This is a genomic window from Oceanobacillus sp. M60 (genome assembly GCF_053839645.1).
Genome location: NZ_JBSSNH010000006.1, coordinates 1 through 57,671 on the forward strand (window position 1 = coordinate 1; position 57,671 = coordinate 57,671).

51 protein-coding genes and 1 rRNA gene (1 of these 52 running past the window's edge) are annotated in these 57,671 nt (G+C 39.9%); 35 read left to right on the forward strand and 17 right to left on the reverse strand.

Features of this window, described 5'->3' with window-relative positions; genetic code table 11:
• Positions 1 to 76: ribosomal RNA gene (gene rrf / locus ACW0TQ_RS14985) — 5S ribosomal RNA — on the forward strand; the annotation flags it as partial.
• Between the two features lie 792 nt (positions 77 to 868).
• Here rrf and ACW0TQ_RS14990 read toward each other — a convergent pair.
• The 3 genes from ACW0TQ_RS14990 to ACW0TQ_RS15000 all read right to left on the reverse strand — a co-directional run bounded on the left by ACW0TQ_RS14990 (position 869) and on the right by ACW0TQ_RS15000 (position 3,845).
• Positions 869 to 2,038 (reverse strand): dicarboxylate/amino acid:cation symporter, encoded by a 1,170-nt coding sequence (locus ACW0TQ_RS14990; protein WP_042535595.1) that lies wholly within the window; start codon positions 2,036 to 2,038, stop codon positions 869 to 871.
• 224 nt (positions 2,039 to 2,262) lie between these two features.
• A complete protein-coding gene (locus ACW0TQ_RS14995) occupies positions 2,263 to 2,457 on the reverse strand; it encodes a hypothetical protein (protein WP_042535593.1) in 195 nt (64 codons plus the stop codon).
• A 116-nt stretch (positions 2,458 to 2,573) separates the two neighbouring features.
• Positions 2,574 to 3,845: a BaiN/RdsA family NAD(P)/FAD-dependent oxidoreductase gene (locus ACW0TQ_RS15000; protein ID WP_212929545.1), complete on the reverse strand. Its 1,272-nt coding sequence runs from the start codon at positions 3,843 to 3,845 to the stop codon at positions 2,574 to 2,576.
• A gap of 256 nt (positions 3,846 to 4,101) precedes the next feature.
• On the opposite strand from ACW0TQ_RS15000, the gene ACW0TQ_RS15005 reads away from it, so the two are divergent.
• From ACW0TQ_RS15005 to ACW0TQ_RS15030, 6 genes are all read left to right on the forward strand, one after another.
• Positions 4,102 to 5,721 carry a putative polysaccharide biosynthesis protein gene (locus tag ACW0TQ_RS15005; RefSeq protein WP_042535591.1) on the forward strand — a complete coding sequence of 540 codons (1,620 nt, stop codon included), beginning with the start codon at positions 4,102 to 4,104 and terminating at the stop codon, positions 5,719 to 5,721.
• Positions 5,722 to 5,732: 11 nt separating this feature from the next.
• Positions 5,733 to 6,458 carry a pseudouridine synthase gene (locus tag ACW0TQ_RS15010; protein WP_042535590.1) on the forward strand — a complete coding sequence of 242 codons (726 nt, stop codon included), beginning with the start codon at positions 5,733 to 5,735 and terminating at the stop codon, positions 6,456 to 6,458.
• 12 nt (positions 6,459 to 6,470) lie between these two features.
• Positions 6,471 to 7,046, forward strand: a complete 576-nt coding sequence (thpR, locus tag ACW0TQ_RS15015; RefSeq protein WP_175297075.1) for an RNA 2',3'-cyclic phosphodiesterase — start codon at positions 6,471 to 6,473, stop codon at positions 7,044 to 7,046.
• Between the two features lie 100 nt (positions 7,047 to 7,146).
• Positions 7,147 to 8,088, forward strand: a complete 942-nt coding sequence (locus tag ACW0TQ_RS15020) for a nuclease-related domain-containing protein (RefSeq protein WP_042535588.1) — start codon at positions 7,147 to 7,149, stop codon at positions 8,086 to 8,088.
• A gap of 7 nt (positions 8,089 to 8,095) precedes the next feature.
• The gene (locus ACW0TQ_RS15025) at positions 8,096 to 9,001 is read left to right on the forward strand and encodes a diacylglycerol/lipid kinase family protein (RefSeq protein ID WP_455725801.1); all 906 of its coding nucleotides are present in this window, start codon (positions 8,096 to 8,098) and stop codon (positions 8,999 to 9,001) included.
• A gap of 319 nt (positions 9,002 to 9,320) precedes the next feature.
• Positions 9,321 to 10,139 carry a phosphotransferase family protein gene (locus ACW0TQ_RS15030; RefSeq protein ID WP_042535584.1) on the forward strand — a complete coding sequence of 273 codons (819 nt, stop codon included), beginning with the start codon at positions 9,321 to 9,323 and terminating at the stop codon, positions 10,137 to 10,139.
• 16 nt (positions 10,140 to 10,155) lie between these two features.
• Here the strand turns inward: ACW0TQ_RS15030 and ACW0TQ_RS15035 are convergent, their stop codons facing one another.
• Positions 10,156 to 10,437 (reverse strand): YtzH-like family protein, encoded by a 282-nt coding sequence (locus ACW0TQ_RS15035; protein WP_042535581.1) that lies wholly within the window; start codon positions 10,435 to 10,437, stop codon positions 10,156 to 10,158.
• A gap of 89 nt (positions 10,438 to 10,526) precedes the next feature.
• Here ACW0TQ_RS15035 and trmB point away from each other — a divergent pair, with 89 nt between their 5' ends.
• From trmB to helD, 5 genes are all read left to right on the forward strand, one after another.
• Positions 10,527 to 11,168, forward strand: a complete 642-nt coding sequence (trmB, locus tag ACW0TQ_RS15040; RefSeq protein WP_042535580.1) for a tRNA (guanosine(46)-N7)-methyltransferase TrmB — start codon at positions 10,527 to 10,529, stop codon at positions 11,166 to 11,168.
• Between the two features lie 382 nt (positions 11,169 to 11,550).
• Positions 11,551 to 12,816 carry a uracil permease gene (gene uraA / locus ACW0TQ_RS15045; RefSeq protein ID WP_212929546.1) on the forward strand — a complete coding sequence of 422 codons (1,266 nt, stop codon included), beginning with the start codon at positions 11,551 to 11,553 and terminating at the stop codon, positions 12,814 to 12,816.
• Positions 12,817 to 13,386: 570 nt separating this feature from the next.
• Positions 13,387 to 14,574, forward strand: a complete 1,188-nt coding sequence (locus tag ACW0TQ_RS15050; RefSeq protein ID WP_042535576.1) for a hypothetical protein — start codon at positions 13,387 to 13,389, stop codon at positions 14,572 to 14,574.
• A 20-nt stretch (positions 14,575 to 14,594) separates the two neighbouring features.
• A complete protein-coding gene (locus ACW0TQ_RS15055; RefSeq protein WP_212929544.1) occupies positions 14,595 to 15,824 on the forward strand; it encodes a Zn-dependent hydrolase in 1,230 nt (409 codons plus the stop codon).
• A gap of 266 nt (positions 15,825 to 16,090) precedes the next feature.
• Positions 16,091 to 18,400 (forward strand): RNA polymerase recycling motor HelD, encoded by a 2,310-nt coding sequence (helD, locus tag ACW0TQ_RS15060; RefSeq protein ID WP_455725802.1) that lies wholly within the window; start codon positions 16,091 to 16,093, stop codon positions 18,398 to 18,400.
• Positions 18,401 to 18,594: 194 nt separating this feature from the next.
• On the opposite strand, the gene ACW0TQ_RS15065 is transcribed toward helD, so the two are convergent.
• Positions 18,595 to 20,166 carry a peptide chain release factor 3 gene (locus ACW0TQ_RS15065; protein ID WP_455725803.1) on the reverse strand — a complete coding sequence of 524 codons (1,572 nt, stop codon included), beginning with the start codon at positions 20,164 to 20,166 and terminating at the stop codon, positions 18,595 to 18,597.
• Positions 20,167 to 20,435: 269 nt separating this feature from the next.
• On the opposite strand from ACW0TQ_RS15065, the gene ACW0TQ_RS15070 reads away from it, so the two are divergent.
• The 3 genes from ACW0TQ_RS15070 to ACW0TQ_RS15080 all read left to right on the forward strand — a co-directional run bounded on the left by ACW0TQ_RS15070 (position 20,436) and on the right by ACW0TQ_RS15080 (position 25,468).
• Positions 20,436 to 23,546, forward strand: coding sequence for a DEAD/DEAH box helicase (locus ACW0TQ_RS15070; RefSeq protein ID WP_455725804.1), 3,111 nt, complete (start codon positions 20,436 to 20,438; stop codon positions 23,544 to 23,546).
• Positions 23,547 to 23,836: 290 nt separating this feature from the next.
• Positions 23,837 to 25,030 carry an ornithine--oxo-acid transaminase gene (locus ACW0TQ_RS15075; RefSeq protein ID WP_455725805.1) on the forward strand — a complete coding sequence of 398 codons (1,194 nt, stop codon included), beginning with the start codon at positions 23,837 to 23,839 and terminating at the stop codon, positions 25,028 to 25,030.
• 150 nt (positions 25,031 to 25,180) lie between these two features.
• On the forward strand, positions 25,181 to 25,468 hold the full coding sequence (locus ACW0TQ_RS15080) for a DUF378 domain-containing protein (RefSeq protein ID WP_042535564.1): 288 nt from the start codon (positions 25,181 to 25,183) through the stop codon (positions 25,466 to 25,468).
• Between the two features lie 153 nt (positions 25,469 to 25,621).
• On the opposite strand, the gene ACW0TQ_RS15085 is transcribed toward ACW0TQ_RS15080, so the two are convergent.
• Positions 25,622 to 26,053 carry a thiol-disulfide oxidoreductase DCC family protein gene (locus ACW0TQ_RS15085; RefSeq protein WP_042536366.1) on the reverse strand — a complete coding sequence of 144 codons (432 nt, stop codon included), beginning with the start codon at positions 26,051 to 26,053 and terminating at the stop codon, positions 25,622 to 25,624.
• 163 nt (positions 26,054 to 26,216) lie between these two features.
• Here ACW0TQ_RS15085 and ACW0TQ_RS15090 point away from each other — a divergent pair, with 163 nt between their 5' ends.
• Positions 26,217 to 27,134, forward strand: coding sequence for an AEC family transporter (locus ACW0TQ_RS15090; RefSeq protein WP_042535562.1), 918 nt, complete (start codon positions 26,217 to 26,219; stop codon positions 27,132 to 27,134).
• A gap of 4 nt (positions 27,135 to 27,138) precedes the next feature.
• Here ACW0TQ_RS15090 and ACW0TQ_RS15095 read toward each other — a convergent pair whose 3' ends face one another.
• The gene (locus tag ACW0TQ_RS15095) at positions 27,139 to 28,008 is read right to left on the reverse strand and encodes a LysR family transcriptional regulator (RefSeq protein ID WP_332093808.1); all 870 of its coding nucleotides are present in this window, start codon (positions 28,006 to 28,008) and stop codon (positions 27,139 to 27,141) included.
• A 247-nt stretch (positions 28,009 to 28,255) separates the two neighbouring features.
• On the opposite strand from ACW0TQ_RS15095, the gene mmgD reads away from it, so the two are divergent.
• The 3 genes from mmgD to prpB are packed head-to-tail and all read left to right on the forward strand — an operon-like array spanning position 28,256 to position 31,738.
• Positions 28,256 to 29,362 carry a citrate synthase gene (gene mmgD / locus ACW0TQ_RS15100; protein WP_368901661.1) on the forward strand — a complete coding sequence of 369 codons (1,107 nt, stop codon included), beginning with the start codon at positions 28,256 to 28,258 and terminating at the stop codon, positions 29,360 to 29,362.
• Positions 29,363 to 29,377: 15 nt separating this feature from the next.
• Positions 29,378 to 30,811, forward strand: coding sequence for a bifunctional 2-methylcitrate dehydratase/aconitate hydratase (locus ACW0TQ_RS15105; protein ID WP_042535556.1), 1,434 nt, complete (start codon positions 29,378 to 29,380; stop codon positions 30,809 to 30,811).
• Positions 30,812 to 30,826: 15 nt separating this feature from the next.
• Complete coding sequence (gene prpB, locus ACW0TQ_RS15110; protein ID WP_042535554.1) at positions 30,827 to 31,738, forward strand: methylisocitrate lyase; 912 nt, start codon at positions 30,827 to 30,829, stop codon at positions 31,736 to 31,738.
• A 326-nt stretch (positions 31,739 to 32,064) separates the two neighbouring features.
• Here prpB and ACW0TQ_RS15115 read toward each other — a convergent pair whose 3' ends face one another.
• Complete coding sequence (locus ACW0TQ_RS15115) at positions 32,065 to 32,880, reverse strand: ZIP family metal transporter (protein WP_042535551.1); 816 nt, start codon at positions 32,878 to 32,880, stop codon at positions 32,065 to 32,067.
• Between the two features lie 237 nt (positions 32,881 to 33,117).
• On the opposite strand from ACW0TQ_RS15115, the gene ACW0TQ_RS15120 reads away from it, so the two are divergent.
• Complete coding sequence (locus tag ACW0TQ_RS15120) at positions 33,118 to 33,348, forward strand: hypothetical protein (RefSeq protein WP_042535550.1); 231 nt, start codon at positions 33,118 to 33,120, stop codon at positions 33,346 to 33,348.
• 103 nt (positions 33,349 to 33,451) lie between these two features.
• Here ACW0TQ_RS15120 and ACW0TQ_RS15125 read toward each other — a convergent pair whose 3' ends face one another.
• Positions 33,452 to 34,225, reverse strand: coding sequence for a processed acidic surface protein (locus ACW0TQ_RS15125; RefSeq protein WP_212929536.1), 774 nt, complete (start codon positions 34,223 to 34,225; stop codon positions 33,452 to 33,454).
• 214 nt (positions 34,226 to 34,439) lie between these two features.
• Here ACW0TQ_RS15125 and ACW0TQ_RS15130 point away from each other — a divergent pair, with 214 nt between their 5' ends.
• Positions 34,440 to 34,670 carry a hypothetical protein gene (locus ACW0TQ_RS15130; RefSeq protein ID WP_193064354.1) on the forward strand — a complete coding sequence of 77 codons (231 nt, stop codon included), beginning with the start codon at positions 34,440 to 34,442 and terminating at the stop codon, positions 34,668 to 34,670.
• 59 nt (positions 34,671 to 34,729) lie between these two features.
• Here ACW0TQ_RS15130 and qoxD read toward each other — a convergent pair whose 3' ends face one another.
• From qoxD to qoxA, 4 genes are all read right to left on the reverse strand, one after another.
• Positions 34,730 to 35,017 (reverse strand): cytochrome aa3 quinol oxidase subunit IV, encoded by a 288-nt coding sequence (gene qoxD / locus ACW0TQ_RS15135; RefSeq protein ID WP_042535546.1) that lies wholly within the window; start codon positions 35,015 to 35,017, stop codon positions 34,730 to 34,732.
• A gap of 1 nt (position 35,018) precedes the next feature.
• Positions 35,019 to 35,621, reverse strand: a complete 603-nt coding sequence (gene qoxC, locus ACW0TQ_RS15140; protein ID WP_042535544.1) for a cytochrome aa3 quinol oxidase subunit III — start codon at positions 35,619 to 35,621, stop codon at positions 35,019 to 35,021.
• Positions 35,621 to 37,570 (reverse strand): cytochrome aa3 quinol oxidase subunit I, encoded by a 1,950-nt coding sequence (gene qoxB / locus ACW0TQ_RS15145; protein ID WP_042535541.1) that lies wholly within the window; start codon positions 37,568 to 37,570, stop codon positions 35,621 to 35,623. The genes qoxC and qoxB overlap by 1 nt, the downstream gene beginning before the upstream one ends.
• A gap of 71 nt (positions 37,571 to 37,641) precedes the next feature.
• Positions 37,642 to 38,529, reverse strand: coding sequence for a cytochrome aa3 quinol oxidase subunit II (gene qoxA / locus ACW0TQ_RS15150; protein WP_042535539.1), 888 nt, complete (start codon positions 38,527 to 38,529; stop codon positions 37,642 to 37,644).
• A gap of 502 nt (positions 38,530 to 39,031) precedes the next feature.
• On the opposite strand from qoxA, the gene ACW0TQ_RS15155 reads away from it, so the two are divergent.
• The 7 genes from ACW0TQ_RS15155 to ACW0TQ_RS15185 all read left to right on the forward strand — a co-directional run bounded on the left by ACW0TQ_RS15155 (position 39,032) and on the right by ACW0TQ_RS15185 (position 49,105).
• The gene (locus tag ACW0TQ_RS15155; protein WP_042535537.1) at positions 39,032 to 40,246 is read left to right on the forward strand and encodes an EAL domain-containing protein; all 1,215 of its coding nucleotides are present in this window, start codon (positions 39,032 to 39,034) and stop codon (positions 40,244 to 40,246) included.
• Between the two features lie 95 nt (positions 40,247 to 40,341).
• On the forward strand, positions 40,342 to 41,508 hold the full coding sequence (locus tag ACW0TQ_RS15160; RefSeq protein ID WP_042535535.1) for an exonuclease SbcCD subunit D: 1,167 nt from the start codon (positions 40,342 to 40,344) through the stop codon (positions 41,506 to 41,508).
• A gap of 18 nt (positions 41,509 to 41,526) precedes the next feature.
• Entirely contained in the window at positions 41,527 to 44,613 is a 3,087-nt protein-coding gene (locus ACW0TQ_RS15165) for an AAA family ATPase (RefSeq protein ID WP_212929538.1), read from the forward strand.
• A gap of 203 nt (positions 44,614 to 44,816) precedes the next feature.
• Positions 44,817 to 45,983 (forward strand): hydroxymethylglutaryl-CoA synthase, encoded by a 1,167-nt coding sequence (locus ACW0TQ_RS15170; RefSeq protein WP_193064351.1) that lies wholly within the window; start codon positions 44,817 to 44,819, stop codon positions 45,981 to 45,983.
• A gap of 154 nt (positions 45,984 to 46,137) precedes the next feature.
• Positions 46,138 to 47,523, forward strand: coding sequence for an NAD-dependent succinate-semialdehyde dehydrogenase (locus ACW0TQ_RS15175; protein ID WP_212929539.1), 1,386 nt, complete (start codon positions 46,138 to 46,140; stop codon positions 47,521 to 47,523).
• A gap of 210 nt (positions 47,524 to 47,733) precedes the next feature.
• Complete coding sequence (locus tag ACW0TQ_RS15180; protein ID WP_042535529.1) at positions 47,734 to 48,786, forward strand: FUSC family protein; 1,053 nt, start codon at positions 47,734 to 47,736, stop codon at positions 48,784 to 48,786.
• Positions 48,787 to 48,916: 130 nt separating this feature from the next.
• Positions 48,917 to 49,105 (forward strand): hypothetical protein, encoded by a 189-nt coding sequence (locus ACW0TQ_RS15185; RefSeq protein WP_042535527.1) that lies wholly within the window; start codon positions 48,917 to 48,919, stop codon positions 49,103 to 49,105.
• A 35-nt stretch (positions 49,106 to 49,140) separates the two neighbouring features.
• Here the strand turns inward: ACW0TQ_RS15185 and ACW0TQ_RS15190 are convergent, their stop codons facing one another.
• Positions 49,141 to 50,610, reverse strand: coding sequence for a sodium:solute symporter family protein (locus tag ACW0TQ_RS15190; protein WP_289585423.1), 1,470 nt, complete (start codon positions 50,608 to 50,610; stop codon positions 49,141 to 49,143).
• Positions 50,607 to 50,789, reverse strand: coding sequence for a hypothetical protein (locus ACW0TQ_RS15195; protein WP_042535524.1), 183 nt, complete (start codon positions 50,787 to 50,789; stop codon positions 50,607 to 50,609). The genes ACW0TQ_RS15190 and ACW0TQ_RS15195 overlap by 4 nt, the downstream gene beginning before the upstream one ends.
• Before the next feature lie 184 nt (positions 50,790 to 50,973).
• On the opposite strand from ACW0TQ_RS15195, the gene ACW0TQ_RS15200 reads away from it, so the two are divergent.
• Positions 50,974 to 51,831 carry a YtnP family quorum-quenching lactonase gene (locus ACW0TQ_RS15200; RefSeq protein WP_042535522.1) on the forward strand — a complete coding sequence of 286 codons (858 nt, stop codon included), beginning with the start codon at positions 50,974 to 50,976 and terminating at the stop codon, positions 51,829 to 51,831.
• Positions 51,832 to 51,880: 49 nt separating this feature from the next.
• On the opposite strand, the gene ACW0TQ_RS15205 is transcribed toward ACW0TQ_RS15200, so the two are convergent.
• On the reverse strand, positions 51,881 to 52,195 hold the full coding sequence (locus ACW0TQ_RS15205; protein ID WP_042535520.1) for a PepSY domain-containing protein: 315 nt from the start codon (positions 52,193 to 52,195) through the stop codon (positions 51,881 to 51,883).
• Positions 52,196 to 52,374: 179 nt separating this feature from the next.
• On the opposite strand from ACW0TQ_RS15205, the gene ACW0TQ_RS15210 reads away from it, so the two are divergent.
• On the forward strand, positions 52,375 to 53,439 hold the full coding sequence (locus ACW0TQ_RS15210) for a M42 family metallopeptidase (RefSeq protein WP_455725806.1): 1,065 nt from the start codon (positions 52,375 to 52,377) through the stop codon (positions 53,437 to 53,439).
• A gap of 4 nt (positions 53,440 to 53,443) precedes the next feature.
• Entirely contained in the window at positions 53,444 to 53,956 is a 513-nt protein-coding gene (locus ACW0TQ_RS15215; protein ID WP_042535516.1) for a DUF84 family protein, read from the forward strand.
• 48 nt (positions 53,957 to 54,004) lie between these two features.
• On the opposite strand, the gene ACW0TQ_RS15220 is transcribed toward ACW0TQ_RS15215, so the two are convergent.
• Positions 54,005 to 54,445, reverse strand: coding sequence for a YtoQ family protein (locus ACW0TQ_RS15220; RefSeq protein ID WP_042535514.1), 441 nt, complete (start codon positions 54,443 to 54,445; stop codon positions 54,005 to 54,007).
• Between the two features lie 674 nt (positions 54,446 to 55,119).
• On the opposite strand from ACW0TQ_RS15220, the gene ACW0TQ_RS15225 reads away from it, so the two are divergent.
• The 4 genes from ACW0TQ_RS15225 to ACW0TQ_RS15240 form a co-directional block, all read left to right on the forward strand.
• Positions 55,120 to 55,446: a thioredoxin family protein gene (locus ACW0TQ_RS15225; RefSeq protein ID WP_332093802.1), complete on the forward strand. Its 327-nt coding sequence runs from the start codon at positions 55,120 to 55,122 to the stop codon at positions 55,444 to 55,446.
• A 16-nt stretch (positions 55,447 to 55,462) separates the two neighbouring features.
• Positions 55,463 to 56,278: a DUF1444 domain-containing protein gene (locus ACW0TQ_RS15230; protein ID WP_332093801.1), complete on the forward strand. Its 816-nt coding sequence runs from the start codon at positions 55,463 to 55,465 to the stop codon at positions 56,276 to 56,278.
• A 5-nt stretch (positions 56,279 to 56,283) separates the two neighbouring features.
• The gene (gene ytpR, locus ACW0TQ_RS15235) at positions 56,284 to 56,889 is read left to right on the forward strand and encodes a YtpR family tRNA-binding protein (protein ID WP_042535508.1); all 606 of its coding nucleotides are present in this window, start codon (positions 56,284 to 56,286) and stop codon (positions 56,887 to 56,889) included.
• Positions 56,890 to 57,021: 132 nt separating this feature from the next.
• On the forward strand, positions 57,022 to 57,671 hold the 5' end (the start) of the coding sequence (locus ACW0TQ_RS15240; protein WP_244882409.1) for a DNA translocase FtsK. Its footprint extends 1,942 nt past the window's final position; only the first 650 of its 2,592 coding nucleotides appear in the window; it begins with the start codon at positions 57,022 to 57,024; its stop codon lies off the right edge, out of view.

Below are 57,671 nucleotides of genomic sequence, written 5' to 3' on the forward strand. Positions count from 1 at the left end.
CGAACACAGAAGTTAAGTTCTTCAGCGCCAATGGTAGTTGGGGGCTTCCCCCTGCGAGAGTAGGACGTTGCCAGGCAGCATATTGAAAAAGAGTTAAGCATCATGCTTAGCTCTTTTTTTATTTAGAAATATATGAAAGAATGTTACTGAACGAAAAATCGCTAGGATAAACATCGACCAAGCATTCTATTTATAAGCTAGCATTAATACAAGTTTTTAGTACTTCTATTTAGCTGTTATTATAATCATACATAAAAAATAGAATTTTATTGGTGTACTGTCTTTGAAATATACGTGCTGTATGGTGAACCTCTTCAAATGTGTATGTATTATTTGAAGACATTCATAAAAATCCACGATAAGAAACATATACAATGAAGGACTTTCTTTATATTGGATATATCTCATAAATCCATTCTATACCGATTATCCGGGAGAGGAAAATGAGTGTATTTTTTTGTGGCATAGGAAATTATAGAATTATTGCTTTGTGGATAACTATTTATAGAAAAAAGCCGCGTCCAGCTCCGGGCGCCAAACTTTAGAGACTTCGCGTTGTACCCTGCGATAAAGAAGACTCAGCGATTAGCGAAACGACAGACAGAGCTAAAGTCGCGCTTATGCTTCGAGGGTAAAAAAGAAATTCGCTTTTTTTCTGCGAGATCTTTGCCCTGGGCCCGGGACTGCGATTACTCGTCTCATCGAAAACCGTCGTAGCGGACATCTTCTTGGCAAGCACACCGAAGTTTTAAAGAACAAGCTGTATTCTTGTTTTTTTAACTTCGTTCCTCTTCGATATTTGAATTTTAAATTACATACTAAAAAGACGAGAAGTATCCAGGTTTAATGGTACTTCTCGTCTTTTTCCTTATTTAGATATATTCCATCGGTTATTAATGGAATCTGTTATACTTGTAATCGCTCCGTCTCCGGTAACATTACATGCTGTACCTAAGCTGTCTTGAGCAAGATATAGTGCAATCATTAAGGATACCATTGTCGGCCCGAAGCCTAACATGGATTCAAGCAGGCCGATAGAAGCCATAACAGCTCCGCCAGGTACCCCAGGCGCTGCAATCATCGTCACTCCCAATACAAGTAAGAAAGGAAAAACAGATCCAAATGTGATGGAGTCTCCCTGTAAAAATAAAACTGCAGTGGCACAGCTTAACAGGGTAATAGTGCTTCCTGATAAATGAATATTAGCAAGTAAAGGAATCGTGAAATCAGCAATATTGCTTTTTACCTTTAATTTTTTGGACTGTGCTAATGTAACAGGTATTGTAGCAGCGGAGGATTGAGTTCCAAGCGCTGTGAAATAAGCCGGCAGCATGGTTTTTAACATCCGGAAAGGATTCTGTTTACTCAATGCTCCAGCAACTGAATACTGAAAGATTAAATATAAAACATGTAACAGAATAATCATCACAAAGACAACTGCGAATACTTGTAAAATAGAAGCGACCTGTCCTGCATGTGTCATGTTGGCAAAGATTCCAAAAATATGAATTGGCAGTAATGGAATAATTGCTTTGCTGATAACTAATTCGACAATAGAGCGAAAATCAGTAAATACTTTTAATAACGTATCATTTTTTAATGCTGCCATTCCAATTCCTAAAATAAACGAAAGAATAAGTGCGGTAATTACTTCAAAAGGCGGATGAATCTCAAAATCCAAAAAACCTTCCAGCAGTGCGCCGCTTGGGTCATTAAACATTGTTAATGACTGTCCGCTTAAAATAGATGGATACAGATTGCTTGCAGCTGTATATGCTACAATACCAGCGAAGATAGTTGATACATAAGCAATTAAAGCTGTAATCGATAATAATTTTCCGGCTCCTTTTCCCATATAACCAATTCCGGGTGCGATAAACCCTAAAATAATTAGCGGGATGATAAAGCTGAGGAATCCGCCAAAAATATCATTAAATGTGGCGAACAATCGAATAAGCCAATCATTTGCAATTATTCCGACAATAATACCGAGAGCAATTGCAATAATAATACGAAATAATAAACCAAAGCGTTGCATAAGAAACTCTCCAATCTGGTTTGTAAATAATATGTAACGGACATAGTATAACTCAAAATTAAGACGATAGCCAGACTTTATTAAGTAAAACGAATGGAAAAAGAAAGGAAGTCAGCTATTTATTCATATGTTTCAAATGGTTTAGAAATGCAGCCCAAGATTATTATTTTTTGTAGAATATAGAAAAGAGAAGCATCCCGGAGGATACTTCCCAGTCTGAGATATTAACTCATTCCAAATGGTCCTAATGTTTCCGTCTCCTTGTTTCCTGAACCTGATTTTTGTTTAGAGCTGAAAAAAGGAGCTGCTTGCTGCAAAGCCTGACCTACATTTTGTTGTTGATTGGTCATAGAATAAAAAGTGGCTGCACCAATACCGACAGAGGCAACCAATGGAAGCCAAATTGAGTTTTTTTCCATACTAATCCTTCCTTTCAACATATGTGAAAAAGACAGTTAGTAAAAGCTGGCCAGTTGATAGACGGCCAGCTCAGACAGGCTTATTATTTCCAGAGGAAAATAAATTATGAAAGACATTAATTAACAGCATCTATAGTTGTATCTAAGGCTGCATTCATGCCGGCTATTCTTCCGGTAACGAGTGCAGAAGTAATATTATACCCGCCTGTATAGCCATGTATATCTAAAATTTCTCCGCAAAAATATAGGCCATGCATGATTTTTGATTTCATGGTGTTTGGTACAATTTCTTTAATTGAAATACCTCCGCCAGTAACAAAAGCTTTTTCCATTGGAAGACTGCCGTGTACTTGGAAGGAGAAATTTTTAATTTCTTTTGTAAATTGAAGCATGGTGTTTTTCGAGATATTGGCACATTTTTGTTCAGAGCCGATGTCATGCGTTTCCATTAAATAGTCAAGAAGACGTTCAGGAATCAGTCCTTTGACTGCATTTTTAAACGCTTTTTTTGGATTATCTTCAAGGGTATGCATGATTTGTTTAAATAAATCATCTTCGGTTATTTCGGGTAAAATATCGAGATGCATTTCTACAGCATCTCTGCCCCGCATCAGCTCTTTAACGACAAACTGGGAACAGCGCAAAACGGCAGGACCGGAAATACCAAAATGAGTGAAAATCATATCCATCTGATGGGTGATAATTGGTTTTCCCCGTTTATTTAATACGCTTAAACGAATATCTCTTAGAGATAAGCCTTGAAGTTTTTTTTGCTTAATAAAGGCTTCTTTCGAGGTGAGCGCTACTTCTGTCGGGTAAAGTGTTGTTACCGTATGACCGGCAATTTTAGCCCATGGATAAGCATCACCTGTCGAGCCAGTGTGAGGTACCGCTTTTCCGCCGGCTGCCAGAACGATGGCGGCAGCTTCTATAGAAGGTTCTTCATCGAAGTGTACCTTGTGCAGATTCTCCCCATATTCTATTGCAGCTGCTTTTGTATTCATTTTTACGGTGACACCTTGTTCTTTTAATTGATTAATAAGTGCATTAACCACATCCATTGCTTTGTTGGATTCTGGAAACATTCTGCCATGATCTTCCTCCTTTAAAGCAATCCCGAGACCTTCAAAATAATCGATAATATCATAATTATTAAACACTGAAAAAGCACTATATAAAAATTTACCATTGCCAGGAATATGTTTTATTACTTCCTCCTGCGGTAAACGGTTTGTTACATTACAGCGGCCTCCGCCGGAGATGGCTAATTTCTTGCCCAGCTTTTTTCCTTTTTCAATCAGCAGTGTTTTGGCGCCGTGCTCTGCAGCAGATATAGCTGCCATTAATCCAGATGGTCCTCCGCCGATGACGACAACATCATAATCCAAGGTTTCTCATTCCTTTCTTTTCCTTCCGTATCGTAGCACTTTCTATAAAAATGTACAATCCTGATAAAAAATTTCTTCTATATATCATAAGGGAAATGAGGGCTGCTTAGGATGTAATAGAATGAAATGAAATTTATTTGTCGTTTTTTAGCAGATTAAATCAAGCAATGTAGACAAAAAGTATGCTAAAATTAATAGGAAGTGCTAAAATAAAGCAATCTATTTTATTAATCTAATTGTAGGTGAAAAAGTTACAATGTCAAATATGCTACGAGGAACGATGCTTTTATCAGGTGCGTCGTTCCTGTCCAAGTTTTTAGGAATGATTTTTGTTATCCCGTTTTTTGCAATCGTTGGTACGACAGGTAATGCGCTGTTTGTATATGCGTACACACCTTACAGTATTTTTATTAGTTTATCCACAGTCGGCATACCGGCGGCAGTATCAAAATTTGTATCCAAATATAACGCTTTAGGTGATTATCAAATTGGGATGCGGATGTTCCGTGCCGGCAGTGCATTAATGCTAGTCACTGGCGTTGTTGCATTCCTTGTGATGTTTTTATCAGCTGATTGGATAGGAGCACAACAAATTAAAGGAGAAGGCGGACCAATAACCCCGGATGATATCGCCTTTGTTATCCGTATGGTCAGCTTTGCACTGATTGTTATTCCGGCAATGAGTATTGTCCGGGGATTTTTTCAGGGGAATCAGTCCATGGGGCCGACGGCTATCTCCCAAACCATAGAACAAATTGTGCGCATTATAGCTATTCTGCTCGGCTCTTATATTATTGTAAATTACTTTAACGGGTCGATTACTTTAGCAGTAGGTTTTGCTGCATTTGCAGCTTTAATCGGCGCCCTGGCAGCTTGTTTGGTTCTTTTCTGGTATTGGAGAAAAAGAAAACCGTTTATTGATAAGAAAATTGCAAACCAGAAGACGACACATGATTTTCGCACGGTCGATTTATTTAAGGAATTATTTCGATATGCCGGTCCATTTGTATTAGTTGGTCTAGCTATCCCGCTATATCAGCTTGTTGATCAGTTTACATTTCAGCCTGCCATGGTTGCCAGCGGCAGAGGAGCAACATATGATACAGAATTGGCTGTTATCAATAACTTGGGACATAAAATAGTTATTATACCGATGACTATCGCTACAGGGTTATCTATGGCGATGCTGCCATCGTTAACGAATGCTTTTACACAAAACGATCAAACTACTTATACAAAACTAATTAACCAGGCTTTACAGGTTATCATGGTATTTGTCATTCCGGCAGCTGCAGGAATTGCAATTCTTTCCGATGAAATTTTTGGTTCGTTATTTACGCTGGAAGATATTGAGATTACAGGGAAATTGATGGCCTTATATGCTCCAGTGGCATTGCTCTTTGGCCTGATTACAGTAACAGCTGGGATGCTGCAGGGTCTTGATCAGCAAAATTATGCGGTTATCAGTTTATTGGCCGGTCTTTTGGTAAAAGTATTATTCAACAGTCAGTTTATTCATATGTTCGGCGGACAAGGAGCCATTTTAGGTACGGCAATTGCAGCAGGTATTGCTGTTTTGCTTAATTTAATCCGAATAAAAAGAAGTGCTGATTTTTCTTATAAACAAACAGTAAAGCGAACGATTTTAATTTTGATTTTTACAGGAATGATGTGCTTCGTTATTGCAGTGTTAAAATTTGGTTTCAGCTTCTTTCTGCCATATCAGGAGGAACGCTGGGCAACGACGATGATGCTTTTCATCGGTATATCTGCAGGCGGACTATTCTATCTATTTTTAGCGTATAAATCAACATTGTTAGAACATATCTTTCAAGGGAATATACCAGGCTTAAATCGATTGAAACGCAAAAAATAAGGAGTTCTCCTATGCGATTAGATAAATTATTGGCAAATATGGCTGTTGGAAGCAGGAAAGAAGTAAAACAGCTGTTAAAAGCGAAAAAAGTCACTTTAAATAATCATGTGGTCAAAGACGGTTCGATAAAAGTAAATCCAGATATAGACAATATCCATGTAGATGGAGAGCCTGTCATTTATCAGGAATTTATTTATTTGATGCTTCACAAGCCTCCCGGAGTTGTATCGGCAACGGTCGATGCAAAGGATAAGACGGTCATTGACTTGTTATCCGAACAGGAAAGACATTTCCAGCCTTTCCCAGTGGGGAGGCTGGATAAAGATACAGAAGGTTTATTATTAATTACAAATGATGGAGATTTAGGCCACCACCTGACTTCTCCGAATAAAAATATACCGAAAATGTATCGTGCCAAGGTGAAGGGGGATCTGCCTCGGGATGTAATCCAACAATTTGCTGATGGAGTTACGCTGGAAGATGGTTACTTTACTAAACCAGCTAAACTGGAAATATTATCTGTAGATGAAGAATCGGGGATTTCTGAAGTACAAATAGAAATTACGGAAGGAAAATTTCATCAGATTAAACGGATGTTTGAAGCGGTTCAGGGGAAGGTTATCTATTTAAAGCGACATCGAATGGGAGAATTAACCCTAGATGACCAATTGGCGCGGGGAGCTTACCGCCCGCTGACCGAGGAGGAAGTAGCTTATTGCTACAGTTTAAAGAAATAAGGAGTTATGACCATGTCTCATTATTTTATAGGTATCCAGGTAAAGCCATTGTTGGCAGAGCAGCTGACAGAATGGCAGAAGCATTTCATGCAGCATCTTCCTTATAAGCAATGGACGGATAAGGAAGATTTTCATATTACGCTTGCTTTTTTAGGAGAAGTAGATGAAAAGTCGATAGAAACTCTCCGGAATGAGCTTTATTCTATCACAGCTTACACAGCATTTAATTTAAACAGAACAGGCTTAGGTACTTTTGGAAATAAACATCAGCCAAGGGTTTTATGGCTGGGGGTGGAAAATAATCCAATGTTGAACCGCATACAGCAGCAAGTAGTACAGATTTGTGAAATTATCGGCTATAAAAATGAGAAGAGAGCGTATACTCCGCATATTACTATCGCTAAGAAATGGGCAGATCAAAAGAAAACCGTAACAGAAGACAGCTGGAATAAAATAATATCCAATATGCCTTCCTTAGCTGAAGCATTTAACGTGGATGCGGTGGAGCTATACAAGATACATCCTTCTTCCACTCCGAAATATGAAATCATTCAGCGTTTTCCATTGCGTCATGAGTCATTTAGCTGAATCTCATTTACAAATAAGTGTGTGAAGGGACAGTTTGCAGACCTTTCAATGGCAACTAGAAGCGTAGCAGGTTTTCTGATGAGAAAAAGGAGAGAATAGGATGGCACAGTTAATTAAGCTACAGGATTATATTTCCAGATATGAGTGGGATACCTATCGTTACCCCACTCAATATATCAGACAAAAGAAAGAACAGTGGGAACAGTTCCATTCGGAATGGCTTGATCCATCTCTGAAGGAGGAGACCAAACAAGAGGCACAGCCGGAAGCAGAAGAGGTAAAAGAAAAAAACTCACTGCTGCAAAAATGGAAAGAACGATTTATCAAATCACCGGTTGTTGTAGAGGATTTGACTCCAGACGAAGAAATCGTAAAACGGAATAAACCGTTATTAAAGCTCCCTGATACGGAAGAAGAATTAAAGCAGGTTTTTCTGGATCGCATATTGGAAATTCAGATGAAATGGGCATCATCCACTGTTTCGCAGGTTTCTGTCGTTGATTCGAATTATTATAATGATCCATTATTACGATTTTTGCTGCAGCGGTTTCCAGATACATATCTTGTGATGTACCGTCCTATATTTGAAGTGAAGCAAGCGGCAGTGGAGACAGATATTATACTTATCACACCAATTGGAGTAGAAATACTATCATTTGTTGAACTGGATACAGACGAAGTAATTATGGCTGGAGACGAACGTACCTGGACCATTACTGCTAAAAATAATGAAGAGCCGGGGCGGCTGGTCAATCCATTAATTTCGTTAAAACGGTCGGAAAAATGGATTGAACGTTTTCTGAAGGAAGAGAATATCGATATTCCGATTAAAAAAACAGTGATATCCAGAATTAATCGTATTTTATATGCCACCGCACCTTACCAGACAGAAATTATCGATAAGCTCTCCTTCCCGGAATGGTTTAAAGAGAAGCGATCTATTCATTTACCGCTGAAAAAGAGGCAGCTCAGTGTGGCTGAATCCTTGTTAAGAAACAGCTTATCGCATTCTTTTCTGAGACCGGAATGGGAAGCAGAGTAAGCTGACGATGTATTTATTGATTGTGAATCCCCATGCTGGGAATGGGAAAGCAAAGCAGGCCTTTGAGCGTATTCAAAAGATGGAAAGTTTTCACAGCATCGAGCAAAAAACTTTATTTACTGACGCACCTGGGGAGGGCAAAGTGATTGCTGCAAATTATTCCGGGGATAGAAGGATAAAGCATGTTATCGTTATCGGCGGAGACGGAACCATGCATGAAGTAATGAATGGCTGGGTGAACCAAGAAGTGCCGGTTTCTTTTATTCCGACCGGTTCTGGAAATGATTTTGCCAGAGGGACCGGTCAAAATCGGAATGCAGAGAAGCAATGGCAGAAAATCATTTCAAGTCCGGATAGGTACTGCTATTGGAATGGCAGGGTTCAACTGGACAACAGTGAGAACAAAAAATTTATCAATAGTATCGGTGTCGGGATAGATGCAATAACGACAGAAGCAGCAAATAAATCTCGATTAAAGGGCTGGCTCAATCGTCTGGGTTTGGGGAAGCTGATTTACCTGATTGCATTAATCCGGGTAATCTGGAGCTTTCAACCGATGAATATTCGTTTGAAATACGATGGAAAGGTAAGGACATTGCAAAATGTCTGGCTCATTTCTGCAGCAAATCATCCCTATTGCCGCGGAGGGTTAAAGGTAGTACCACATGCAGTCCTGCATCAGGAATATCTGTCCATACTGATTGTTCATCAGATATCCAGAAAGAAAATTCTATTATTATTCCTGCTGATTATTTTTGGCCTGCATCGTTTTTTAAAGGAAGTAGAATTATTTCGGACGAAGGAGCTGGTGATAGAGGCTGATTCACCAGTCCGCTATCAGGCAGATGGAGAAACTGGAAGGCTCCGTACTTGTCTGATTACAAAGGATCAACGGGCAGTACATATTATATAAATAGAAACTTCATTCAGTAGGAGATTTACAGACGATTCTCCATGATAAATAGTAGAAAAAGCAGATTGATTGAAATTTTATTATATTTTAATATTATTGATAATGCATGTAGATATTGTAATTTTGATCATTTCTAGATACAATAAAGACTTAACACATGAAAAAGAATCATATTATTTATCGGAAATAGAGAAGGATTGCTTGTCTATCTGATTTATAACCAGATAAAAAGCAAGAATGGTCTATTGATGAATAAAGATTTTTCGGATGTTTCTTGAACACGCACTTGAATGCTAATTTTGAAAGATGGGAAGACATTATGATTAACTGGCTCGAACATGCTTTAGGTACAGGATGGCTTGTCAGACCGGCTGGAGGTTTGACCGGCGAGGCATTTATAGCTGAAAAAAATGGAAAGCGATTGTTTTTGAAACGGAACACATCGCCTTTCTTAGCTGTACTCTCTGCAGAAGGAATTGTACCAAAGCTTATTTGGACAAAGCGAATAGAAAATGGTGATGTTATTACCGCTCAAGAATGGCTGGAAGGGCGTTCTTTGAATGAAGAAGAAATGAAGCAGCAATCTGTGGCTGATTTATTGTATAAAATACATCATTCCTCGGAATTAATGCATATGCTGTTAAAAATGGGGAAAAAACCGGTAACCTCAGATGAAAGCTTCACCCAGCTTTGTTTACAATTAGAAAATAATGGCTTAATGCATGAGCGGGAAGAGGTACTGGAAGCAATTGGTTTGCTGGAAATGATGCTTCCTTATACAAGGAACCAAAGGCTCGCTGTATGTCATTGTGACATGAACCATAATAATTTAATCTTAACAAAAGAAAACATCATTTATTTAATTGATTGGGATAATGGAACCATTGCTGATCCTGCAACGGATATTGGTATGCTCTTAAAATGGTATATTCCAAAGGAAGATTGGAAAGAGTGGCTTATCAATTACGGAATAGAGCCGGACAGACAATGGTTTATTCGTATGTACTGGTATCTCCTGCAGGACAACCTCCAATTCTTATGCTGGCACTTTGACCGTAATGAGAAAGGGAAAGTCCAGCAAAGATTGAAGGAATTACAGGAAATCAACCAATCGATTAAAGATTTTATTGTTTCTTAGCATATCGGGATACCAATCAGAGGTTTTGCTGGACCGTATTGATCCAATGCTGAAACTGATCTTGATGATCACCAATATGTTTTGTCAGATCGGATGCAGCAGCCCCATCTTTACCATATTGGTAAATGCGCGTCAGGACGTCCTGGATATCCTGATCAGATAATTCTTGTTGAGCTAATAGGGAAGCAGTGAGCCTTTCTAACTGAGCATGTTCATTCGGAGACACAGAGGAATCAGATTGATGCTCGTCTAAAATATCACACAGTAATTGCAATTTGTTTTGCAGAGATAGTTGCATCTAAATTCACCTCGTTCCTGAGCATAGTTTAAACGGATAATGCATTATTATTCACATCATCAAAAGCTATAAAAGTGAGGAAAGCGTATATGAGACAAAGATATAAACCATGGGCAGATGATTATTTAAAGGAAAAAAATTATATTGTATTAGAGAAACCGAGCTTACATAAAGGGGAATGGAAAAAAGTTTTTGGCAACAATAATCCGATTCATGTAGAAATTGGTTCGGGTAAGGGGCAATTCATTACAGGAATGGCAAAGCAGCACCCGGATATAAACTTTATCGGCATCGAGGTAGCGAAAAGTATTATTGTTTCTACAGTTCAAAAAGTGGATGAAGAAACGTTAGATAATGTTCGCCTATTGAATGAAGATGCGAATGATTTGCTTGCTATATTTGAAGAAAATGAAATCGGGCAAATTTATTTAAATTTCTCCGATCCTTGGCCAAAAAATCGTCATGAGAAGCGTCGCTTGACCTTTAGAAGCTTCTTGGAGCAATACCAGCATATTTTGCCGGATTCAGGTCAAATCGTTCTCAAAACCGATAATCGCGGATTATTCGAGTATTCATTAGTCAGCTTTTCCGACTATGGAATGAAGCTGAAAGAAGTGAATTTAGATTTGCATGCTATTGAGGATGAAGCGAATGTGAAGACAGAGTATGAAGAAAAATTCGCTTCCATGGGACATGTCATCTATCGCTGTACAGCACAATTTTCATCTTAATAAAGAAAGCTTGATGATTCGCAAGTCTTCCAGTGCGAGACGCGTTTAAGTTCCAGAGGATGAAAATAAATGATTGACAGTACTTCTGTTTATTTGTCATAATATATACGATATGAATGGATTTGATGAACCTTTAATTCAGTCCCGCGAGGCTGGTAAGGAAAACGGATGAAGCAAAATAAATATGTCCTTTAAAGAGACGTTTCCAAAGCTTAATAAAAATGATGTTTAAGATTCTATGGTCTTTTTTATCATCCTTTTGGAACACATATTTAATGGATAATGTTCCTTTGTGTATTCTGACACCTTACCCCGGACTGGTAAGGTGTTTTTAGCTAGAGAGCAATTGGATATAGAATACATACAGAAGGGACAGGTATTGATGAAATCAAGAGAAATACAAGTACATGAACGGCTGCCATTATTACAGAGCTTGCCTTTAAGTTTGCAGCATTTATTTGCAATGTTTGGTTCCACAGTTTTAGTACCGCTTTTATTTAACGTAGATCCAGCAACTATTTTAATGATGAATGGGTTTGGCACACTGCTGTATATTTTTATAACGAAAGGGAAAATTCCTGCTTATTTAGGATCGAGCTTTGCTTTTATCGCACCAGTTACGTTAGTTCTGACAGATGGAGGAGGCTATGGTGCCGCCTTGGGTGGTTTCTTCGTAGTAGGTCTTGTTTTGACTCTGATCGGGGTGATTGTGAAATATGCGGGTACAAGCTGGATTGATGTTATTTTTCCGCCGGCAGCGATGGGAGCTATTGTAGCCGTTATTGGGTTGGAGCTTGTGCCTACAGCAGCAGATATGGCTGGATTGTTGCCGGGGGCGGATGTTCCAAGAGATATGACTGCGATAACGGTATCTTTGCTGACGCTGGGGGCAACGATTGTTTATTGGGTGACTTTAAGAGGATTTCTGAAAATTATTCCGATTCTTCTCGGTATAGTAACTGGTTATCTGATTGCGGCGATGTTTGGAATTGTTGACTTTACAACCGTACGGGAGGCTGCCTGGATTCAAATGCCGACCTATTATCAGATTGAGTTCAACTGGTCTGACATCCTTATTATTTTACCGGCTGCGCTTGTTCTTGTGCCTGAACACATTGGACATTTAGTAGTTACAGGCAATATTGTGAAGAAGGATATGGTAAAGGATCCGGGCTTAGACCGTTCTTTATTTGGTAATGGTATTTCTACGATGCTTTCCAGCTTTTTCGGATCGACACCAAATACAACATATGGTGAAAATATTGGAGTTCTTGCGATAACAAGAGTATATTCTACATGGATTATCGGCGGAGCTGCGGTGTTAGCAATTATCCTTTCCTTCTGCGGAAAGCTTGCTGCTTTAATTTCATCTATTCCAACACCGGTTATGGGCGGTATTTCTTTACTGCTTTTCGGGATTATCGCGGTAAGCGGTTTGCGTATGCTTGTAGAGCAGCAGATTGATTATAATAATTCGCAAAATCTTATCCTGACCTGTGTAGTATTGGCAATTGGTGTCAGCGGAGCCAGCATTGAACTTGGTGCAGTAGAATTGACAGGAATGGGGCTGGCGACCATTGTTGCCATTTTAATCAGCTTATTCTTTAAACTGCTGGATGCTTTAAACTTATCGAATGAGGATAAGTAAATAAATATATGAATGAGGCATAGAAAGAAAACTGCACTCGAATGAAATTGGAGAGAATTTCATATAGAGCGGCAGTTTTCTTTTTCAAATAACAATTTTTGCAATAAGAAAGCATAAACAATGAAAAATAGAAAGCGATAACAACTCCTATACAGTCGTTGTTTGATATAAAAAGTAGAATAGAAACGCACCATACCAGCCTGGAAGCTGGTTAAATTTTTTATTGACGAACCATCTGTTTGGTGATAATATTTCGATTATCACTAAAATAGTTTCGTTATTGATAGAAGATTCGAAGCAGTTCCATACGCTTGTGGACTGCATTTTACACTATAGACTATGAATTTTCTTCAAAAGAATCATAAAAGTATGAAATCATTTAAAACTCTATTAATAGTCTGAAAAATATGTGAATATATACACATCTATAGGCGTAATTCACAGAATCTTTCATATAACGGAACCATTTAAACAGTTAGCCGATTGTCTTTGGGCATAGAAATGTTCATAATCTCTTAGAGGACAGACAGCAGGAAAAACATAATTTAATTAATTGGAGGATGAATGAACATGGCACAAATGCTTGCATTAGTTCTTATTGTATTGATTTTATATATTGGAGACGTGGTTGCTGCCAAAACCAAGGCTTGGGTACCGTCGATTTTTGTCTGTGCCGTTCTGTTTTTAGCGGGTTATTGGACCTTTTTCCCGCAGGATATAGTTGAAATAGCAGGTATACCTCCTGTAGTTGCTACAGTGCTGATGTACATGCTGATTGTAAATATGGGGACACTATTATCCTTAAAGGAGCTGAAGCAGCAATGGCGTACGATTTTAATCGCTCTCGGCGGTGTTTTAGGTGTTGTTGCCTTTCTGCTTAGCTTTGGCACCTTACTTTTCGGATTTCAGGCTATGGTTGTCGCCGTTCCACCGTTAGTGGGAGGGCTGGTATCCTCACTGATTATGTCAGAAGGTGCTGCAGAAGCAGGTCTGGTAAGCTTATCTGTATTTGCAATCGTTATTTATGTGATGCAAGGCTTTGCAGGTTATCCTTTAACATCTGTGATGTTGAAAAAAGAAGGAAAGCAATTATTGAATAAAATACGCAGCGGTGAATTAAAAGAAGCTGATACATCGAATAAAACAGCAGCTGAAGAGTACGAAGGTGCAAAGTTATTTAGGAATCTCCCGGAACAATATAATACCAGTTATTTTATATTTTTTAGATTAGCTGTTACCGGGTTCCTTGCTTATCAGATATCTGCATGGCTGGAGCCAGTCGTATCTGTCAGTCCGATGGTCCTTTGTCTGTTATTCGGTGTTATCGGCAGAAGTGCCGGCTTCTTGGAAAAGCAGGCGCTGCAGAAGGCAAACGGGTTTGGTTTTGCGATGTTGGGGCTGATGCTTTATATTCTTGACGGATTAAGAAATGCTACCCCGGATATGATGCTTGACATTATCTACTTATTAGTCGGAAGTATTCTTTTAGCTGTAATCGGAATGTATATCTTCTCCTTTATTGTTGGCAGGCTGTTTAAGGTCAGCAAAGCAATGGCATATGCAATATCCTTAACTGCCTTTTACGGGTTTCCAGCGGATTATGTAATTACCAATGAGGTGATCACCTCATTGACGAAGGATACAAAGGAAAGAGAAATATTGACGAGCCATATGCTCCCTCCGATGCTGGTTGGCGGATTTGTGACCGTAACGATTGTTTCTGTTATACTAGCAGGAGTATTTGTCAGTTTCTTGTAGATTGAAGGAGGAATCATTACGTGAAAGCAAACCAGGAACGCATTGAAAAACATATTAAAGCATTAAGCAGATATACAGCGACGCCGAATGAAGGAACCACCCGCTTGACTTACAGTGAAGAAGATTTACAAGCCCGTATCTATATTAAAGAGCAGATGGAAGCATATGGGTTAGAAGTAAGAGAAGACGGTCTCGGCAACATTTTTGGCAAGCTGGAAGGTGAAAAGAAGGATGCGCCAAGTGTAATTGTAGGATCTCACTTTGACAGTGTTCCTCATGGCGGAGATTATGACGGTCCGGCTGGTGTGATTGCCGGTCTAGAAATCGCTGCATTATTCCAGGATAATCAAGTTAAGCCGGTATACCCATTAGAAATTATTGCGATGATTGAAGAAGAAGGATCAAGGTTTGGCGGCGGTTTAATGGGCTCCAGAGGAATTGCCGGATATCTTTCAAAGGATGATGTTCAAGAGACCAAAGATAAGGACGGTATCTCTGTCCCCGAGGCAATGAAAAAGATTGGTTTGGATCCTTCATTAGAGGTGAAACGAGATCCAGAAACAATCAAAGCATTTTTAGAAATGCATATTGAACAGGGGCCTATTCTAGAAGAAGAGCAGATTTCCGTGGGAGTGGTGGAATCTATTGTCGGATTAACACAATTAGAGGTAACGATTGACGGGAAAGCAGGACATGCTGGTACAACACCGATGGATCGGCGCTCTGATGCGTTAGTAGCGGCTGCCAATATCATTTCCAAGCTTCCGCAGATTGCAATGGAAGAAGGAGAAGGAACGGTGACAACGGTAGGAAGACATCAGGTATTTCCAAACGGAGCAAATGTAATTCCGGATAAAGTTGTTTTCTCTGTGGATATCCGTTCCAGCAAAGAAGCACATGTAAAAAATGTCGTGCAGAAAGTAAAAAATCTGGTTCGCTCTTGGGAAGCCAATGGTATTCAGACTGCAGTAGAGCAGTCCTTATACATGCAGCCTAAGGAACTGAACAAGAAAATTCGTTCTGTACTTGAAGCATCATGTGCGCAGTTAGGTACCTCTTTTATCAACATGCACAGCGGAGCGGGACATGATGCGATGGTCCTTTCCGATATAACGGATGTCGGATTGATTTTTGTGCCGAGTAAAGACGGTCTCAGTCACTGCCCGGAGGAATGGACCGCAATCCATGAGCTTGCTGCAGGCATCGAAGTATTATACGAAACTGCATTAAAATTAACGGAAAAATCCTAGTGTCGATTTGGCTCTGGGATTTTTTTAATAGGTTATATCATATATGTTATGATAATAAAAAGAAGAAACGATGGAGTAAACATGGTCAAAAAAAAGCCTGCTGAAAAATTCAAGCCGGCTTTTGCAGATGTATTGATTAATTTATGTAATGATGGTAAAATATAAAAGTTAAAGATATACTGAATAATACATATCCATATATTATAATTATACATTATAATAATAAGTATGTCAACAGTTGTTTTCGGAAATAAAGGGGGAAGTTGATGGATAAGCAAAGGGATAGCCACGAATTTGAATATCAGCGACTAGAGAAGGTATTAGATATTATTGATAAGAAACAACATGCTTTGAAGGAACAATCCTCCAAGGTGAAGGAAGATGTCGTTGAATTACGTAAAACATTCTGGGATGATATTACCGTTAATATGGATGAAATGGATGACATTATTGAGACACAGGAAAGTATTAAGCAGCAATCCAATATCCTCGCACAGAAAGAGCGGCATTACGGGAAAAATTATCAGCGGATGAACCAATTAGAACGGCTGAAAAACCAGCCTTACTTTGGGAGAGTTGATTTTCAGGAAGAAGGCAGTGAAGAAATCGAGAAAATTTATATTGGTACTTCTTCGTTAATGGATGAAGAAGAGAAGGATTTTCTTATTTATGACTGGCGGGCTCCGATTTCCAGTATTTATTATGACTATGCTCCAGGCCCGGTAGAGTACCGGACGGAGGAAGAAACAGTGAATGGCGACATGAGCTTAAAACGACAATATATGATCCGGAATGGAAAAATGAAAGGAATCTTTGACACCTCCGTAACTATTATAGATGAGATGCTCCAGGAAAGCTTGAGCGGGGCGGCTGATACACAAATGAAATCGATTGTTTCTACGATTCAGCAAGAGCAAAATGCCGTTATCCGTCATCGCGGCAGTAAGGTGCTTGTTGTACAAGGTGCAGCGGGAAGCGGAAAAACATCTGCAGCATTACAGCGCATTGCCTATTTGCTTTATCATCATCGGACTAATTTGACAGCGGACCAGGTGCTGCTTTTATCTCCAAATGATTTATTCTCAAGCTATGTAGCAAATGTGCTCCCTGAATTGGGCGAGGAGCCGGTCAACCAGCAAACCTTTCATCAATTCGTTCTCAAAGGAACAGATAAAGCATTACATGTAGACACCCCCTTTGAACAGATTGAAAAGCTGATGGGGTTAGAAGAAGAAAAACAGAAATCATTAAGGGATGCAATTCAGTATTTTTCCAGTACGGCTTTTATGGACACAATTAATCAGCATTTAGAGAAATTAAATCAAACAAATCTTGTTTTCCGCTCTATCCGTTTTCGAAATGAATTACTCATTGATAAGACGGAGATTGAAGATTATTTTGCATCCTTGGAGAAGGATATGCGTCTTCCAAATAAAATGGAGCAGTTAAGAAATTGGCTGCTGCAGCGCATTCGTGCATTTCAAAAGGAAGAAATCGAAAAAGATTGGGTTTTGGATCAAATCCAGCTGTTAACCAAAGATGACTATATGAAAGCTTATCATGAAGCAGAGAATGAACATGAAGAAAGCAGTATCCAGGATGAAGAAAAGGTTTTGAGAGAGAAAATTATTCGTAAAACATTTGCTCCATTGCAAAATATGATCCGTCAGAACCGTTTTATTAATACATTTAAAATGTATATGGACTTTATCGCAGAATTGAATGGAACCAGTGCGCTTCAACAATATAAAGCAGAAGCAATTAGGCAGCTCCGGAAAAAACAGCTTCCATGGGAATTGGCAACTGCTTATAACTACTTTAAAGGGGAAATGATTGGCCACCAGGTTAACCGGCCTGTGCATCTGATTGTAATGGATGAGGCACAGGATTATACGCCTTTTCAATTTGCTTATTTAAGGCATCTTTATCCGTATGCCAGTTTTACACTGCTTGGGGATGTAAATCAGGCAATTTATTCCTATGCATCGGAGGAAAATCCGATTCAGGAGAATATTTCGTTTAAGGAAAGTACGGAGCGGATCGTATTAACGAAAAGCTATCGCTCAACGAAGCCGATTGCAGATTTCACATCATACTTTTCACCGAGCAGTGAACCGGTTGAACCCTTTGAACGCAGTGGTTCACTTCCAGAGGTCATTCATTTGACAAAATCCATTTCTGAAAAGGATGCATTGCTTCATAAAATAGAAGAGAAGCAGCAGGAAGGCCATGAAACGATTGCGATTATAGCGAAGACGGCAGGTGCCTGTGATAAAATATATCAACAGCTGCATAAAGAAATAGATATCAAACAGATTAATGAGCATACCAAAACCTATCAAAAAGGGGTTGTGGTTGTTCCTGTCTATTTAGCAAAGGGGATTGAATTTGATGCGGTGATTCTTGCAGATGCTTCCAGTGAAGTGTATTCACACCCTACAGATAAATATTTGCTTTATACCGCGTGCACCCGTGCTATGCATGATTTGACCTTATTGTACTCTGATAAAATATCTCCTTTTTTAAGTGAGGTTCCTAAAGAGAAATACAGGTATGCGACGATTGTGGAAAGGTGAGAAAAAGTATGAAGAAGGATTTCCGTACCTTGCGATAAAGGTTTGGAAATCCTTTTTTATTGCAGTGTAACTGACTGTGCGATTTTCAACATCGAGACACAAGGAAAATCCGAAGTTGCAGTTTTTCTTCTCTGGAGATTGGCAAATAATAAAAACGGAGACAGAATGATATCCAATCCTGTCTCCATTTTTTCTTATTGATAATTATTTGTCTCAAAAAGGTCAATCAGCTCAATATCTGGATTTTTATCTTTAAACCAGTTTAATGCAAATTCATTTCGGAACAGCACGAGCGGCTGATCATGACGGTCACGTACCAGCAGATTTCCAGAATCAAACAAGGAAGCATCTGCCTGCTCAGGATTTAGCCATCTTGGAATCCGTTCACCAATTGGCTCCATGATTACTTGGGCATTGTACTCATTTTCCATGCGGTAGGTGAAGACCTGATATTGCAATTCTCCGACGGCGCCTAAAATAAAGGAATCTGTTAATTTATCCCGGAACAGCTGAATAGCGCCTTCCTGAACAAGCTGTTCAATCCCTTTACGAAACTGCTTCGATTTCAATGCGTTTTTTGCCATGACCTTTTTGAAGATTTCCGGCGGGAACTGCGGCAGTTCATCAAATTCATATTTTTCTTTGCCGGTCAGCAACGTATCTCCGATTTGGTAGGCATTGGGATCATAAATACCGATAATATCGCCGGCGTATGCTTCTTCAAGGGTTTCTCTGGAAGACGCCACCATTTGTTGGGATTGAGCCAGTTTTAATTCTTTCCCGGTCCGTGCTAACGCAACACTCATCCCGCGTGTGAATTTTCCGGAACAAACACGTAGAAAAGCAATTCGATCACGATGGGCAGGATTCATATTGGCTTGGATTTTAAAAATAAATCCAGAGAAGTCTTCTTCTTCCGGTTTTACGGCACCTTTGGTCGACTTACGCGGTGTCGGACTCGGTGCTAAGTTGATAAAGGAATCAAAAAATGTTTGCACGCCGAATGGGGAAAGTGCGCTTCCGAAGAAAACAGGTGTAAGTTCGCCGTTTAAAATGGCTTCTTCAGAATAAGTATTTCCAGCTTCCTCAACAAGCTCCAGTTCATTGACTGCATCTTGGTAGGTTCCATTTTCAGTTAACTCTGGGTGATTTTCTAATTCTTTATAAGGGATATAGCTTTCCTCTGCTCCTGGATGATGCTGTACAAATTGTTCATTTTCCCGGTCAAAAATTCCGAGGAAGCCTTTTCCCATGCCAGCCGGCCAGTTCATTGGATACGTATCGATTTCTAATACCTCTTCTAATTCCTCCAATAAAGCTAATGGCTCTTTTCCTTCCCGGTCTAATTTATTCATAAAAGTAAAGATAGGAATTCCTCGCATCCGGCAAACCTTGAACAGTTTGATGGTCTGTGCTTCAATTCCTTTCGTAGAATCAATAATCATCACAACACTGTCAACAGCGGTTAAAGTCCGGTACGTATCCTCACTGAAATCTTCGTGTCCCGGGGTATCTAAAATATTGATATGAAAACCCTCATATTCAAAGTTCATGACACTGGATGTAACCGAAATACCACGTTGTTTCTCAATTTCCATCCAGTCGGATGTAGCGAATTTGCCGGATTTTTTCCCTTTGACTGTTCCTGCTGAACGGATAAGGTTGCCATATAACAGTAATTTTTCTGTCATTGTTGTCTTCCCGGCATCGGGATGCGAGATAATCGCAAATGTTTTTCTTTTCTGTACTTCTTCTTGAATTGACATAGTGAAATCCTTTCTATCATAGACTGATCCATCTTTTACAGCTTTATACGTGTTTGTTTATAGATCAGAAGCTAATGTTTAAAAATCATCATTTGTTTATTAGATGTTTGCCTATTGTTGCTTTATAATGTGCAATAGATATATCATACTACAATTTAACCTCTTTCGTGAAATAGAAATCAGGTAATATAATAAAAAAGTCAATCAGATATTAATTCTGACAGCGTGAATTTAAAATATGTGAAATGAATGAAAAGGTCGTGCAGGAAATGGTATGGGTACCCAAACAAGAAATAAAAGAACGATGCGGAGAGTTGTCTTATAAATATGGAGAACGTCTGTGGAAAAAGGGAAATGTGCAGTTAACCTTTTTGGAACAGCAGCTGATTGGAACGGTCAGAACTACGGATGATTTTCATATTACAGTCACGTATCGAAATAATAAAATAGAGAGCACTGCGTGCAGCTGTCCGAAGCTCGGATCTTATACATTAGATTGTCAGCATATCGCTGCGGTCTTAATCGGTATCCACGAAACAGGAGAGCCGGAAGCTGCCACACCGTCGCTGACAGGAAAGCCGGATAAGGAATTTCGTCAGCGCGGCTATTTTGAGACAAGGCAGGCTATTCCGGTTCATTTTTACCTGCGTATTCCAGCAGAACCGGAACGGGCCGCATTGCAAATGGCTGTTCAAATCGATGGAAAAATTGTCCATGATATTATTGCTTTTTTAGAAGCATTGAAAAGCGGAAGGCATTTTTCAATTGCTGATAATCTATCCTTTGATGCAAGCAAATTTTATTTTGAAGATGATTGCAATCAGATTTTAGAACAGCTTATCCATATCTATGAGGACCAGCAGATGATTGGCAAGCTCTTTGAGGATAAAACAAGCTGGGTTTCGGTCCCGGCTTCAGCTTGGGACCGTATGGAGAAATTACTATCTGCAAGCCCGCTGGTATCCCTTTATATGGAGGCAAATGATTATCATAAGCAGCCATTACATTTTTATGATGCACTGCCTCCGCTTTCTTTTCGTGTCTATCAGTCAGATGCAGATTATTCCATCGCTTTTCGAGAAAGAAAAGCTACATTTTTTTTGCTTGCTTATCAGCTTATTTATCAGAGCGGATCCCTTTATTTATTAACAGAAGAAGAAAAGCAGCTGATTACTTTATGCGAGCAGCTATGGCAAAAGCAAACACAAACCATCGTTGTCAGCAGGGAGCAAATGGTTTCTATCTCAGCACTTTTAGAGCGGATTGGTGAAGTGGAGGATAGGACAGGAATGCTAAAGCATCTTAATACTCCGCTGAAAGCTGGTGTTTATATAGATCGGGTCCATAATCGTCTTCTGGCTGGTGTGGAATTCCAATATGGAGATAAAAAGATAACGCCATTTGAGAAAACAAGTCTGATTCGCCGGGATAAAGAAAAGGAAGCAGAAATTATTGCTTTTCTGGAAAGAAGTGGATTTGCGAATACGGGAGGCAGTTTTATTCTGCAAAATGAACAGCTGGAATATGATTTCTTATATCATCATTTACCAGTATTGTATAAGATGGCCGATGTTTTTGTAACGAATGCCGTTCGTAATCAAATCAGCAAGAAGCGGTTTCAGCCAATTGTACGTGTGAAGCATAAGCGTGACAGAACAAATTGGCTTTCCTTTGCCTTTCAAGTGAAAGGTTTTTGGGAGCAGGAGGTTCGACAGATTCTGGAAGCGATAGAAGAAAAGCGGCCTTACTATCGCTTAAAGGATGGTTCTTTTCTGACATTGGAAACAGAGGAGGTAAAAGAATTAGAAAAATATCTGCTTTCCGTTTCGATGACCCCTTCTGAAATTCTGGAGGAAATTGAGCTGTCGCTGAAGGAGGGTTTGTCATTTGCGCATCGGATGGAGGATAACGGTTATCTGGCTGATGGAGCAGCTGTGAAGGAAATGATTCATGCTATTCAGGTACCGGCAAAGGAGAAGTATCCAATCGCAAAAGAAATTAAGCCGATTTTAAAGCCTTATCAGCAGGACGGCGTGCGCTGGATGCTGGCGGTGGCTGAATCTGGTCTGGGCGGCGTGCTGGCAGATGAAATGGGGTTAGGGAAAACCGTGCAGGCTATCGCTTTTTGTATCACGAAATTTCAGCAGCAAAAGAAAAAAGCATCTATTCTGATTGTCTGTCCGACCTCGCTGAGCCATCAGTGGAAGCAGGAATGGGAATTATTTGCCCCGGCTTTTTCCGTTGATATATTGGAAGGTACCGTTAAGGAAAGAAATCAAAAAAAGAAAGCATTTAAAGAACAGGATGTATGGATTGTTTCCTATGGTGTATTGAAAAATGAAATCGATTGGCTGAAGAAGAAGACTGCTTTCCAGACGATTATTTTTGACGAGGCGCAAACCTTTAAAAATCCTGCGACACAGGTTTTCCGTACAGTAAAGAAATTAACAGCCGATTATCAGTTTGCGTTAACAGGTACGCCATTAGAAAATAAAGTAGAGGATGTATGGGCGATTTTTCATGTTATATTTCCTGAATTGCTCGGCGGCTTGAAGGATTTTTCCTGGCTTACTAATGATCAGGTGCTGAGAAGAGTTCACCCATTTATGCTGCGGAGAGAGAAAAAGGATGTGCTCCAGGACTTGCCGGCCAAAACGGAATATATTGAACGTGTTCCGCTGACGGAAGAACAAAAACAAATCTATATTTCCTATTTATCCAAGTTAAGACATCCGAAATTTAAACATTTGGATCGTGCAACGATTCGTAAAAATCGTATTCGTATCTTAGCGGGACTGACCCGGTTAAGACAAATTTGTTGTGACCCGGCATTATTTGTACGGGATTATCATGGAGAGTCAGCTAAACTTAAGCGGCTGATGGAAATTGTGAAGGATGCCAAACGTTCCGGAAAACGGCTGTTGATTTTTTCTCAATTTACGCAAATGCTGCAGCGAATAGGTGATTTATTAAGGGCAGAGGAAATTTCCTACTTTTATTTGGACGGGCAAACACCTGCTGAGGAACGGATCCAACTTTGCCGCGCTTTTAATCAGGGGAAGAATGATATTTGCCTGATATCGCTGAAAGCTGGCGGTACTGGATTAAATTTAGTGGGTGCTGATACGGTTATTTTATACGATACATGGTGGAACCCGGCAGTAGAAGACCAGGCAATCGATCGTGCACACCGAATCGGACAAACAGATGATGTTACCGTTATTAGGATGCTGGCCGAAGGAACCATTGAAGATAAAATGTTCGAGCTCCAGCAGAAAAAAAGAAATCTGATTGAACAGATGGTACAGACGAAGGACTTATGGAATAATCAGCTGACAGATGAAGACGTAGAGAAACTGCTCCTGGGAACGCTGGAATAAAAGAAATGGCTTAAAAAGAAGAGGTAAGGCCTCTTCTCTTTTAAATTCTTAAAAATATAGTTGGAAAATATAATTAAATGTGATATAAGCAGCTGGCTAGCGTAGTGTATTTCCGTAGCGGCCGCTTACAGCAATTTTATATCTATTATGTTACCCATGGATTTTGGTGAAGAGAAAAAAAGAAAATAAATATATCTAATCAAAATGAAGCTTGACGTTTTGTTAAACAAATGATTATGCTTAAGAAGAGAACGAATAACTTTGCATGAAATCAAGGGAGGCTGCTTATTATGGTGACATCAAAAGAAGTCATGGAACTTACCTCTGCCTATGGTGCAAATAACTACCATCCATTGCCGGTAGTTGTTGCAGAGGCAGAAGGAGTCTGGGTGAAGGATCCTGAAGGAAATAAATACATGGATATGCTAAGTGCATACTCTGCTGTCAATCAGGGACATCGGCACCCAAAGATTATTCAAGCACTGAAAGATCAGGCAGATAAAGTCACACTTACTTCAAGAGCTTTTCATAATGAATTATTAGGGCCTTGGACAGAGCGCCTTGCGAAATTAACCAATAAAGATAAAGTCCTGCCGATGAATACCGGAGCAGAAGCAGTAGAAACAGCGATAAAAGCAGCGCGCAGGTGGGCATATGAAAAAAAGGATGTTGACGCGAATCAAGCGGAGATTATTGCAGCAAAAGGAAATTTCCATGGCAGAACAATGAATGCGATTTCATTATCGAATGATCCGGATGCAACTACAAATTATGGCCCCTTTGTGCCAGGGATATATAAGATAAATTATGGAGATATTCAAGCGTTAAAAGAAACCATCACACCAAATACAGCAGCAATTATTATCGAACCGATTCAAGGAGAAGCAGGTATTCTCATCCCGCCGGAAGGCTATTTGCAGGAAGTTCGAAAAATATGTGATGAAGAAAATATATTATTTATTGCCGATGAAGTACAGACTGGTTTTGCCCGCACTGGAAAAATGTTTGCCTGTGAATGGGAAAATGTAGAGCCAGATATTTATGTGATGGGGAAAGCATTAGGCGGAGGTGTGCTCCCTATCTCTGCCATTGCTGCTAATAAAGCGATTATGGATGTTTTTACGCCCGGTTCACATGGCTCAACATTTGGAGGTAATCCATTAGCCTGTGCTGTTTCGATGGCAGCATTGGATGTAATTGAAGAAGAACTGGTTGATAAATCACTTGAACTGGGCGAATATTTTGCAATTGAATTATCTGCTATCAGCCACCCTGATTTGAAGGAGGTCCGGGCTAGAGGATTATTTATCGGTGTAGAATTTACGAAGCCTGTCCGGCCGATTTGTGAAGCATTGAAGGAAAACGGCATTTTGTGTAAAGAAACCCATGAAACCACCATTCGTTTTGCACCGCCGTTAGTGATTACAAAAGAAGAGCTTGACTGGGCACTGGATAAAATAAAGAAAGTGCTCCAGGCGAATTAAATATATTCTTTACGTCCCAATGAATTTTCATTGGGGCTTTTTTTATGGTGTGCCGGCCTTCTCCGAGGCAGTACGTTATTAATTCCCAAACAGTGCCAGTATGGAAATAAATCATTAGGCAAAAGATAAGCTGTGAGGAGGTGAGAAACAGTGAAAACACTACATGCAATTGCAGTTACGTTATTGATTATTGGTGCTATTAACTGGGGACTGATTGGATTTTTTCAATTTGATCTAGTATCCGCAATTTTTGGCGGACAGACGGCTGTTCTTTCTCGAATTATTTATGGACTCGTTGGAATTAGTGCTATTTATTATCTTACCACTTTATTCTCTGGAGTTGGTGAACCTGTTCAGGATTCAGATCATTTGCAGACCGGCTTCCAAACAGAGTTCAGTGAAGAACATGGCATTGAAGAAGAAATTGACGATAAATAATGAAACAAAAATAACCTTTTGAATAAATAAAATACGGCTGCCTTTTCACCCATTACTGTTTTTTTCGCTTTAAAACAGCTTAAAGCGGTAATTGGATAGGGCAGCCGACATTATCAGGAAGTGGGGAAGAACCTCCGGAAATGATGTTTTATTTTATTCGGAAGGTTTTTTTTCCTCTAAATCCTCGATTGTTTCAGCAAATTGCTTTCTTTCTTGCGCGGTAGGCAGGCGGCAGCTTTGTTTTTTCTCAAACCATTTATGCCTGTTGCGTGCCACAAAATCATAGAGAGTATCCCGGATAAAATATGGAAGAAATTTACCAGCTGTCAGCATTCTCCAGGGAAACGATATATATTTTGCCACTTGTAAAGCAGCGTCTGATTTGATAAAAATTTTCTCCCCATCGATCAGCAGTACACTGTCGATGTCATCCGGCACCCGATATTTCCTTCTTATAAATTCTCCTGCCTCACTTTGCAGAGAAATAAAAAGAAATTGATTTTCTTTATCTTTATTTAAAATAAACTGCACGAAGCTGTCGCAAATATGACATTCTCCATCAAATACGATAAGTTTCACTTGCATCACCTCACACAATCCTTCTTTACAAATATCCTACAACTTCACTGTAACATAGAAAAATTGTTTTTATAAAGCATTAACGATAAGTCCTTTCTGTATAAACTCCATAGAGACTGTGATATGATAGCATTTGTATATTTTTTGTGTACTGAAGGAGTAGAAAATTTTGGAAGGGTTTCAGCAGCAATTTATTATTTCTGTATTTATTATTTTACTTGGTTATTTCTTTAAAAGGACAAAAATTTTAAAGGAATCGGATGGACAGACGATAGCCAGAATCGTTTTTAATATTACTTTGCCTGCGTTAGTGCTTGTTACTTTTAATCAAATGGAGATAACGCTGCCGCTTGTTTCTCTTATTGTCATTGCGATTTTATTTGGACTTGTCGCTGCTGCGGCCGGTTTTTTTGTCTTTCGCTCTGCAGATACTGATTTAAAAGGAATGGCAATCATGATGATGCCAGGTGTCAATGTCGGCTTATTTGCCTTTCCTCTTGTAGAAGCTATCTGGGGCAGAGAAGGTATCCAATATTTTGGTATGTTTGATGTAGGTAATGCTGTGATTGTATTCGGATTATGTTTCTTTATTGCCAGTTATTTTGCAAATGGATCATCGAAATTTTATTTGCGGGAAACAGTCAGTCCATTACTGCGGTCTATTCCATTTTTAACCTATATGTTTGTCGTTGCTTTAAACATATTTGATTTTCATTTACCAACGTTCTTATTGGATACCGCAGAAATTATATCTGGGGCGAATATGCCCTTGTCCTTATTGTTACTGGGTCTTTATTTAAACTTTTCCTTTGAGAAATCATGGTTTCCTCTGATAGGGAAGTATTTAGCTGTGAAGTATGGAACTGGACTGGTTCTCGGTCTCAGCCTCTTTTGGCTGTTTTCAGATTATCCGATGCTTGCAAATACGGTTTTAATCGGTTTTATTCTGCCAACATCCACAACAGCTGTGGTGTATGCAATAAGATACAGATATAACGCAAAAATAGCCGGAACTATAGTGAATATAACGATCATTTTAAGCTTTCTGCTGATCTGGGTGCTTGCAAGCTTTGTGGCATATCATTAGTTTCTTATAATGCTTTTACATCCAATGTCTGAACAAAATCAACAAACGCCCGGACAATATTCATTTGTAAGGTATCTTCCTGATAGTACATCCAGGTTTGTCTCTTTAAAGGCTCACCGGACGCCCCTGTAATTGGTTTAATAAACAGATCGGGGTGGGGGCGGACGACCAGATTAGCGACAATCGCATAGCCGAGTCCATGAACAACCATCTCTTTGCAAGTCTCTACTTGATTGACATGGATGGTAATATTCGGCTGTTCGATGTAATTTTGATGCCACCAGTCATCTAATAGCATACGCATATGCTCATCTGTGTAATAGTCTACTCTTGGGAGCTTGGGGAGTGTATCCCATGCAAAATCCCAAGGAGAGGCAACACAGATTTCCTCCTCATATAACAGCGCTTTCTTTTCCTTCCAAGCATAATTTCCTTTAATAAAGCTGATATGTACATCATGATTTAATAAAAGGCGGTGCATATCACTGCTCCATCCAGTAACAACTTGGCATTCTACCTCCGGATATTTTTCTTTAAACAGCTGCAGCAGCTTCGGCATTTTATTTGCTGCAAAGAAATTAGAAACACCGACCCGTAACGTTCCCTTCACTTCCTCCTGCATGTTGCTGAGTTTTTCCTCCATTTTACGCTGTTCCAGCAGCATTCTTTTTGCGTGCTGTGCCAGTTCTTCCCCTTCTGGAGTAAACATGATGCCTCGCCGCTTCCTTAGAATAAGCGGGACGCCATAATGATTTTCCAGCTTTTGAATTCTTGCAGTTAAGGTTGGCTGAGATAAAAATAATTGATGTGCTGCCAGTGTGATATTTTCTGTTTCGTAAAGGGCGGCAAGCATTTTCCAGTCTTGTAAATTCAAGGCTTCTCCTCCTATTATTAAGATATAGAAAAAATCTATCGTTATTAATTTGAATTATATATTTTTCTAATATTCTATTCAAGGTTATACTGGATATAGGAAAACGTTTTATTGGGGATTTTTATTCAACACATGCTTCTCTATGCTTTGCTACCTGCATAAGTGAACCAATGGCTTGGCAACTATAAGCTCTGTTTATCTCAAAAAGAATAAATGATGACGCTTTCAAATTGAAGGAGGAGAAATAATGCGTACAAGTGAAGGTTTTGTTCCTGGTTTAGATGGTGTGATTGCGGCGCGAACAGAAATTTCTTTTTTAGATGTTGATCGGGAAAAAATAGTTATTCGCGGAGAGGATTTAATTGCATTAGCGAAAGATAAAACGTATTTTGATGTCGTCCATTTATTACTGGAAGGATATATTCCAAGCCAGGAGGAAAAGAGCAGTCTGGAAGATAATATTAAAGGGTATTATAGCCTGCCTGAAGATACCTTTCCTGTATTTAATCTGCTGCCAAAGGGCATGCATCCAATGGATGGGATGCGTACGGTTATCTCATTATTAGCCGGATACGATACGGACCTTGAAAACCGTTCGAACAAGGAAAATAAACAGCGGGCCTATGAATTGTTAGGTCAATTACCTTTTATTACGGTAAACAGCTATTTTGCTACAGAGGGCAAAGCGATTGCCAGCCCGGATGAAAGTCTCGGCTATAGCGCCAATTTCCTCTATATGATTACAGGAAAAAAACCGTCCAATCTGGAGGTGGAAATTTTTGATCAGCTCTTATTACTCTACAGTGAGCATGAGATGCCTAATTCAACCTTTGCCTCCCGTGTGATTGCTTCTACAAACGCTGATATGTACGGCGCGCTGACTGGAGCTATATCTTCCCTAAAAGGACATTTACATGGCGGAGCAAATGAAGCAGTCATGTATATGCTGCAGGAAGTCGATTCTGTAGACGGGTTTGAAGCGCTCATTCGCCATAAGCTTCAAAATAAGGAAAAAATCATGGGGTTTGGGCATCGGGTGTATATGAAGAAAATGGATCCCCGGGCAACAATTACAAAAGAAGCGCTGCGGAAACTATGTGAAAGAGATAATGATGATACGCTTTTAAAGATGTGTGAAGCTGGGGAAGAAATCATGAGGGAAGAGAAGGGGCTATATCCTAACTTAGATTATTATGCAGCTCCGGTTTATTGGAAGCTGGGTATTCCAATACCGCTTTATACACCAATTTTCTTCAGTGCCAGAACAGCAGGGCTTGCGGCACATATTATTGAACAGCATGATAATAATCGGATTTTCAGACCGAGAGTAGAATACACAGGAAAAAGTTATTAGAGGGAGGACATTCAAATGGAATCAGTAAAAACAAATCAGACCGATCAACTTTTAGAAGAAATTGCGGACTATGTATTAAATAAGGAAATTACAAGTGAAGAGGCTTATAAAACAGCGCATCATGTACTGATTGATACGATTGGCTGCGGTATTCTTGCTTTAAATTACCCGGAATGTACGAAGCTGTTAGGACCTATTGTTCCAGGCACTGTAGTTCCAAATGGCGTGAGAGTACCAGGAACACCGCATGTTCTTGATCCTGTGCAGGGAGCATTTAATATCGGGACAATGATACGCTGGCTGGACTATAATGATACTTGGCTTGCAGCGGAGTGGGGGCACCCTTCCGATAACTTGGGAGGCATTTTAGCTGTGGCTGATTATGTGAGTCAGCTGCGGCGGCAAAAAGGAGAAGCTCCCTTAACTGTAGAAGAGGTTTTAGAGATGTCGATTAAAGCACATGAAATACAAGGTATCCTTGCTTTAGAAAACAGCTTGAACCGTGTTGGCCTGGACCATGTCTTATACGTTAAAATTGCAACAACCGCAGTAGTGACTAAAATGCTGGGCGGCGGAAAAGAAGAAATTGTCAATGCATTATCCAATGCCTGGATTGATAATTCCAGCTTGCGGACGTATCGTCATTTTCCGAATACAGGTTCCAGGAAATCGTGGGCAGCAGGAGATGCGACAAGCCGTGCAGTTCGCCTGGCATTAATGGCCATTAAAGGAGAAATGGGCTATCAGACTGCTTTGAGTGCAGAAGGATGGGGTTTTCAAGACGTGCTCTTCAAAGGGAAGGATATCGTATTAAGCAGACCGTTTGAAAGCTATGTCATGGAAAATGTATTGTTCAAGGTATCTTTTCCGGCAGAATTTCATGCGCAGACAGCAGCAGAAGCAGCTGTTCAATTACATCCTGAAGTAGTTGACCGCATGGATGAAATTAAAGAAATTACGATAGCTACACATGAATCAGCTATCCGTATCATCGATAAAAAAGGACCGCTGCATAATCCGGCGGACAGAGACCATTGTCTGCAGTATATTACTGCGGTTGGGTTATTAAAAGGAAATATTGTAGCGGAGGATTATGAGGATGATGCGGCAAAAGACCCGCGTATTGATGAACTTCGTGATAAAATGACGGTAACCGAAAATAAACGTTATACGGAAGAATATTTAGATTCGGAGAAGCGTTCTATTGCAAATGCGGTACAGGTTCATTTTACAGATGGCACTTCCACAGATATGGTGGATTGTGAATATCCTTTAGGTCACCGGTTCCGTCGAGAGGAAGCATTTCCGCAAATAATTAAAAAATACGAAGCGAATGTAGCAACTCAATTTACAGAAAAACAAACCGCGCACATCAAGAAACAAAGTGTTAATTATGATACGATAAAACAGATGCCGATTACAGATTTTATCGAATTATTTTTAGATTAGAAGGGTGAGGAAAAAATGGCTTGGATCGTAGATAGCCCAATACCACAGCATGAATTAGCTGAGAAATTTCGAAAGATGGCAGAAGAGAAGGGGATATTGCAAATACCTGGAGCACATGATGCGATGGCTGGCTTAGTAGCCAAACAGGCTGGATTTCAGTCACTGTATTTATCAGGAGCTGCCTATACAGCAAGCAAGGGATTGCCGGATTTAGGGATCGTTACTTCTACAGAAGTAGCTGAGAGAGCAAAGGAAATCGTAAGCGCAACAAATTTACCGCTGCTGGTAGATATTGATACCGGTTTTGGCGGCGTCTTGAATGTTGTCCGGACAGCAAGAGAAATGGTGGAGGCAAATGTGGCTGCCGTTCAGCTGGAGGATCAGCAGCTTCCCAAAAAATGCGGACATCTAAATGGGAAGAATGTGGTTGCCAAGGAAGAAATGATGCAAAAGATAGCTGCCATTAAAAAGGTAGCACCAGCGCTTTTCGTGGTAGCAAGAACGGATGCCAGAGCGGTAGAAGGGTTAGAAAGCGCTATTGACCGTGCCAAAGGTTATGTTGATGCCGGAGCAGATGCTATTTTTCCAGAAGCATTGCAGAATAATGAAGAATTTCAGGCTGTTGCTAAAGCGATAGATGTACCATTATTAGCAAATATGACAGAGTTTGGGAAAACACCTTATTTAACTGCAAAGGAGTTCGAGGACTTAGGGTATGGCATGGTCATTTATCCGGTAACCTCTTTACGTGTTGCTGCCAAAGCGTATGAGCGTATTTTCGGACTTATCCGGGATGAAGGTACGCAAAAAAATGGCTTAGAGGATATGCAAACGAGAAAAGAGCTGTATGAAACAATTCAATACGATGAATTTGAAGAACTGGACCAAGGCATTGCAAAAACGGTGATTGAGGATTATTTCAAATAGTAAAAGAGGCATTTGCACAATCAGATAACTGATGTGCAAATGCCTCTTTTTTATTGTTTACCGCATTTTATCGCAGTGTCACTGGCTGGGACTGGGACTGCGATTACTCGTCCCACTGAAAACCATTGCGATTACTCGTCCCGCCGAAGCACTTTTGTAAGACTCCCACTTCAAGAAATGAAGGAAAATGCTTATTTCTAAGTGAGAGATCCAACAGCCAGTAACGGTCCGATTCGTTCAACTAACAGCTCTTTACGATGAGGGGAGTAATCGCAACCCCAATCAGTGGGGGATGAAAAGAACCCCCCGCTGATTGAAGTTTCATTTTATCCCAAAGCAACATCCAGCACCATCATGAGTGCAAAGCCAATCATCAGGCTGATTGTCGCTAAATCTCGATTGCCATTTTCTTGAGAGCTGGGGATAACCTCTTCGGCAACAACGAAGATCATCGCACCGGCAGCAAAGCTGAGGGCGTATGGAAGTAACGGCTCAATATGAGCAACTGCCAACGCACCGATAACCGCTGCAATCGGCTCGACGAAACCGGAAAACTGCCCATACATAAAACTTTTCATCCGTGACATCCCCTGCCCGCGTAATGGCATGGCAACAGCAACACCTTCGGGAAAGTTTTGAATTCCTATTCCGATGGCTAATGTAATTGCTCCAGCCAAGGCAGCTTCTGTACTATGATTAGCCAATGCACCAAAGGCAATTCCAACCGCCAGTCCTTCTGGAATATTATGAATCGTGATAGCGAGCACAAGCAAGGTGCTGCGTTTTCTTTTATCAGCTGCAAGCCCCTCAGCCTGTTTTTTTTCTGCGTTAGGGTGAAGGTGGGGGAGGATTTTATCAATAATCCATAAAAATCCGCCTCCCAATAAGAAACCGACTAACGCAGGGAACCAGGGACCAACAGCATTATCTGTCGATGCTTCAATAGATGGTCCGAGCAATGACCAGTAGCTGGCTGCTATCATAACCCCTCCGGCAAAGCCTAACATACTATCTAACAGTTTTTGATGTACTGTTTTCGTTGCAAAAACAATCGCCGCCCCGAGTGCAGTCATTCCCCATGTGAAAATGGTTGCTGTCAATGCCTGCATGACAGGGCTAAGATTTTGGAAAAACTCTAACATTATATATCCCTTCTTTTTTTCAATCAATTATAATTTAATATATGCCAACTTAATCACTTTATCATTAAAATAAGAAAAGATGAAATAATTTTCACTTTTTAAGAGGAAAATAATCAACTGAAAAAATGTGTCTCCCCTTTGTTATTGGTTTTACTTAATTATTCCACACCTTAAATGCATTTCATAAGTATAATAAGATTTAGAAAATGAAAGAAAGATAAGGTTGGTGAGATAAAGATGTATGTCATTAGTCTGTTAGGAATGAGCAAAGTAATCCAAGCACCCATATATAAAATTTGGGAATGGCTGGATGCTTTTAAAGGATATATACCAACAAAAACAATGGATCAAATAACGTATTTTGAAATTGAGGCAATAGATGTGTTGATATTTATAAAAGAGAAATTAGAAGAAGAATATGATTTAATGGAGATTAGAGAACTGCTAGGTAAAAAAAGCTTTGCATAATGTCGTTCAAAAAAGAAGGGAAAGCATTTGATTCCAAGAAAAAAATAGAGGAAAGAAAATCAGAGGCTTCCTCATCATTTTCTTTCCCCTATACCATTAAGCGTTATTGAAAATCCAATATCGTTTCGAAAAACATCACGGAAATCATCGCATAGATATCAACAATAGGCTCACCTGTTAAAAGGGGAGTATTGAACATATCGGCAGTGAAATCTGTATTTTCCCCAAAAATATCATCTTCCTCCCATAGATCATCATCTTCCCATCCATCGGCTTCGGATGCGGAGCTATCTTCCGTTGCATAGTATTCTGCTGCGTATTCAACGTCCAAAAGAGAAGTATAATTATTGATGCTGTCCTCATAGGCATTGAAAAGCTCTTCTAATTCTTCAATTGAGTTCAAATCATGCTCTGAAGCAAGAGCTTCTAGATGCTCGTCGGTAATTTCTTCTTCCTCGAAGGAGCTAAAAGAATCCTCTGATTCGCCCAAGTCTTCATTCAAAAGGAATTCTATTAAAATATCAGTGGTTTCCATAAATACAAATACAGCGCTATCTGTAATTTCCTCATCCTCTAAAAGTAATCCTTCTTCACGAAGCATCTCCTCTAATTCTTCGTAAGTCAAATCATACTTTTCGATAAGTTCATCCATTCCTTCTTCGGTAACGGGTGTACCAAGCTCAGAAACATCGTCAAAATCAGCTAACCCCAAATAAAAATCTGCCAGATAGTCTTCATAATCCTCCACTTCCCATCCAATGGATTCAATAAATTCTTCCACTTCAGGATCATCTGCTTCCAATGCAAAAGCGTGGGAAGGTAAAAGGCCAATCATAAGTATCAGTGCAAAACAAATAGATAATAATTTCTTTCTCATCTTCATACCTCCTATGTATATCGTATGACTTTTGAAACATCATCTTTAAGTATAAAGTGTTTTCAGATGAAATTCCATGAATATAGGATTGTCTTCAGGAAAATAAATCAAAAGTCACGGGTCAAGGGAGAAATCGCTCGTTCAATAAATTGACACAAACTTATTGACAAATTATTGAACGAAAGGCATAATATAATTAAAGGAGATGAGATAGATGAAAATCAATAAAAAATTATTAAAAGGCTTGTCTCTAGTTTGTGGGACATTAATTACAATTGGTGCGATTATGTTTATATACGGTTATATTGTAAGCGCTACACCTATTGTGACAGCAATAGGCATAGGCTTGGCAGAAGGGGCGACATTTATTTTTATTATGGGATTGTTCCTTGTTGCTGTAGAAGAGAATTTTCATGGGAAGAAGCATAAACAACAACAATCATAGGTAATGAAAAGAGAAAAAAGCTCAAGCAGTTCATAAACTGCTTGAGCTTTTTAGATGCTTTAAATCATATATCCCCATATCATTGCAAGCAATGAACCAAGGATGGTTAAGATAGCAACTGCTACACCATAAATTGTGTGAAGATAAATACCGCCTTTATCTTCACTTTCTCCGGCGTGCATAAATACAACGAGCTGTACTCCTGCTTGAATAAATGCTGTAACAATCAGAATGGTTAATCCCATTGCAAAAGACATGTCAAAGAAATAGACACTTAATGCAACAACAGTCAGGAGTAGTGAAAAGATATATCCGTTAACCTGTTTTAGTGGAAAAAGTTCTTTCATGTTACATCATTCCCTTCAAGTAAATAAAGCTGAAAATAAAGATCCACATAACGTCTAGGAAGTGCCAGTAAAGAGAAAAAATAAATGATTTATTCGCTGTCCGCGCATTTAAACCGCCGCGCAGAACTTGAACAATAATCATAATTCCCCAGAACAGCCCGAAGGTTACGTGAGCTCCATGTGTTCCGAGCGTTGTTAATAGGGTAGCAGTAAAACCGCTTGTCTGCAATGTTGCTCCAATATGGTAAAAATGAATAAATTCATATATTTCTACGCTAAGGAATCCTGCACCTAACAGGAGCGTAACTACCATAAAGCCAATCATTGCCTTCACACGACCAATACGCATCGCATGAACTGCTAATCCAATTGTAAAACTACTTGTCAGTAAAAGGAATGTCTCAATCAAAACCGGCGGTAATTCAAAAATCTCTGCGCCAGCCGGACCGCTGCCAACGCCACGGTCTACATAAACAAAATATGATGTAAACAGCGTGGCAAACAGCATAATTTCCGCACTTAGGAAAATCCAGAATCCCAAAATATTCATTTTATTGGTTTCGGTGCTATATTCAAGAGGCAGATTTTGAGAATCAAGTTTCATTATTTAGCACCTCCGAATTTGTTTTCTGTTTCTTCAATTTCTTCTTTATGAATATGATGTCCGTCGTCTTTTTCAAATGAACGGTAAATCAGACAGCCGATAATTCCAAGGAAGGCGATAATGACTCCAACCCATACATGGAAGACAAAGAAAAAGCCAAATACAAAGAAGAAACCTGCAAGAATAATCGACCAGCCGCTGTTATTCGGCATATGAATGTCTTTAATTTCCCCTTTAAATAAGTCATGTCCATTCTTTTTATAATCCCAGAACGCTTCTTCAGAATCCACATTTGGTGTGATAGCGAAGTTGTATTCTGGAACCGGATTATGCGTAGCCCATTCAAGAGAACGTGCATTCCAAGGATCGTCACCGACATTTCTTGGTGCATAACGGAAGCTGTAATAAACGTTATAAACAATTATTACAAACCCGACTGCTAACAGCAGCGCTCCAAAGAAGGATACCATGCTTAAAGGTCCGAAGCCGGATGCTTCTGAATAAGTGTACATTCTGCGTGCCTGTCCGTTTAACCCGGTAATATACATCGGGAAGAAGGATAAACAGAAGCCAATAACAATATTCCAGAATGCCCATTTGCCAATACGCTCATTCAGCATGAAACCGAACATTTTTGGCCAGTAATAAATGAGGCCTGCAATCATCGCAAATACCACACCAGGGATGATTACGTTATGGAAGTGAGCTACTAAGAACATCGTGTTGTGATATTGATAGTCTGCACTTGCCATTGCAAGCATGACACCAGTTACTCCGCCAATTGTAAACAGCGGAATAAATGCCACGGAATACATCATTGGGGTCGTAAATCGTATTTTACCTCGCCACATCGTCAGAAGCCAGTTGAATATCTTAATTCCCGTCGGTACGGCGATTGCCATGGTTGTAATCGAGAAGATACTGTTGGCAACAGCTCCTTGTCCCATCGTAAAGAAGTGATGGACCCATACCATAAAGGATAGCAAGGAAATAATAACCATGGACGCAACCATTGATTTATAGCCATATAAATTACGCTGTGAGAACGTAGCGATAATTTGAGAGTAAATCCCGAATGCAGGAAGTACCAGAATATATACCTCAGGATGTCCCCAGACCCAGAACAGGTTCGCCCACATCATATCCATACCGCCGTCTCCAGTTGTAAAGAAGTTGGTAAAGAATTGACGGTCTAACGTTCCCATTAATAAAGCAATGGTCAGTACAGGGAATGCAAACACAATAATAAGGTTTGTGATTAATGCAGACCAGGTAAACATCGGCATTTTCATCAATTTCATGCCAGGCGCACGCATTTTCATGATCGTAGCAATAAAGTTAATCCCTGTCATCAATGTTCCGATACCGGAAATTTGCAGTGCCCAGTTATAGTAGTTTACCCCAACATGTTCACTGAATTCTGTTCCTGCCAGCGGATAATAGTTTGTCCATCCGGCATCCGGTGAACCTCCGACAACAAAGGAAACGTTAAACAGCATTGCTCCGGCAAAATATAACCAGAAGCTGAGCGCGTTCAAGCGCGGAAAGGCAACGTCTCTTGCCCCAATTTGCAGTGGGACAACGAAGTTCATCATACCGATAATAAATGCCATTGCCATGAAGAAAATCATAACAACACCGTGTGTCGTGAAAACCTCGTTATAGTGCTGTGCGTCTAAGAAGCTGTTATCTGGAACAGCTGTCTGCAGACGCATCATCACAGCATCTGCTCCACCTCTGAAAAGCATAAGCAATGCTGAAATGATATACATAATACCAATTCGTTTGTGATCAACCGTTGTTAACCAATTATTCCAAAGATATCCCCATTTTTTGAAATAGGTAACACCAAAAACAATCGCAATACTTACAAGTCCAATCGCAACGATGGATGCATAAAGCATTGGATCATCATGGGGCGGAATAGAAAATCTATCTAAAAAATCCATTATGTCGAAACTCCTTTCTAGAGCTCAGAAATTTTCAGGCGCCTCAAATTTGAGTGCTGTTGTAAAGCTGATTAATGATGATGGTGTCCGCCATCTTCATCTGAATCAGATGGTCCATGATTATGCGGACTGTTCTCTCCCTCAGGTGCAGGTTTAAATTCCTGATGTGTACCAGTGAAAGTCATTTGTCCTAAATGTCCAGGCTCTAATAATTCTTCAAATTCTTCTTCGGTCAGCGGATCCGCAGTATTATGAATATCTTCTACCCAGGAATCGAATTCACTTGGAGGCATTGCTGTAACAGCAAATTCATTTTCTGCAAAACCTTCTCCGTTAAAGTTAGAGTTTCTTCCCATATATTCCCCAGGCTCATCTGCAACAACGTTCAGATAGTTTGTCATATCTGCCATCGCATATTTCTGTCCTGCCAATTGAGGAATCCAGAAACTTGAAATCGTTCCATGAGAATATAAACGGAATTCAACGTTTTGATTTGTTGGGATGAAAACATAATTCACTGTTTCAATGTCCTGTTCCGGATAACTGAAATGCCATTTCCAGTTAGAAGAGGATGCATAGATAACGAGCGGCTCGTCTTCAGCATAGCCTTCTGGAGGGCTCTCCACTTGATGTGTCGAAATGGTAGAAACCACGGATAAAAAGGCAACAATTAAAATTGGAACAGCGACAATAATTCCTTCTACATATTTATTACCCTCAATATGAGGCGGCTCGTAGTCAGGATCTTGTTTTGACGCTCTATATTTAAATAAAATAACTGCCAGCATTACTAAGACAACAATTACAATGAATGACATTGTAAAAATCGATATCCAAATCACAGTTGCAGTTGTATCTGCTTGAGGACCTTTTGGATCAAGTACAAGTAATGGTTCACAGCCTGCCAGAAAAGCAGCAATGCCTGTTAATAAGGCTAAGTAGGTCCACTTTAACTTCATGTTGATACCCCTTCCTTTGATGTTTAATAAGATGGATTACTATGATTAAAAGGTTGTTCACAAAATGAACACACAATTAACTTAGTATTGGTTTATAGCAGAGATAATATTAATACTGATGTAAGGAAATTACAAGAGATTGAAAAACACTTCACAAAATGTTCATGAAAACTTCTACATCTTTTTGAATTTTGTCGGTAAATGTCGAAAAAGGCTTGACAATATTAATAAATGGTAGTAATAGGGCTTTTAACATTAAATTGAAACTTCCTTTAGTGAGGGGTTTTCGACGCACAAAGGTTCCTCGATGGGGGAGTAACCGCAACCCCAGTTCCGGAGTTATACTGCGATAAACTGATTTATGCCGGTATATATCTGAAAATAAATTTAAGAAGGGCTTCTGAATAAGATTATGAGTTATTTTTTGATATTATAAGAGGAAAATGTAAATCAAATAAGTGTAAAGTGGAATATGCTATAATGAAACGAAGGGGGAGTCAGCATGGATCCATTAGATATATTGATAGATTTAGAACAATTACTTCCTTATTATAAACCGATTGTCCGGGCAGATAAGCAGCTGGTAAGCGGTTATGAAGTAATTGCTTACTACTTAGATGAAAATAATAAAGAGCAGCGTTTAGATTGGCTCTTCGATGATACCTCCATTCCAGATGAATTCCGGCTGGAGGTAAACCAGTATATCCATCAAAAAGCAATTGAGAAAAAATTACAAGAACATTTTACAGGGCACCTTACTTTATACTATGATGCAGAATTATTGGTACGTGATAATGGAGAAGTATTTATTGATTTATTGCATGAGTATCAAGAAAAAGGATTAAATCTGAATGAAATCATTCTCGAAATCAAGGATACCTGTCTGCCAATTAATACAGATCAGCTAGGTCATATCATTAAATACTTAAAGACACTGGGAGTAAAAATCAGCATTGAATTAGCTGACCCAAATGGCAGTCTGAATCAACTAGCCGTCTTGCATCCTTCCTTTATTAAAGTAGATACATCGTTTTTAAAGGATGATCTGCTCCCGCATCTGTATAAGGATGTTTATTTTGGCGTGTCGATGTTATCGAGAAAAATAGGTGCTTCTTTGTTATTTAAAGGCATCCGTTCTTATAAACAATTGAATTTTGCATGGCAAAGCGGCGGTGAATATTATCAGGGCAGCTATCTGACTTATCCGCAGCAGGATTTTATTGAGGAAGATGCATGTAAAAATAAATTAACGGAGTATTTTAGAGAATTTGTAACCTATGAACAAAAGAAAGCGAAGGCACAATTTGAATTATTAGATTCCGTTTATGCAATAATTGACCGTCTTCTTTCCCAGACAAAACAAACAAACGACGACAGCTGGCTGCTGAAGCTTGCTGAGGGCTGTGAAGATTTTGTATTTCGTATCTATGTTTGCAACAGCGTCGGCCTGCAAATCTCGGCGAACGTGGAAAAAGATATGCAGGGGAGCTGGACCTTGATTGAGGAGGGGATGCATAAAAACTGGAGCTGGCGTCCATACTTTTTCGAGAATATAATGCGGATGAATATTGAGAAAAAAGGAATTTTATCGGATTTATACACAGATATCGAGCGTTCCGAGCTGATACGAACGTACGCTTATCCGCTGTCTCAGGAACGATATATATTTTTTGATATTCCATACAGTTATTTGCTAGAAAAAGAAGGCTTACTATAAGAGAATAGTAATGAAAGGGGAATGAGTACCTTTCAAAGCTTGATTTGTCCGTTTTTTCGTCTTTGATGAATTTCCGGATAGAAGGAGGTTTTTAAATGAAATTGATTCATACAGCAGATTGGCATCTGGGTAAGCTGGTTCAAGGCATTTATATGACTGAAGACCAGGCCTGCATCCTGGATCAGTTTGTTGAAGCGGTGGAAAAAGAAAGTCCGCACGCTGTTATTATTGCAGGAGATTTATATGATCGTGCGGTACCTCCTGTAGAAGCAGTTGATTTATTAGATAAAACATTAGACCGGATTGTTAATCAATTAGGAATTCCCGTCATAGCGATTGCCGGTAACCATGACAGTCCGGGCAGACTTCATTTTGGCAGCCGCTTAATGAAGGAAAAAGGTTATCATATCATTGGCCAGCTTTCGGAAAGCATACAGCCTGTTGTTCTTTCAGATGAATTTGGGGAGGTGCATTTTCATCTTATTCCGTATGCAGATCCAAGTGTGGTCAAAGCCTTATTTCAAGAAAAAGATATTCGTAATCATCAGGATGCCAATGCTTTTCTTGTTAAGCAGATAAAGGAAAACATGGACGAGGCAGCACGCCATGTTTATGTTGGACATGCTTTTGTAACTCCTTTTGGCGAGACGGAAGAAAATACGAGTGATTCAGAACGTCCGCTGTCTATTGGCGGAGCAGAGCATGTCGATGCACATTTATTTACAGATTTTCATTACACAGCGTTAGGGCACCTCCATCAGGCACATCATGTGCTGGATGAAAAAATTCGCTACTCCGGCTCCATCCTAAAGTATTCCTTATCGGAAGAACATCATCAAAAAGGGTATTTAGTAGTTGAACTGGGTGAAGAAGGAAACGTCCAGGTTGAGAAAAAAAGGCTTATCCCCAAACGTGAAATACGTTCTATCAAAATGAAAATGGAGGATATTTATAGGGAGCCTCGAAGCGAAGATTATGTATTTGTCCAGCTGCTTGACGAGCTTCCTGTTTTATCGCCGATGGAAAAGGTACGTTCTATTTTTCCGAATGCCATGCATGTGGAGAGAGTAAGAACTACGTCAGGAGTCACGCAACAAAAAGAAAATCAGGCCCCCAAGACGAGCTTAAGTGAAATGGAATTATTTGATGCCTTTTATCAGGAAGTAACGGAAAAGGAAGCTTCCGAAGAAATGAACGAGATAATGAAGGAGTTATTTCAAGAAATTCAGGATGCAGATAACGAACGGAAAGCATCTAAATAAGAAGCAGGTGAAAAGAGAATGCAGCCTTTACAATTAACATTACATGCTTTTGGGCCCTATAAGGAAAAAGAAGTAATCGATTTTTCTAAACTGCAAGGGAACACATTATTTGTCATTTCCGGAAAAACCGGGGCAGGAAAGACGACGTTATTTGATGGGATAGCCTTTGCATTATATGGAAAAGCAAGCGGATCTGACCGGGAAGACCAGCGTATGCTTCGCAGTGATTTTGCAGATGAAAACGTACATACTTCTGCGGAGCTTATTTTTCAAATACAAGATAAAACGTATCGTATTTTCCGGCAGCTGGGTCATGTGAAAAAAGGAAATAAGAGTAAAACAGGAGATAAATGCGAATTTTACGAAGTGCGGCCAGATGGAGAATCGCCGTGCGTAGACAGACAAATGGTAAGCGAAATTGACCAAAAAATAGAAGATATTATTGGTTTGACTCCAGATCAATTTAAGCAGATTGTAATGCTTCCACAAGGGGAGTTTCGAAAACTGTTAACTTCTGATACAGAAAATAAAGAAGAAATCCTGAGACGTTTGTTCCGAACCGCGCATTATAAATATATGAATGAACTGCTCCGGGAGAAGAAAGCAAAATTAGAAAAAGAAAATCAGCGTATTCTCAACCGTATGGAGCAGCTGCGGACGCAAATATTTTCCTTAGACCTTCCAGATGACGCCGAAATCCGTGAGTTGGCAGATAGAGAGCATGTCAATACGAATCAAATTATAGAAGCTTTAGAAACAGAGCTTAAGAAAAATGAAGCAGTGTATACAGAAGAAGATGCTCATTATAAAGAAGCAACAAAGCAGCAGGAGCTCACGCAAAACCATTTGTTCCAAGTCAAACAGATCAATGAGCGTTTTTTGGAATTAGAAACCTATCAAAAGAATCTTGCCATATGGAAAGAACAAGCACAGGAAATGGAAGCTTTAAAGAAAGGTTTGTCTGCTGCTGAACAGGCGAAGCTGATTATTCCTTATGAGCAGCAAAAGGATGAAGCTTGGAAAGAACTCGAAGAAGGAAACAAACACCTGCAGCAGCTGGAAGCGCAGAAGGACACCATGGAAAAGCAAAAGCAGCAGGCAGAAGCTGATTTTAAAAAAGAACAGGAAAATGCAGGAAAGCGCGAGAAGCTTTCGATTGAAGTAAACCGCTTAGAACAATTTCTTCCTGTTGTTAAAGAATTAGAAGGGAAAAAGCAGGAGATTCAAAAGCTTGCGGCACAATTAAAGCAAGGGAATGAACAGCTGGAAAAATTAAAAGCGCTACGTGAAACAAAAAGTAAACAAATAGATCGTTTAGAGCAGGAAGAACAGGTACTAGATAAAGAGGCAGACAAGCTGGACACCGTAAAAGAAGCGTTAAGAATACTGCGTGAACAAGCAATGCTGATGAAAAAATATAAAGAAAAAACGGCACAGGTGCAAAAAAGTGAGACAGAGGTTAAACGTACAGAGGATGTTTATCTGCAGGAAAAAGAGGCTTACAATCGGCTTGAGCAGGCTTGGTTTGCTAATCAGGCGCATGTATTGGCTGTTCACCTGCATGATGGAGAAGCCTGTCCCGTCTGCGGAAGCTTAGAACATCCGTCACCAGCAGCAACGAAGGAAGCGGAAGTCAGTAAGGAAGAGCTGGAACAAGCGAAAAAGCTGATGGAGAAGAAGGAAACAGACTGGCGGGAGCAAACAGCCAACCTGAAAGCGTATCAATCAGAAAGAAAAGGATTGGAAGAGGAACTCGCACAGCATGAATTCGTATTTACTGACCCGGAACAGAGCTATCAGGACATCGTTGAAAGAGGAAAAAAGAAAAAAGCGGAAGAGGATCGCCTCAAGCAATCTAAAATCCGTTTATCAGATTGTAAAAAAGAATTAGCACGGGAGCGTCAGGAACAAAAGCAAAGAGAAGTGGAATGGAATGAAAAGACCAATCAGGCCAGCCGGCTGCAATCGGATTATCACAGTAAAGAGGCTGTCTATCAGCAGCAATTGATTCAAATACCGGAAAACCTGCGCGTTCTTTCCCAATTAGAAGCTGAAATAACCCATTTAAAAACAAAAAAACAGCAGCTTGAACAACGCTGGGTAGAGGTGCAGGAGAATTATCAGAAAGTCCATGAAGCATTCACAAAGTGGACGGCTGATGTGCACCACCTTAGAGAAAACCAGGCGAAAATGAAGCAGAAAGCAGATAATCTGAAGAAGACCTTTCAAGAGAAATTGGAGCAGGCAGATTTTACTGAAAAAGGGTATCAAGAAGCAAAATGGGAGGAAGCAACGTATCAATCCGTTAAACAGAGGCTCTCTGAATATGAAAAAAAGGGCTATCAATTAGAAAAGCAAATTTCCGAGCTTCAGCAGAAGCTGGAAGGTCAGTCGAAGCAGGATGTATACGAAATTGAAGCTGTGTTAGAAAAATGGAAGCAGAAAACAACAGCCAGTCTTGAAAAATTACAGCGGCTGCAGCAGGAGAAAAAGGATATGACATTCTACGTGGATCAGCTGCAGGAGTTCCATCACCAATCGGCGGATATAGAACAGAAAAGAATGCTCGTTACAGATTTATATGATACGCTGCGTGGACAAAATCCTAAAAAGGTATCTTTTGAACGGTATCTGCAGATGGAATATTTAGATCAAATTATCGAGGCTGCTAATTTACGCTTAAATGACCTATCGAATGGTCAATTTTATCTGACAAGAAGTGATCGCCAGGAAGCACGTGGAAAACAGAGCGGCTTAGGATTAGACGTCTATGATCAGTACACAGGGCAGACCAGGGATGTAAAAACATTATCTGGAGGAGAGAAATTCCATGCCTCTTTATGCCTTGCTCTGGGAATGAGCGATGTTATCCAAAGCTTTCAGGGGAATATTGTGATCCAAACGATGTTTATCGATGAAGGATTTGGGTCGCTGGATGAAGAGTCTCTGCGGAAGGCAATTGACGCACTGATTCAGCTGCAGCAATCCGGAAGAATGATTGGCATCATTTCGCATGTTCAGGAGCTGAAGGATGTCTTTCCGGCAGCAATTGAGGTTCATAAAACAAAAGAGGGCTGCAGTAAAACGGAAATCGTCGTGAAATAAGAAGCTGTCAAGGTATCTATCTGTGTGACTTCTATAATGGATTAGCTAAAAATAACTATATTATTTGCTATTTAAACAACCCCTGTATTATCATTTAATTATTATATTTTTCGACAATAATTTTTATAGTACCTCTAAAAATATTTTAGTATAGGGCTTTTAAAGAGCCTGAATGAACAGCAGGGAGAAAGGTAGGAATCATCGTGAAGATTGGAATTGATAAGCTGGGGTTTTATGCACCACATCTGTATGTAGATATGAATGATTTAGCAGAAGCGCGGGGAATCGACCCGGGGAAATTTACAATTGGTCTGGGACAAGACGAAATGGCTGTCCCGCCAATCACACAGGACCCTGTTTCTTTGGCTGCTAATGCAGCAGAACAAATCTTGGACAGGGAAGATAAAGATGCAATTGATTTAGTCATTTTTGGAACAGAATCTGGCGTGGACCATTCCAAGTCAGCAGCTGTGTATGTACATCAATTATTAGGTCTGAATCCCAAAGCTCGTTCTGTAGAAATGAAGCAGGCCTGCTATGGCGCAACAGCAGGAATACAAATGGCAAAGGGGCATATTGCACTGCATCCGGATAAGAAAGTACTTATTTTGGCATCTGATATTGCCCGCTACGGTTTGAATACACCTGGCGAATCAACACAAGGCGCCGGTGCAGTTGCTATTTTGGTAAGTGCTGAGCCAAGATTGCTGGAGCTGGAAAGTGAAAGCACGTATTACACAGAGGATATTATGGACTTCTGGAGACCGGTATATTCTTCTACGGCTTTTGTAGATGGAAAATACTCCAACGAACAGTATATAGCTTTCTTCCAAAAAGTATGGAAAGATTATCAAGAACAAACAGGAAGAAGCCTGGAGGATTTTGCAGCTATCGCTTTTCATTTACCATATACCAAAATGGGCTGGAAAGCACTTCGTACAGTGATTGAAGACGCGCCTGAAGCAGTACAGGAACGGTTGAAAAACAATTATCAAATCAGTACAAAATACAATCGTAATGTAGGAAATATCTATACAGGCTCTCTTTATCTCAGTCTGATTTCATTATTAGAAAATCAGGATGACTTAAAAGAAGGAGATACCATCGGCTTGTACAGCTATGGATCCGGAGCGGTTGGCGAATTCTTGTCCGGCAAGCTTCAGAACGGCTTTAAAAAGCACTTGCAGACAGCGTCGCATCAAGCAATGTTTGACAACAGAGAATGCATTTCTGTGGCAGCATATGAAAAAGTATTTGAAGAAGCACTTCCAACAGACGGAAGTGAAAAAAAGTTAAATGTGAATGAAGATCCGGCAAAAATCTGTTTAGCCGGTGTGAAAGATCATATCCGCAGCTATGCAGTTAAATAATAAGAAAAAACTCCTGGACAAAATAAAACCTGTTCAGGAGTTTTTTTCGTGACAACTTTAAGACATTTTCAGCATGAATTATGTGAAATGAATGTCTTTAAAATGTATAATCGGGGTAGAGTTAAACATATCATGAAAGTTGGAAGGTGTTTTAATGACGAAAAATAATGAAGTTATTGAAGTAACAAATCCAGCAACAGGCGAAGTAGTCGATACAGTCTTAAAAGGAGGCAAGAAAGAAGCAGTGGAAGCCGTTGATAAGGCATATCAAGCTTTTCAGGACTGGTCGAAGCAATCTGTCTATGAAAGAAGTGCTTTGTTGAATAAATGGTATGCACTTGTGGAAGAGCATGAAGCAGAGCTGGCCAGAATCATGACAATAGAGCAGGGAAAACCGTTGAAGGAAGCAACAGGTGAAATCCGGTATGCGAATAGCTTTATTTCCTGGTATGCAGAAGAAGGAAAAAGACTTTACGGTGAAACAATCCCGGCAACGGCAAGTGATAAACGCATCGTAGTTAGCCGGCAGCCGGTAGGGGTTATCGCAGCGATTACACCATGGAACTTCCCGGCAGCAATGATTACACGGAAAGTTGCTCCGGCATTAGCGTCCGGCTGTACAGCGGTAGTAAAACCAGCCAGTGCCACCCCTCTAACCGCTATCCGCCTGAGAGAGCTTGCGGTAGAAGCAGGTATTCCAGAAGGTGTACTGCAAATCGTTACTGGAAGCTCAGGTGAAATCAGTGATGCGTGGATGGCGGATGAGCGTGTTCGAAAAATATCGTTTACGGGTTCTACAGAGGTAGGAAAATCACTCATGCAAAAATCAGCGGAAACAGTGAAGAAACTCTCTCTGGAGCTTGGCGGTCATGCACCATTGATTGTTATGGGCGATGCGGATATTGAAAAAGCGGTAAACGGGGCGGTTGCTTCTAAATATCGCAATGCCGGGCAAACCTGTGTATGTGCCAACCGGATTTATGTTCACGAATCGATTGAACAAGAATTTGCCAAGGCATTTAAAGAAAAGGTTGCACAGCTTAAGGTTGGAGACGGCTTAGAAGAAGGTGTGGATATTGGTCCTTTGATTGACAAATCTGCAGTTGAAAAAGTAAAACATCATATAGAGGATGCACTAGATAAAGGGGCAGAAAAGCTGTTAGGTAACAAAACAGAAAAGGAAGATTTATTTTTCGGTCCGACCATTTTAACCAATGTAAACGATGAAATGGTATGTATGCAGGAAGAAACATTTGGACCGTTAGCGCCGATTACGACATTTCAGACGAAGGAAGAAGTCGTTAAACGTGCGAATAATTCACCTTATGGATTGGCAGCCTATTTATTTACAGAAAACCTTACGACTGCAATTGAGGTCAGTGAACAGTTAGAGTATGGAATCGTCGGTATTAATGATGGTGCTCCATCAACGGCACAGGCCCCATTCGGAGGGTTTAAAGAAAGCGGCCTTGGACGGGAAGGCGGTCATCACGGAATTGATGAGTATGTTGAAGTAAAATATTTATCGATTCAGCTGTAAGGCACGCAGACAGCTGCTTATCTAAGGTTTTATAAAGAAAAGAAGTAGTTGTCACATGTTTTTACCAGAATATCCTGGGGCTGGGATAGCGGTTATTCGCCCCGCCGGAAATATTTATGCAGAGAAAGGCGGAGCAGATAATCTGCTTGCCTTTTTCTGATGACATGTTTGAAGGAAACCTGTATACTACTTCTAGAGAGGTGCAGATGAATGGAATTTAATATTGGTCCCAGGATGTTAAAAACAGGGTTGGCAGTAACCTTAACGTTATTGATTACACGTATATTCGATATGGAATATGCCGTTATTGCAGCAATTGCATCTGTAATAGCAATGCAGCCGTCTATCATGCGATCATTTAATTATATTAAAGAAGTAGTTATTGCAAACTCTGTCGGTGCAACACTCGCCATATTGGGAGTATTTTTGCTTGGCAGCCATCCGATTTCGGTTGGAGCAGTAGTTATTTTATCGATTGCAATTAATATAAAACTGGGATTGACCAAAACAGTAAATTTAACCGTATTAACCATCGTCAGTATGATGGTGGCCAGCCAGGGCGATCATATTAATTTTGTATATATTTTATCTCGAGTATCACTTGTTGCAATCGGGGTGGTTTCCGCATTTATCGTGAATGTATTTGTTAATCCTCCGAATCATCAAAAGATTTTGTTTCAGATGATTAAGGAAGCCAGTGAAAGTTCTCATTTTCTTCTGCGAGTTATCCCGAGTAATACGATGAGTGTCCCGCAAATCCGGGACGAAGAAAGAAATGTGGAGAAACAAATTAATAAAATAAGAGATTATTTTGATATCATTACGGATGAGAAAAATAGACTGTTTATCCGGAAGCGCAGATCTTTTTTCCGCAGCATTGTCATTTATAAGCAAATGATACAGGTATTGCGAAAGAAGCATACGCTGATCGTAGAGCTGGAAAAAAATTTAAAAGAAATTGAACAAATGGCTGCCGGCAAGTCTTTCTTAATTAAAAAGCTGGTCAGTGAGATCAATAACTATAGTGAAAATGTCTTTCTTATGTATGAAGATCGCATCGTCCTGGACAGGGACCTGCAAAAAGAGACGAAAAATGCGATGAGCGTAACGATCAATAATTTAATTGATGCACTGCAAGGAACAGACTATGAAAAATGGCATTATGTTTTTCCTGTTGCGAATAGTATTGTCGAGCTTTTCTATGAGTTGGATAAGTTAGAAAAGTATGTGCGTAAAAAAGGATTACATGAAGAAGAGGAATAAGTAGAAGCAAAGGAGATTGTGGCAGCACAGTCTCCTTTGCTATTTTGTCAAGAGCCACATAAAACAGGTATAAAACCTCCCTTTTTTGCATATAGTAGTAATAGTATACAGAGAAAAGGGGAGGATGGAATTGGTCCGTTTTTTATCTCATCATGAATTAGAAAATTTATATTATATGTATGAAAAATATGAAAATGCGTATCAAACGCTCCTGGAAAGTAAACAAAAGTATATGCAGGAAGAAACACAAAAACAAATAGAAGAACAAATGGAGATTGTGAAGGAGCAGCAGCGTCAAATGCTTGCTTCATTAACATAAAACAGCGTGTAGGTTCGTGTCTACACGCTGTTTTATTATTTTTTACGATGAAGATTTTCCTTAATATAGCCAATAAATTCGTTTGCTTTTTCTTCAGGGGCTTTCGTGAATATACTGACACCGACAAATAGCAGGGAGGACAGGCTCAGTCCCCATAAACCAGAAGCCATTCCTAACGGCTTTGTCTGCAGCAGTTCTAATATCAGAACAAGTGCGCCGGGAATAATGGTGCTTGCCAATACAGCAGCGGCGGTGCCTCTTTTCCAAAAGAAAGCGCCGATAATTGTCGGGACAACAACAATTAAGCCGGCAGAAGAAGCAACGGACAGAACGGCGATTAAATCTAATTGTAATTCTGCAAATAGGTAAGCCAGCAGAGCAATAACAGGTATAATAAATTTCCCGATGCGAAGCTGGACCTGATCTGTTGTCCCTTTGCGAATATTTCCGTAAACATCCTTCGCGAACATTGAGGATAATGTAAGCAGAATCGAGTCTATCGTCGAAACAGCGGCAGCAATAATACCTACCATGACAATAACAGCTAAAACAGAAGGTACAGCTGATGAGGTCAGTACAACGGGTGTAGCTAAATCAGCGTTGTCTAGACCAGGCTCTAATAAGAAAGCGGAATACCCCCAAAATATAGATACCAGTGTATAGATACAGCCAAAAATCATAAAGCCTAATAACATACGCCGCATGCTTTTCAAAGAAGCTGGCATAAACAGACGCTGACTGACCTGCGGATTTGAAATACTAAAGAAAAACCAGGGAATGGTTAACCCGATAAATGTTAAGAAGCTGAAATATCCATTGCCAGGCACTGTCAGCATTTCTGGATGATGACCTTCCAGCTGCTCAAAGAAGCCCGAAAATCCGCCAAGTTCGCGGACTAAAAAGAGTACAACTAAGGTTGAACCGATAATCATAAATAAGGACTGCAGCGAGTCTGTCCAGGCCACAGAGCGGATTCCGGCTATGTATGCAAAAAAGAGTGCTAAAACAACAGCGATAATAACGCCGGTGCTGAAAGAGATTTGCTGGTTTGATACGCCCTGCAGCAGATATCCTACTCCAGCTAACTGTACAGCACTGTAGGGTATTAAAAAAAGACAGTTGCTGACGGCAATCGCAATGGCAGAAGCCCTGCTTTGATAACGGTCGCCAATCATTTGAGATGGTGTAATATAACCATATTTTTTTCCGACAATCCAAAAACGGGGACCAAAAAATGCAATTAACGACACACCCATTAAATAGATCAGTTCAAAACCAAGCGCGCCAACTCCGCCACGATAGGTAAGCCCTGCTAAGCCGACCAGCATAAATGCGCTGTATGTTGTAGCGCTGTAGCTTAATGCGGAAACAAAACCGCCCAGCTTACGATCGCCAAGAAAATAAGCGCCCATATTTGTCTGTTTGCCAGTTCGCGATAAAAAAGCGATAAAAAGAGAGATAACAATATAAATTCCTAATCCCCACCAAATCAGTGATACATTCATTCTTCATTGCTCCAATCTTTTGTTAGTATGGCATTAAGTCCGATGACGATGAAAGTTAACATCAGCCAGAACAGAAAGCTCCCATACCATTTTTCAACATGACTTAAAAGTACAAAAGGGATGGTAAAAGCGGCAAGAACGATAATGCCGATAATAATTGCTGCGTTTTTTTCCTTCATAAGCCTGCCTCCATATATTTTAATGTGATATAATTCACAATAGAAAGAATGTGAATTCGCTAACAATCATAGCAGATTGTTCATAAATTTGCCACATTATTTAAGACGCAAATAATAACCTATTTTTGGAAACGGTTGCAACAAAGCTTTTTATCAGCTAAACTTAAGAAAAAGGAGGGAAAAGATGGAAACCTTACAGATCGGCAGTGCGAAACTTACCTGGCTAAATGGGGGCGTTACACATTTGGACGGAGGCTCAATGTTTGGTGTCGTTCCCAAGGCTTTATGGGCGAAAAAATATCCGCATAACGATAAAAATCAAATTGAACTTCGAACAGACCCGATTTTAATTGAATTAGATGGGTCTAATTTACTTATTGATACAGGAATCGGCTTAAATAAATTATCTGATAAACAAAAAAGAAATTTCGGAGTATTGGAAGAAACAAATATAGAAGCATCCTTATCTGAATTAGAGCTTACAGTGAACGATATTGATATCGTATTAATGACACATCTTCATTATGATCATGCGAACGGCTTAACAAAACTAGTTGGTGAGGAAAAATACGAATCTGTCTTTAAAAATGCAAAAATTTTTGTTTCCCAAATAGAATGGAATGAGATGCAGCAGCCGAATATCCGTTCAATAAATACATACTGGGAGAAGAATTGGAGGCCGGTAGTTGATCAGGTTTATCCGTTTCGTGAAAAAATTGAGGTATTGCCGGGTTTAACAATGGTTCATACCGGGGGCCATAGTGAGGGGCATGCTATCATTCGTTTCCGGGAAGGAGAGCAAGGCTTCATACATATGGCAGATATTATGCCGACACATGCACATCAAAATAAATTATGGGCGCTTGCATATGATGATTATCCAGTTCAATCTGTATTACAAAAAGAATATTGGATGGAAGCGGGTTATAAGGAAAAGGTCTGGTTTACGTTTTATCATGATGCTTATTACCGGGCAGTCAGGTTTAATGAGGCTGGAGAGAAAATAGATCACGTGGAGAGGTTGCGATATTCTTATGATTAAGAAAAAGCAGCCTTCTCCAAAAAGGAAGGCTGCTTATTAACAAAGTATATTATACTGCTGCTTCTGTATCTATAACAGCACCAGTTTCTATGTCTACATAGAAATCATATTGTTTATTCGTACCATCGATATTTCTAGTTACACCACCGCGGTATACATCATAAAGCAGTCCGTTTCTTTCTAATTCTTCCGGTTTCATATAAATCCAGGAGCCACTGATAGGACCTTGGCGTTTAAACATTTCTTTGGCATGATTCAATGCTTTTTCAGGAGTAACTTTCATTTGATTGTTAACCTGTTGACGTGCGATATAACCGATTGCAATACCAAATGCAGCTGCAAGTAATACCTTTCTTTTGCTCAATTTATTCACCTCTGTTTAGTAAGATTCAATGTCTGCTTTGTTTGTAGTATATCGCATACGGTGAGAGAAATACAAATAATTGAACACCGGTACTGGAAAGGATTGGGCTTTTTCGGGTATACTTGCAATATTGAAGATCTATTTTTACGGATATACTAACTGTATATAGGAGGCTTTACATGAATAAAGAAACACTGGCATTATTTAAGAATTTAACGGAATTACAGGGAGCTTCAGGGAATGAGCATGCCGTTCGCCAATTTATGAAAAAGGAATTGGAGAAATATTCGGATGAAATCATTCAGGATAATCTGGGGGGCGTATTTGGAGTAAAGCACGGTAAAGGTCCTACTGTCTTGGTGGCTGGACATATGGATGAGGTCGGCTTTATGGTAACACAGATTACAGATAATGGCATGCTCCGTTTTCAGACTTTAGGCGGCTGGTGGAGCCAGGTTATGCTGGCTCAGCGTGTTCAGGTAATGACAAAAAATGGACCGGTTACGGGAGTGATTGCTTCTGTTCCGCCGCATTTATTAACTGAAGCACAGCGCAGCAAACCGATGGAAATAAAAAATATGCTGATTGATATTGGGGCGGATGATAAAGAGGATGTCGCAAATATCGGCGTTCGTCCGGGAGATACCATTGTTCCGGTTACACCGTTTGAACCGATGGCCAACGAGAAAAAGATCTTGGCAAAAGCTTGGGATAATCGCTACGGCTGCGGGCTGGCTATCGAGCTTTTAAAAGAACTGCAAGGGGAAACCCTGCCAAATCAGCTTTATTCTGGTGCAACAGTACAGGAAGAGATTGGATTACGCGGAGCACAGGTAGCGGCCAATATGATCAAACCGGATATTTTTTACGCATTAGATGCTTCACCGGCTAATGATGCTTCAGGGGATAAAAAGGCATTTGGCCAGCTGGGAAAAGGAGCTTTATTGCGTATTTTTGACCGCACAATGATTACGCATAAAGGCATGCGCGAATTTGTTCTGGACACAGCGGAATCAAATGATATCCCGTATCAATACTTTGTTTCTCCAGGCGGTACAGATGCAGGGCGTGTTCATATAACAGGCGATGGCGTTCCTTCTGCGGTTGTAGGGATATGCTCCAGGTATGTTCATACATCAGCATCGATTATTCATGTAGATGATTATGCCGCAGCAAAAGAATTAATTACAAAACTTGTTAAAACAACAGACGAAACAGTTGTTTCCGCATTGCATCAGGGTTAATGAAATGCAGAAAACAGTTATTGTCGGCTCGAAAAACCCAACTAAAATCCAGGCTGTCCGAAATGTTTTTCCAGAACTGGAGCTAAGCTCGAGGGAAGTCCCGTCTAAAGTGTCTGCCCAGCCTTTTTCAGATGAGGAGACGCGGATTGGCGCGGTGAATCGTGCGAAGGCATGTGCTGCAGGAAGTGCTGATGCTATTGGAATTGGCTTAGAAGGAGGCGTCATGTATGTGGACGATACATTATTTCTCTGTAACTGGGGAGCGCTGGCTGCAGCGGATGGCACATTATATACTGCCAGTGGTGCAAGGATTGCCCTCCCAAAAGAAATTGAGGAAGCACTTAAAAAAGCCGGGGAATTAAGTACGGTGATGGATGCCTATACCAAGAAAGAAAATGTCCGCAGCCAGGAAGGAGCTATTGGTATCTTTACGAATAACCTGATATCAAGAGAAAGTATGTTTACACATGTTGTACAGCTTCTGAAAGGGCAGTATGATTTTGCGGGGCAAAAATAATCAAACAAAAAACAGGCGATAGAGCCTGTTTTTTGTTTGAGAAAATCATTATTCGTAGATATAACCAATAACATCTAATGCTTGTTCCACGGTTTCCACTGTAATATTTGCTTTGTTGGAAAGTTCTTTTAAAGGATGAATTAATTTTTCCGGACGAATAATAATCGTCGGCTTTCCTAAAGCTATGGCTGTACTTGCATCCATCGCTGTATTCCATTGTTTATATTCTTCGCCGAATAAAGCAATCACAATATCTGATTTCTGCATTAATACCTGTGTCCGAAAATTGTTAACACTGGAAGCAGCATCGTCACGATAAAAATTACCGGGCTGTTTTCCTAAGATTGCTTCTCCGATATCATCTGAACGGTCATGATTTGTCTGCGGAGATACAAATGTCAGCGGCAGCTTTTTTTCTTCCGCAAGCTTTTTAACATCTTCTCTCCAATTATCATGAATTTGTCCAGCAAGATAAACTGTTAAATTCATTCCAATCCCTCCCAATCAATGGTATCTTTAATAGTAAATGTTTTTCCTAAACTTGTTAAGTTATTTGATTATTGTATAGAAATGATTTATAGCTACCGCCCTAATGGATTTTATGGGGTGCGTTCGCAACCTCAGAAATACACTGCGCTTCCCACGACGGACAGGACGTTGTAGTGCCGGTTGTTGACCACAGACCACAGGACGTGACGTTCTTAGCTGACCAATAGTCTCTGTGTGTTACCTATGGGAATGTGATTACCAATGTTTTCAGGTTAATGAGTTTATAAAAATTATATTTGATTCTAGTAGATAGTAATAAGACTAACTAGCGAAGGAAAAACACGGAGACTCCTGTGGGAAAGCGCGTAGGGAAGACCCCGCAGAAAAAAGCGAACTTCTTTTTTTGAGGAGGCTGAGCTCAAGCCCACGGAAAGCGTAGTGTTTTTCTGCAGCGGCCGCATTAACCTGACAACATTGGTGATTACTCACCCCGCCATAACCCGTCGCAGGGGGTATCACTCTGGCAAAAACACCGATATTTAAAGACCAAGTGATGTTATTGTTTTATCTTATTTGAAAAATGAACGATAAAAATCAAAATTCAAATAATATGGAAACAAGGTAACATAATTGAAAGAATATGTGTGGCAAGCTATGATAGGAGTAAAGAAAGGATGTATAAAATGAAAGAATTACAAAATACAGAGGAATTTAATACGTATATTCAAGAAGGCCCGGTTGTCTTTTTATTTACGGCAGGATGGTGCCCGGATTGCCGCGTGATTGAACCGATTTTGCCTGAAATAGAAGAGGCTTATTCACAATTTCAATTTGTAGAAGTAAATCGGGATAACTTTATCGAGCTCTGTCAGGAATATGATGTCTATGGTATTCCTAGCTTTCTGGCGTTTGAAAAAGGGGAAGAACTGGGCAGATTTGTAAGTAAAGACCGGAAAACACAAGAAGAAATCGAATCCTTTTTAGACGGGCTTGCTAAATAGGTAGGGAGGCATTTGTATGGCAAAAATGACAAGCATTAAGATGAAACGCCTGTTGGAGGATGAACTGAAGAACCCTGATTATCGAGTGACCTACAAGCGTGATGACGATGCTGTACGAATTGAATGGAAGGACTCGAACGAAGGCATGACGGTATCATTGCCTAATTTAATTGCTAAATATAATGACCGGGGGAAGGAAGCCCTTGATGAAATCGTGGAGCATGTTAATGAAGCGTTAAAAATTATGAATCAGACGCAGCATTTAAAAGGAATGGAAAAGCAGATTTTTCCTGTGCTCCGTTCCCCTTCCTTCCCGACAGAAACAAAGGCAAAGAAGAAGTTGATTTATAAAGATCATACTGCAGAAACCCGGGTTTTCTATGCACTTGATTTAGGAAAGTCTTACCGTTTGATTGATGAGGATTTATTGGAGGAAGAGGGCTGGTCTAAGGAAAGATTAGATGAAATAGCATCTTTCAATATCCGCTCTTTATCTTATCAGCCGAAAGCAGATCAGGTTGCAGGCAATGATTTTTATTTCTTGGCAACACAGGATGGTTATGATGCAAGCCGTATTCTGAACGAATCCTTTTTAGAAGAGATGCGTGCCAATGCAAAAGGAGAATTAACTGTTGCTGTACCGCATCAGGATGTGCTTATTTTAGGAGATATCCAAAATAAATCTGGATATGATATTTTAGCGCAAATGACAATGAAATTTTTTGCGGATGGCAGAATACCGATTACTTCTTTGCCGTTTGTTTATGAAAATAAAAAATTAGAGCCGGTATTTATACTGGCAAAAAATCGACCTGAGAAAAATGAGGAGTGAAAGAAATGGATGTTTTTTATAACCGTCAAGGAATTGGAGATGTATTGATTCTTCCTATTAAGGAAGGGAACCGCTATGAATTAAAGCAAGAAACGAATGGGGATATCACTAAAATAACATCAGCTGATGGAGAAGTGCTTGGCTACAATATTTTTCATGCTTCCACCTACTTTCAATTAGATGAAAAAAACGGTGCGATTCCTCTAGAAGAAAGCTTATTAGCGGAAATTCGTACACTTTTCCAAAGAAAAGGAATAGATGACCCCCTTGAATTTGATTTGAGTCCGAAATTTGTAGTAGGATTTGTAAAGTCAAAACAGGCCCATGAAAATGCGGACAAATTAAGTGTATGTCAAATTGATGTTGGGGAAGAAACCTTGCAAATTGTTTGCGGCGCTCCAAATATCGATGAAGGTCAAAAGGTCGTTGTAGCGAAAGTAGGAGCAACGATGCCGTCCGGAATGAAAATTAAAGCATCTGAATTAAGAGGTGTACCTTCTCACGGAATGGTTTGTTCTCAAAAAGAACTGGGCTTGCCTGATGCGCCGAAGGAAAAAGGCATTTATGTACTGGATGATACGTATCAAATTGGCGAAGAATTTACATTTTAACTTTCAAATCCCTTGTGTGAGCAGGGGATTTTTTAACAGGAAAGGAAACCGAAAAAATTATCGCAGTAATCATGTAAATCCCCTTGAAAAACTGCTAAAATGAACAGTATGAACAATTAAGGAAATGAGTGAATGCATATGTGGTGGGAGCAATGGAAAGAACGGCTCAAAAACATATTTACAAAAGAAGTGGAAATAGAAGTAGAGGAATTTGTTGAGGTTGAACAGGAAGAATCTGATAAACAACCAAATATACAGACAAAAATGACATACCATTATCCTTCCGGGCGATCATTTAAGTTTCCGGTGATTCCAGATACTGTTGATCAAAAAAAAGAAACGAATGTTGACAAGCAACCTAGTTATAAAAGAAGAAATCAAGATATTGTACAAGAAAGAAGAGAGAGACGGACACACAGAGAAAATAATCAAAGAAAAGAAACAACTGCGGACAAAAAGCCGGACAATCATCGCCCGCTGCCGAACCGAAGCAGAAAAGAAGCTTCGTATCCTGCACGTAATGCGCGCAGTACTCCGCAAGCGGAAAATAACCCGGGAAGAAAAGTATATAAGAAAAATCCGGATGTTCCTTTTCAGCCGACAGAGGTGCCTTCTCCGATTTATGGCTTTCAGTCGAGAGAATCTAAGCTGATTCATGAAATACCAGCGTATCAGAGAAAGGAATCCAAACTTCAAAAAGAGGATGAAGCAGCGAGCAGCTTAGAAGATACGATGATGTCAACTGAATCATTGTTAAGGAAAAAGGAAGAATTGCCGACAAT

Coding starts and splice junctions, on each gene's coding strand:
- ACW0TQ_RS14990 (WP_042535595.1), bottom strand. CDS start 2,038: ATGCAACGCTTTGGTTTATTATTTCGTATTATTATTGCAATTGCTCTC.
- ACW0TQ_RS14995 (WP_042535593.1), bottom strand. CDS start 2,457: ATGGAAAAAAACTCAATTTGGCTTCCATTGGTTGCCTCTGTCGGTATT.
- ACW0TQ_RS15005 (WP_042535591.1), top strand. CDS start 4,102: ATGTCAAATATGCTACGAGGAACGATGCTTTTATCAGGTGCGTCGTTC.
- ACW0TQ_RS15010 (WP_042535590.1), top strand. CDS start 5,733: ATGCGATTAGATAAATTATTGGCAAATATGGCTGTTGGAAGCAGGAAA.
- thpR (WP_175297075.1), top strand. CDS start 6,471: ATGTCTCATTATTTTATAGGTATCCAGGTAAAGCCATTGTTGGCAGAG.
- ACW0TQ_RS15020 (WP_042535588.1), top strand. CDS start 7,147: ATGGCACAGTTAATTAAGCTACAGGATTATATTTCCAGATATGAGTGG.
- ACW0TQ_RS15025 (WP_455725801.1), top strand. CDS start 8,096: ATGTATTTATTGATTGTGAATCCCCATGCTGGGAATGGGAAAGCAAAG.
- ACW0TQ_RS15030 (WP_042535584.1), top strand. CDS start 9,321: ATGATTAACTGGCTCGAACATGCTTTAGGTACAGGATGGCTTGTCAGA.
- ACW0TQ_RS15035 (WP_042535581.1), bottom strand. CDS start 10,437: ATGCAACTATCTCTGCAAAACAAATTGCAATTACTGTGTGATATTTTA.
- trmB (WP_042535580.1), top strand. CDS start 10,527: ATGAGACAAAGATATAAACCATGGGCAGATGATTATTTAAAGGAAAAA.
- uraA (WP_212929546.1), top strand. CDS start 11,551: ATGAAATCAAGAGAAATACAAGTACATGAACGGCTGCCATTATTACAG.
- ACW0TQ_RS15050 (WP_042535576.1), top strand. CDS start 13,387: ATGGCACAAATGCTTGCATTAGTTCTTATTGTATTGATTTTATATATT.
- helD (WP_455725802.1), top strand. CDS start 16,091: ATGGATAAGCAAAGGGATAGCCACGAATTTGAATATCAGCGACTAGAG.
- ACW0TQ_RS15065 (WP_455725803.1), bottom strand. CDS start 20,166: ATGTCAATTCAAGAAGAAGTACAGAAAAGAAAAACATTTGCGATTATC.
- ACW0TQ_RS15070 (WP_455725804.1), top strand. CDS start 20,436: ATGGTATGGGTACCCAAACAAGAAATAAAAGAACGATGCGGAGAGTTG.
- ACW0TQ_RS15075 (WP_455725805.1), top strand. CDS start 23,837: ATGGTGACATCAAAAGAAGTCATGGAACTTACCTCTGCCTATGGTGCA.
- ACW0TQ_RS15085 (WP_042536366.1), bottom strand. CDS start 26,053: ATGCAAGTGAAACTTATCGTATTTGATGGAGAATGTCATATTTGCGAC.
- mmgD (WP_368901661.1), top strand. CDS start 28,256: ATGCGTACAAGTGAAGGTTTTGTTCCTGGTTTAGATGGTGTGATTGCG.
- ACW0TQ_RS15105 (WP_042535556.1), top strand. CDS start 29,378: ATGGAATCAGTAAAAACAAATCAGACCGATCAACTTTTAGAAGAAATT.
- prpB (WP_042535554.1), top strand. CDS start 30,827: ATGGCTTGGATCGTAGATAGCCCAATACCACAGCATGAATTAGCTGAG.
- ACW0TQ_RS15115 (WP_042535551.1), bottom strand. CDS start 32,880: ATGTTAGAGTTTTTCCAAAATCTTAGCCCTGTCATGCAGGCATTGACA.
- ACW0TQ_RS15120 (WP_042535550.1), top strand. CDS start 33,118: ATGTATGTCATTAGTCTGTTAGGAATGAGCAAAGTAATCCAAGCACCC.
- ACW0TQ_RS15125 (WP_212929536.1), bottom strand. CDS start 34,225: ATGAGAAAGAAATTATTATCTATTTGTTTTGCACTGATACTTATGATT.
- ACW0TQ_RS15130 (WP_193064354.1), top strand. CDS start 34,440: ATGAAAATCAATAAAAAATTATTAAAAGGCTTGTCTCTAGTTTGTGGG.
- qoxD (WP_042535546.1), bottom strand. CDS start 35,017: ATGAAAGAACTTTTTCCACTAAAACAGGTTAACGGATATATCTTTTCA.
- qoxC (WP_042535544.1), bottom strand. CDS start 35,621: ATGAAACTTGATTCTCAAAATCTGCCTCTTGAATATAGCACCGAAACC.
- qoxB (WP_042535541.1), bottom strand. CDS start 37,570: ATGGATTTTTTAGATAGATTTTCTATTCCGCCCCATGATGATCCAATG.
- qoxA (WP_042535539.1), bottom strand. CDS start 38,529: ATGAAGTTAAAGTGGACCTACTTAGCCTTATTAACAGGCATTGCTGCT.
- ACW0TQ_RS15155 (WP_042535537.1), top strand. CDS start 39,032: ATGGATCCATTAGATATATTGATAGATTTAGAACAATTACTTCCTTAT.
- ACW0TQ_RS15160 (WP_042535535.1), top strand. CDS start 40,342: ATGAAATTGATTCATACAGCAGATTGGCATCTGGGTAAGCTGGTTCAA.
- ACW0TQ_RS15165 (WP_212929538.1), top strand. CDS start 41,527: ATGCAGCCTTTACAATTAACATTACATGCTTTTGGGCCCTATAAGGAA.
- ACW0TQ_RS15175 (WP_212929539.1), top strand. CDS start 46,138: ATGACGAAAAATAATGAAGTTATTGAAGTAACAAATCCAGCAACAGGC.
- ACW0TQ_RS15180 (WP_042535529.1), top strand. CDS start 47,734: ATGGAATTTAATATTGGTCCCAGGATGTTAAAAACAGGGTTGGCAGTA.
- ACW0TQ_RS15190 (WP_289585423.1), bottom strand. CDS start 50,610: ATGAATGTATCACTGATTTGGTGGGGATTAGGAATTTATATTGTTATC.
- ACW0TQ_RS15195 (WP_042535524.1), bottom strand. CDS start 50,789: ATGAAGGAAAAAAACGCAGCAATTATTATCGGCATTATCGTTCTTGCC.
- ACW0TQ_RS15200 (WP_042535522.1), top strand. CDS start 50,974: ATGGAAACCTTACAGATCGGCAGTGCGAAACTTACCTGGCTAAATGGG.
- ACW0TQ_RS15210 (WP_455725806.1), top strand. CDS start 52,375: ATGAATAAAGAAACACTGGCATTATTTAAGAATTTAACGGAATTACAG.
- ACW0TQ_RS15215 (WP_042535516.1), top strand. CDS start 53,444: ATGCAGAAAACAGTTATTGTCGGCTCGAAAAACCCAACTAAAATCCAG.
- ACW0TQ_RS15220 (WP_042535514.1), bottom strand. CDS start 54,445: ATGAATTTAACAGTTTATCTTGCTGGACAAATTCATGATAATTGGAGA.
- ACW0TQ_RS15225 (WP_332093802.1), top strand. CDS start 55,120: ATGTATAAAATGAAAGAATTACAAAATACAGAGGAATTTAATACGTAT.
- ACW0TQ_RS15230 (WP_332093801.1), top strand. CDS start 55,463: ATGGCAAAAATGACAAGCATTAAGATGAAACGCCTGTTGGAGGATGAA.
- ytpR (WP_042535508.1), top strand. CDS start 56,284: ATGGATGTTTTTTATAACCGTCAAGGAATTGGAGATGTATTGATTCTT.